Genomic DNA, 57671 nt, shown 5'->3' on the forward strand with positions numbered 1-57671 from the left:
CTGAAGAATTGGCAGCATTGGGAGCCTGGACTTTATTTGCAACCCACTATTTTGAACTAACTCACTTAGCTGATAACTTAGCAGGGGTGGCAAATATTCATCTTTCTGCCAGCGAGCATGGCGATGAACTGGTGTTTATGCACAAGGTTAAAGCTGGGCCAGCTAATAAAAGTTATGGTTTACAAGTAGCGCGTTTAGCGGGTGTACCTAATAAAGTGATTAAACGGGCGCAGCAAAAACTTAATGAGTTAGAAGCATTAGAAAGCAGTAAGCTAAACAGCACCTTATTAAATAGCGATCAGATTAATGAGCCACGTAACGGTCAAGCTAATTTACCTTCTCACCTACCGCCCTTACAGGTGGATATGTTTGCTCTACAATCACACCCCTTAGTGGATGAATTTAAGACTATAATACCTGATGACTTAACGCCTAAGCAGGCGCTAGCATTACTTTACAGTCTTAAAGAGTTAGCTGAACATTAGCCGCTATTCACAACTAAAAACCATTAAAAATGAGGAGGCTTCGGTGGCCTTTGTAGTAACTGAAAACTGTATTCGCTGTAAATACACAGATTGCGTGGAAGTTTGTCCAGTTGACTGCTTTTACGAAGGGCCTAACTTTTTAGTTATTAACCCTGATGAATGCATTGATTGCGCTTTGTGCGAACCTGAATGCCCAGCAGAGGCTATTTTCTCTGAAGATGAGCTACCTGCTAATATGAAAAACTACCTTGAATTAAACGCTGAGCTGGCTGAAATTTGGCCCAATATTGCTGAACAGATTGATCCTTTACCTGAAGCAGCAGAATGGGATGGTAAAACAGACAAACTAAAATACCTTGAGCGATAAATACTAGATTAAGGTATCGCTATAAAATAGAGGTTATCCAATGCAAGATTGTATTTTTTGTAAAATTGCTAAGCATGAACTACCAGCAACGATTCTTTACGAAGACGATCAAGTGATTGCTTTTAATGATATTGACCCAAAAGCACCGCATCATCTACTAGTGATCCCTAAACGCCACATCACAACGTTAAATGATTTAGAAGAAGGCGATGAGGCTTTAGTAGGACGTTTGCAGGTAACTGCTGCAAAACTGGCTAAACAGCTAGGCTTTGCAGAAGCTGGCTACCGTGTTGTGATGAACTGTAATGAAGATGGTGGTCAAACAGTATGGCATATTCATATGCACGTATTGGCTGGCCGTAGCTTAAACTGGCCACCGGGTTGATTAACTCAAATCTGATTTAATTCAAACCAAAAGCCATTGCTGGATTTTTTAATACTTAAAGGAAAACTAGAACTATGAATGATGCAATCAAGAAGGTGTTAGCACCCCATGCCCCAAAAGATGAGGATGTAAAACACTTTCGTCTGGAATCTATTTTACAGCAAGCCAAGGATGCGCCGCCGGTTCCAACCGCTGTGGTTCACCCAACCGATGTAAATAGTCTGCAAGGTGCTATAGAAGCTGCTGAAGCCACGATTATTACTCCAATTCTAGTCGGTCCCGAGAAAAAAATTCGTGCCATTGCTAAAGAAGCGGGTTTAGATTTAAAAGATTACCGCATTGTTGATACCGAGCACAGCCACGAATCGGCTAATGTTGCTGCAAAAATGGCACAATGTGGTGAAGTTCACGCCTTAATGAAAGGCTCTTTAGGTACGTCTGAGCTACTTGGTGCGGTGGTTGCTAAAGAAAATGGCTTACGTACCGAGCGTCGTCTGTCACACATTTTTGTAATGGACGTGCCTAGTTATCACAAAACGCTATTTATTACTGATGCCGCGATTAATATTTCGCCCAATTTAATGGATAAGCGCGATATTCTACAAAATGCCATTGATTGCGCTCATGCCTTGGGTATTGATCTACCTAAAGCTGCCATTCTTTCAGCGGTTGAAAAAATCAAACCGAATATTCAGTCAACGCTTGATGCAGCAGCGCTTTGCAAAATGCTTGATCGTGGTCAAATTACCGGCGCGATTGTTGATGGCCCGTTAGCTTTTGATAATGCTATTTCTTTAGAAGCCGCTTTAGATAAAGGCATCAAATCGGAAGTTCCAGGTGATGTCGATATTCTAATGGCACCTGATTTAGAGTCTGGCAATATGTTTGCTAAACAACTTCAGTACCTAGCCAGCGCTAAAGCTGCCGGTATTGTTATGGGTGCGCGTGTGCCCATTATTTTGACTAGCCGTGCGGCTAAATCACTAGAGCGCTTGTCTTCTTGTGCAGTTGCAGTGATGGTTGCGCGTAAATTGGGTCGTCTGGAGTAAGCTATGTCTTCTGAAAAAACCGTGTCTGAAAAAACCAATATGGTGTTAATTATTAATGCCGGTTCTTCAAGTTTAAAGTGCTCTTTATTTGATGTACAAGGTAGCGAAATAACCCAGCATTTTCGCGTTAAAGTTGCTAATTTGTCTGGTCCTGCGCGTTTAGAAATTTATGACCATAGCGTTAACCCTGACGGTGTATTAGTTGACAAAGAAACGTTAAGTGCAGAGCAACTAGGCGTTGCTGATAAACAAGCCCATGCCAGCGCATTAAAAGTTGTGTTGCAGTGGATTGAGAAAAACACCCCCCATTTTAAAGTGGCTTGGATTGGTCATCGCGTTGTACACGGTGGTGATCGTTATGCTGAGCCGGTGGTGATTGATACAGACGTTTTAGCATTTTTAGAAACATTAATTCCGTTAGCACCATTGCACCAGCCTTACAACTTAAAGCTGATTCACCTGTGCCGTGAGTTTTTACCCAACAGCCCTCAAGTTGCGTGTTTTGATACGTCTTTCCATAGCACGACACCCGTTGTTGCGCGTGAATTTGCGATTCCTCAAAAACTGACCGAAGAAGGCATTCGTCGTTACGGTTTTCATGGTTTGTCTTATGAATACATTTACGACAAGCTAGAGCGTTTAGATGCTGACCTAGCGCAACAAAAACTATTGGTTGCCCATTTGGGCGCTGGCAGCTCTATGTGCGCGATTAATAAAGGCACCAGCCTAGCCTCAACGATGGGTTTTACGGCGGTTGAAGGCTTGCCTATGGGGACGCGCTCAGGTCAATTAGACCCAGGTGTCATGCTGTATTTAATGCAAGAAAAAGGCTGGAATGCAAAACAGCTAGAAAATTTCTTGTATAAAGAATGCGGTTGGTTTGGTGTATCCGGTGGCATTTCTTCCGATATGTTGACCCTGAAAAAATCAGACGATCCTTTAGCCAAAAAAGCCATTGATATTTTAGTTTATCGAATCATGCGTGAAACGGGTTCTTTAACAGCAGCTTTAGGTGGTTTAGATGTATTCGTATTCACCGGCGGTGTAGGCGAAAACGATGCCGATTTACGTGCTGCGGTGGTTAAACAAAATGCTTGGCTTGGCATGAAGTTAGACCCAGCACGTAATCAAGCAAACGAGTACCTGATTTCAGCTGATGATAGCCGAGTGAAGGTGTTTGCTATTCCAACTAATGAAGAAAAAATGATTGCTCGCCATACGTTAAAGCAGCTAGGTGTTGCTTAAATTTTGTAAGGCTTAAATCAGGAGGGTGGTATGTCTCTTCCCAGACAAGAAACCAAGGTTGATAAAGTAATCAGCCAGTTTGATGTACTTTTGCGTACTCTAGTGCCTAAAGCCGCTCAGCCTTATCGTCCTAATCCTGCGCTGGCGCATGAACAAGCCGATATGGATGAAGCAGAGCGACGTCATGCGGCTGGCTTAATGCGTATTAACCACACTGGCGAAGTGTGTGCTCAAGCACTTTATCAAGGTCAAGCTATGACGGCAAAACTGGAAGAAGTACGCGAGCAAATGACGCAGGCAGCACAGGAAGAGATCGACCACCTTGCTTGGTGTGACCAGCGCTTGCAAGAGCTAGACAGTCGCACCAGCCTGTTAAATCCGCTGTTTTACGGCTTATCTTTTGGGGTAGGTGCAGCAGCAGGTTTAGCCGGTGATAAATACAGCCTAGGTTTTGTTGCAGCAACTGAAGAACAAGTTTGTAAACACCTAGAAGAACATTTTGAGTCTTTACCCATTCAAGATGACCGTTCTCGCGCTATTTTACGCCAAATGCATGAAGATGAGGCGCAACACGCTGACTGGGCATTAGGTGCTGGCGGTGTAGCATTTCCTATGCCTGTAAAAAAAGTCATGGCTTTACTGTCCAAAGTGATGACTAAAAGTGTATATCGTATATAATCGCGCGTTTTGCTAACACTAAACTTAACCCCAGCTCTAAACAGCTGGGGTTAAGTATGAGGCTTGCGATGCTTAAAACGCCCTATTACTTAATCGATAAAAGCCTGCTGCTAAAGAACATGGAGAAAATTGCCTATGTTCGTAAGCAATCAGGTGCTAAAGCGCTGCTGGCGCTGAAATGTTTTGCCACTTGGTCAGTGTTTGACCTAATGCAAGCGTACATGGATGGCACAACCTCCTCTTCGCTTTATGAAGTAAAACTTGGCCGTGAAAAATTTGCCGGTGAAACCCACGCCTATAGCGTTGCTTATGCCGACGATGAAATAACAGAAGTGCTGCATAATAGCGACAAAATAATCTTTAACTCCATTAGCCAGTTACAGCGATTTGAAGCCGTTTCGCGTGAGCATACGCGTGGTTTACGTGTTAACCCAGGTGTTAGCACCTCAGAATTTGCCTTAGCTGATCCAGCCCGCCCTTTTAGTCGTTTAGGCGAACATGACCCTGCCAAAATTGCAGCGGTTATAGATAAAGTGTCTGGTTTTATGTTTCACAACAACTGTGAAAATAAAAGCTTTGCACGCTTTGATGAAATGCTTACCGGCATAGAAACCCGTTTTGGGGAATTATTAAACCAAGTAGAATGGGTAAGTTTAGGTGGTGGCATTCACTTTACGGGTGACGATTATCCGTTAGATGCTTTTTGCCAACGCTTAAAAAACTTTGCTCAAACTTGGGGTATACAGGTTTATTTAGAACCCGGTGAAGCAGCAATTACCAATACCACCACGCTAGAAGTTACTGTTTTAGACACGCTGTTTAATGGCAAGCACCTTGCCCTAGTCGACAGCTCTATTGAAGCGCATTTATTAGATTTACTTATTTACCGTGAAACAGCCAAACTACTGCCTAACCAAGGTGAGTATGAATACATGGTCTGTGGTAAATCATGTTTAGCGGGTGATATTTTTGGTGAATTTAAGTTTGCAAAACCTTTGCAAATAGGTGATCGCTTGTCTTTTCAAGACACAGCCGGTTATACCATGGTTAAGAAAAACTGGTTTAACGGTGTAAAAATGCCTGCCATTGCAATTAAACAACTGGATGGCAGTATTGAACTCGTTAAGGAGTTTAATTACGGCGACTTTGTGCAAGGGCTCTCCTGAGCCCTGCTTGAGTTGCATTAAAAGTGGAGTAAAGCCTAGAAATGAAAAAAAACGTTCTGATTATTGGTGCTGGAGGTGTCGCGCAGGTTGTCGCTCATAAATGTGCACAAAACAACGATATTCTTGGGCAATTAGCCTTGGCTTCACGCACGCTAGAAAAGTGTAAAGACATCGCTAAAAGTGTTGAAGAAAAAGGCAGTATGAAACTTGCTGGTGCTATTCAGTGTTATGCATTGGATGCTTTGGATGTGGCTGCTACCGTTGCTTTAATTCACGAAACCCAATCTCAGATTGTGATTAACCTAGGCTCAGCCTTTGTTAATATGGCCGTCCTTAGCGCTTGCCTAGAAACGGGTGCGGCTTACCTTGACACCGCTATCCATGAAGATCCCAGTAAAATTTGTGAAACACCACCTTGGTACGGCAATTATGAATGGAAGCGCAAAGCAGCCTGCGCTGAGAAGAAACTAACCGCCATTTTAGGTGTTGGCTTTGATCCAGGCGTAGTCAATGCTTATGCTGCTTTAGCAAAGCAAGATTACTTTGATGCCATTGACTCCATTGATATCATTGATATTAATGCAGGCAGCCACGGTCATTACTTTGCAACTAATTTTGATCCAGAAATTAACTTTCGTGAATTCACTGGGCAGGTTTGGTCTTGGCAAAATCACCAATGGACCAGCAACAAAATGTTTGAAGTAAAGCGTACCGATAATCTACCTTCAGTCGGTGAACAAACTAGCTACATGACAGGGCATGATGAAATTCATTCCTTATCTAAAAACCTAGATGTACCCAATATTCGCTTTTGGATGGGCTTTGGTGAACACTACATCAATGTGTTTACGGTGCTTAACAACCTAGGTTTATTATCCGAACAGCCTGTAACAACGGCTGAAGGTTTAGACGTTGTGCCGCTTAAAGTAGTTAAAGCAGTGCTGCCTAACCCAACTTCTTTAGCACCTAACTACACTGGCAAGACCTGCATTGGAAATCTAGTTAAGGGTATAAAAGACGGTAAAGAACGCGAAGTGTTTATTTATAACATCGCTGACCATAAAGACGCTTATAACGAGGTGGGTTCACAGGGTATTTCGTATACCGCTGGTGTTCCGGCTGTTGCAGCAGCAATTTTGGTTGCCCAAGGCACTTGGGACGTAGAAAAGATGGTTAACGTGGAAGAACTCCCACCTTCGCCTTTTTTAAGCCTGCTAAATCAAATGGGTTTGCCTACCAGCATTCGTGATGAAGAAGGCGATCGCCCGCTAAGTTTTTCTTAATTAAAATAAAATGAAGTGATCCCCAGCATCGGGAGTCACTTCATTTTAACTAGCTAGGACTGAATTAAGCTTTGTAAGCTGCTTCAGATTTCAAAATAGCCGCGTGCGCGTCTGCTTTTGTTCCCCAGTTTTCTACTTTTACCCATTTACCTTCTTCAAGGTCTTTGTAATTTTCAAAGAAGTGAGCGATTTGACGACGTAACAATTCAGGCACATCATTAATGTCTTGAACATCGTTATAAATAGTCGTAAGTGATTGGTGAGGTACGGCAATCAGTTTTGCATCAGAACCTGATTCATCAACCATATTCAATACACCCACAGCACGGCAACGAATCACACTACCTGGTTCAACAGGATGGGGCGTGATTACTAGCACATCAAGTGCATCACCATCTTCACCCAGCGTTCTAGGGATATAACCATAGTTTGCTGGATAAAACATGGGTGTTGCCATAAAACGGTCGACGACTAATGCGTCCATATCCTTGTCAATTTCATATTTGACAGGCGAGTGATTAGCAGGAATTTCAATCACTACATTAATGTCTTCTGGAAGAGATTTACCAGCAGGAATCTTGTTATAGCTCATCAGCTTTAGACCCTAGTAAGAATTAGAATTAGAATTAAGAAAATGTTTAAGCGGTGTGATTATACGTTCCTTGTGGCGATAACTCCAACTTGTTGCAGTCCTTTCATACCAAGGGATAACAGTAATAAGCTTGAGAAGTAGGTTGCACAAGGAAGATACTGTTGATCTTAGAATAGTATTCACGTTGTTTAGGGTGTTTTCAGATGCAGTTGAGTGAATTAAAAGTAAGTTATGGGCAATCCTATCTAGCTCAAAATCAACAAAGCGCCCGCGCATCGATAGCAGTTGCCAGCCCAAAAGACTCTCAGCTAGCAGTAAAAGGTGTCGCAGCAGTGATCGCTGACTCTACTTGGCGTAATGTGATGGCTAAGCAAGCAAGTGAAATCAGTGTTCGGGGATTTATTGCCGATTACTACTCGACACCGGATAATTGGAACGTTAAAACTTCGGCAAAAAAAGTATTATCCGCTTTAAATAGCTGGCTTTTTGCACAAAATAGCAAACTGGCTAATGGCAGCTATATTAGCTCAATGAGCGCCTTGCTATTGCGTGGTCAACAAGCACACTTGTTTCATATGGGTGATACCCTAGTGTATCGCTTACGCGGTGCAGACTGCCAATTGCTTAATATTGAACATACCACTTTTTTAGGTGGTTATCGTTATCCTTCGCGTGCTATGGGTATGAATCCAAGTTTAGACATTGACTATTTGAATTTTTCAATCCGCCAAGGTGATTTATTTTTATTTACCACCCAAGCGGTAAAAGGCACATTGGTACCTTCAGATTTTGTACAACTAATTGGGCGGTTTTCAGAAGATTTGAATCTAACTTGTGATGAAATATTGAAGCGTGCTATAGAAAAAGCCAGTCGACGTGGCTATTCCAGCTATAATTTTTGCTTTCAATTATTAAGAGTGGATCAATTACCACAAATAGCTGAAGAAGCTTTAGGCGAAGTTTATTCTAATCTGCCTGTTCCACCAGAATTACAATCAGGTGATGAGCTCGATGGCTATCAAGTAATAAAAGTTTTATCACGCAGCGCCACTAGCCGTATTTATAAAGTATTTGATGCTGCAACAGATCGCCATTTAGTGCTAAAAGCACCTTCACCACAATTGGCTCGTAAAAAAGAATTTATTACCCACTTTATTATGCAGCAATGGGTAGTTGAACGGGTTTCATCACCTTATGTCGCAAGAGTAGTCGATTTATCACGGCCCCGTAAGCAACTGTATTATCTAATGGAATACGTTGAAGGTCGTACTTTGGAACAATGGTTAATAGATAACCCCGATGCAGATATTAAAGTACGTGTGGATTTAATTGAGCAAATAACCAAAGCCATTAGAGCGTTGCATCGACGCGAAATTTTACACCAAAACTTAACCCCACAAAACATTATGGTCGATCGACTTGGCGTTATTAAATTGGTTGATTTTGCGGCGTGTGGCGTAGTAAAAATGGCCGACTTACCCCCTTTGTTAACCCTAGCAAGAAGGGTTGGCTTAACGGCTTATTCCGCACCCGAATACCGTTTAGGGCAAGAACCTAATGAGCGTGCCGATCAATTTTCCATAGCTGCTCTGGCTTTTGAAATGCTCACTAAAAAACTACCTTATGCAGAACAATTAGAAGGACTTAGTTCTAAAGTTGATTTTTCAAACCTAGATTACGTACCTTCTTTTCAGATTAATCCTAACTTGCCGGTGTGGATAGATTTACCACTGCGTAAAGCTTTACAGCTTAATCCTGAATTGCGTTATCGCCGTTTATCTGAGTTTATTTATGATTTAAAAAAGCCGCGTGAAAGCCTGCTAGATGAATCCACAAATGAAATTAAACCCCTTAACTTTTGGAAAGGTTTTGCAGGCTTTTTATTGCTGTTGTTGCTACTTAGCTTATTTTATTAATACTACTTAAAGGCACGAATTGTGGATTGTAAGGCTTGGCTTTGACTGTTTAATTCTTGCAAAGCAGCATCAGCAAGCCTTGCACCGGCTAAGCTTGTACTGGCTTGTTGATTAATGGACAAGATACGTTGATCGATTTCTTCAGCAACATTGCGTTGTTGGCTAACCGCTGCAGCGACTTGCATTTCACGGTTTGCAATTTCATTAAAAGCATCTTTAATATCGGTGAACCGAGTCATTGCATCTAAAATCTGATTACGACTGTTGTCGACACTGGATTCATTATGATCCATGCGTTCCACCACTCGCTTAATCGTTATGCGAATGTGTTCTAGGGTTGTGTGAATATCTTCTGTAGAAGTGCGCGTACTGGCAGCTAATACTCTGACTTCATCGGCAACAACTGCAAAGCCACGCCCAGCCTCACCCGCGCGGGCTGCTTCAATTGCCGCGTTAAGTGCCAACAAGTTAGTTTGCTCAGAAATACCGGCAATTTGATCCATTACACGGTCAACTTCTGCACTAGCAAGGCTTAATTTATTCACTTCTTGTGACGTTTCATTCAGTTCAACGCAGATTTTCTCAATCGATTTTGCAGTCTTCTCAATGTCGCCATAAGCCGTTGTACACACAGCACATGAGCTATCTAAGTGGTCACTATTGGCAGCAATGTTATGATCTATTTCACGAATACTGGCCGACATTTCGTGAATGGCAGTAGCGATAAGTTCTAGGTCTTGTTCTTGCTGGTTCAGTGCTTGAGTATTACTAGAAACTTGATAATTCAGCTTATCCATAACACCATTAATCACATTTAAGGTGTCACTCATGCGTCCTAAAATAGTGCGTATTTGGGCACGGTAAGCATAGAAAGCTAATTCAGGCGCGGCGGTTTCGTTACGACGCTGCGTAAATATTTTTTGGGCCGTAGGGTTATTGATAATTTTTAAACTTAATTGATTAAGCTTACGTAGCGGTGACAAGCTAAACCAAGTAAAAGCTATCGCCAATAAAGGAATAAGGCTTAACCAAAGTAGGCTAAATTGTGGCATTAAATAATTAGCTACACCGCTTAATAAAGGTGCTAGTAAAGCTAGGGCAAGTAATTGACTATGAATAATGGGGCGAGAGCTTAGCGTCGATTTGCTTCCAGCTTGAATTTTTTTGTACGTTTTTTCAGCATACTGCTTTCTTGTTTCTGAGGGTCGAGTACGTACAGACTGATAACCACTTATTTTATCATCTAAGTAAATGGGTGTGGCATAGGCATCGACCCAATAGAAATCACCATTTTTGCAGCGGTTTTTAACTACGCCATACCAAGGTTCGCCTTTTTCTATCACACGCCACATTTCTTCAAACGCTAAAGGTGGCATGTCTGGGTGACGAACCACGTTATGGCTTTTGCCAACTAACTCTTCTAAATCAAAGCCACTAACGTTACAAAAATCTGGGTTAGCATAGGTAATAATGCCTTTTAAATTGGTCGTGGAAACAAGCTGTAGATCGGCGTCAAACTTACGTTCTTGTTGGGTAATGGGTAGGTTAGTTTTCAACTTAGGCAGTCCTTTTAGAAAGGTGTTCTAATCAGTACTTGTTAACTATATAAAAGAGTACTAATTTAAGCGCTGTATTATCGTTCACAACTGAACAATGTCAATTACTTAAGTGTTCTTTATGTAAAGTTAAGTTTTTTAAGAACGTTGGTGGCTGTGCCAGTATTTTGTTTTTTTAGTGCCTTTTTTTGCCAATGTTTTTTCTACCAACATTTTTTTGTAAATACCTTTGCCACTCAATTAAAAGCAAGCAGAATACCCAAAGCGGCAGGCTGCCAGTTAGCATAAAGGGTGTGTTGCCTTCACGGGGTTGAAGTTGGCCTTTTAAGTTGCCTGAAATAAATTGCGGCAGCTGATTAATCACTTGGCCTTGGTAATCAATCAGTGCAGTAATACCATTATTAGTGGCGCGTGCCATAGGGCGACCCGTTTCTAAGGCACGAAAACGTGCCATTTCAAAATGCTGCAGCGGGCCTATTGAAGCGCCAAACCAAGCATCATTAGACACAGTAACTAGCCAGTGGCTGTTAAAGGCTTGTTTAGCCACAAAATCAGGGTAAGCCACTTCATAGCAAATTAACGGCGCAACACGCGTATTAGCAACGATCAGGTTGGCAGGGTGTTCTGTGCCCGATAAAAAACTGGACATCGGCAAATCAAAAAAGTCGATTAAACCGCGCAGCTGTTGCTCAAAAGGCAGGTATTCACCAAAAGGCACCAGTTTTACCTTGTGGTAGTACCCTGAAGCATTGCCAGCAGTGTATAGGCTATTGTGATAATTTTTTTGGTTGGCTGCCAAGCTTATTGATCCAGCCATGAGTCCTGCTGTTGGACCTGCTTTTTCTAATGCGCCATCAAAAAAAGGTTGGGCACGGTTTGGCAATAAAGGCAAGGCTGTTTCTGGCCAGATAATCACATCAACTTCACCCAATGCATGGCTTAAACTTAAATACCTATTAATAATTTCGCTTTGTTTAGATGTATTCCATTTATCAGCTTGTTGGATATTACCTTGCACTAATCCTAGCGTAATCGGCTGACCATAAGTTTTTGTCCATTTTTTATTATTAAGGTAAGTACCAGCTAACGGTAAAGCGATTAATAAACTCATCACTAGGCCACGCTGCCAATGCACGGTATTAAGCCGTAGGCTGTAATAAAGAAGTAAACCACTTAAAACACTGATTGCTGATAAACCATAAACCCCTAGCACAGGAACCCAGCCACTGTAAGGCGTGGCTAAATGGCTAGTACCTAATAATAACCAAGGAAAACCTGTTAACAGCCAGCTGCGTAGGGCTTCCATTAATACCCACAGGGCAGGCCAACTAATCAGCGCTCTAGTCTGGCTTAACCAGCGTTGCCAAATAAATGCTTGCAATGCAAATAATAAAGCAAGGCTTGCGACAAAAGCCCAAGTCATACTGATGGCTATAAGCGTTGGTGTGCCGCTGTGTTCTTGAATGCTGACATAAACCCACGAAGCCCCCGAACCAAAAACCCCTACACCAAATAGCCAACCCCTTAAAATGGCTTGCTTATGGGTTAAGTCTTTAAGCAATAACCAAAAAGCTAAAGGGGCTAAAAAGCCCGCTAGCCAAAAGTTAAAGGGCGCAAAAGAAAGCGTAATTAGACCACCTGCTAGCAAGGCAAGTAGATGGCCAACAAGGGGTATTTTAACGCGCTTAAACAACAAATTAATCCTGATCTGGAAGTTCAGCGATTTCGTCGCTGTTTAATCGACGCACTTGTAACAGTCGAATACGGCGATTATCGGCATTAATAACGGTAAATTCAAAACTAGCGATAACAACGGCTTCACCGCGTCTGGGCAAGTGCCCAAATTTTTGCATTAAAATCCCACTGAGCGTATCGAACTCTTCATCACTAAAGTCACAATTAAAATAATCGTTAAAGTCTTCAATGGGCGTTAAAGCTTTAACTAAATAATTACCGGAATCAACAGGGCGAATATCCGCTTCTTCTTCTACGTCATGCTCATCTTCAATATCGCCTACAATTTCTTCAAGCACATCTTCAATAGTCACTAATCCAGCGGTACCACCGTACTCATCAACAACGATGGCCATGTGATTATGGGTTTCACGAAATTCACGCAGCATAGAATACAAACCTTTGTATTCGGGTACAAAAGCGACTTGGCGCAAGACCTGACGAATATCAAAACCTTCCATAGCCTCATGGTCAACAATCAATGGCAGTAAATCTTTGGCTAATAAAATACCCAATACTTCATCTGACGTTTCGCCTATCACAGGAAAGCGTGAATGCGCGGATTCTATTAGCCTAGACAAGAACTCACGGGGGTGTTGGTCAATTTTCACTACCGTCATGTGTGAGCGAGGTATCATCACATCACCCACTTGCATATCGCTAAGCTGTAGCGCACCTTCTATAATTGTTAAAGCTTCACTAGCAATTAACTGCCTTTCTGAGGCATCTTTAAGAAACTCTAACAACTCTAAACGGTTACGGGGTTCGGCAGAAAAAGCACCCAAAAGTTTATCAAACCAATTTTTGGAAGGTTGTAGTTGACTCGATCGGTCTTCGTTCATGGTATTTGTTAATCAACCTAGATTATTGCGATGTAAGGATTGTTGATGCCTAACTTAGCCAGTAATGCAATTTCTAAGTTTTCCATCAATTCGGCTTCTGGTTCTGTTTCATGGTCATAGCCTTGTAGGTGCAGCATACCGTGGATAACAAGGTGCGCCCAATGACTTAACACTGGCTTTTGTTGTTCTGCTGCTTCTTTTATTACCTTAGGCAAACAGATCACCAAGTCACCCAATAAACTTAACTCAGCTTCAGCGGGTAAATCAATGGGGCTTTCAAAGGGAAAGGATAAGACATTAGTCGGTTGGTTCTTGCCACGGTAGTCATTATTTAGCTGCTGACTTTCAGGGTTATCAACAATCCGAATGGTTACTTCAGGAGCTTTTGGTGATGACAGTTGCAAAGCTAAACAACACCAAGTGAATAACTGCTCTTCAGGAGGACAAAGTTCTGGCTGTTCTGTTGCTAGCTGTACATCTAACCATAAAGCAGGTTCATCAGTGTTCATGTTAAGACGATCGCCTTTTTTGTTGTTCAATTTCTGCCGCAGCTTCAGCAATATCGTAAGCTTCTACAATGCGCTGCACTAAAGGGTGACGGACGACATCACGGTTTTCAAAGCGCGTCATGCCAATGCCTGGTACATCTTTAAGTACCGTCATAACGTGCGTTAAGCCCGATGGCATACCTTTGGGTAAATCAATTTGGGTAATGTCGCCGGTAATGACTGCCGTTGTACCAAAGCCAATTCGCGTTAAAAACATTTTCATTTGTTCACGCGTGGTGTTTTGACTTTCATCTAAAATAACGTAAGCGTTGTTTAAAGTACGACCACGCATAAAAGCTAACGGCGCTACTTCAATCAAATTCTTTTCAATCATTTTAGCAACTTGTTCAAACCCTAGCATTTCATACAAGGCATCGTAAAGTGGACGCAAATAAGGGTCTATTTTTTGCGCTAAATCACCGGGCAAAAAACCTAACTTCTCACCCGCTTCCACCGCTGGACGCACCAGTAAAATACGTCTAATTTCATCTTTCATCAAAGCTTCAACAGCACAAGCAACGGCCAAATACGTTTTACCCGTTCCGGCAGGGCCAATACCAAAGTTAATATCGTGTCGGCGAATCGAGTCCACATAGCCCTGTTGGTTTGCGCCGCGTGCACGCACCTTTAATTTAGGAGTACGAATCGACGTAGGGGTAAATGTTTCGGTTACGCCCTCTTCTTCTAGCGCTGCCATGCCTGCTTCTTGTAAATGCAGGTGAACCGTTTCTAATTGTAAATCTTCGCTGGCGGTTTCTTTATACAGCTGCTCTAAAATAGCCGCTGCAACGTTAGTGCGTCTGGCCTCACCGCTGATTTCAAAATCATGCCCACGATTACGAAGGCTTACGCCCAAACGCTGTTCAATTAGCTTTAAATGGTCGTTATGTAAACCGCAAAGGCTTGCTAAACGGCTGCTGTTTAAAGGTTGTAACGAAAGCTGAATAATACGCTGTCCCGATAGAGCATCTTGCATCGAGTATATCCTTGATAACTATAATTTAATCCGCCAAACAACCGCGTAAAGAATTGGTGTAAACACCTTTAATAAGGACATCAACAAATTGCCCAATATAATCAGTGGGGTTGTCGCAGCTAACGTTAACAATGCGGTTATTTTCAGTACGGCCGGTAAACTGCCCAGGATCTTTGGTGGCTAAACCCGTCACTAAAATACGCTGCGTGCTGCCTAACATACGGCGGCTAATTTGCTGCGCTTGCTGAGTAATACGCGCTTGCAGCCTTGCTAAGCGTTCTTTCTTAACCGCTTCCGGTAGGTCATCAACCATATCTGCAGCAGGCGTTCCAGGGCGAGCGCTAAAAATAAAGGAATAAGAAATATCAAAACCAATTTCTTCGATTAAATCCATCGTTTGTTCAAAATCCGCTTCGGTTTCACCAGGAAAGCCAATGATAAAGTCAGAAGAAAAACAAATATCAGGGCGATTAGCACGAATACGCTGCATTTTATCCACGTACTCAGCGCGATTATGACCGCGTTTCATGGCGGTTAATATCGCATCTGAACCTGATTGTACGGGCAAGTGTAAATGGCTAACCAGCTTAGGCTCGTGTTTAAACACTTCAATAAGGCTGTCAGAAAACTCGACAGGATGTGAAGTGGTAAAACGAATTCGGTCAATGCCTTCAACGGCCGCAACGCAAGTAATTAACTCCGCTAAATCAATTTCATCGTCATCTTCATTTAAGCCATTGTAAGCATTAACATTTTGACCTAATAAATTAATTTCTCGAACACCTTGGTCGGCTAGCTGTTGCACTTCAAGCATGACATCAGCAAAAGGCCGTGAAACTTCTTCACCGCGTGTGTAAGGCACAACACAAAAAGTACAGTATTTAGAACAGCCTTCCATCACCGATAAATACGCCGTAACGCCTTCCACTTTGGGCGCAGGCAGATTATCAAATTTTTCGATTTCAGGAAAAGTAACATCAACCATTGGAATTTTAGTACTGCGTGTTGCATCTATCATTTCGGGGACACGGTGCAGCGTTTGTGGCCCAAACACCAAGTCAACAATCGGCGCACGCTTACGAATATTATCGCCTTCTTGACTAGCAACACAGCCACCCACGCCAATTAATAAGTCAGGGTTTTTAGCTTTTAATTTCTTCCATCGGCCTAATTGATGAAAAACCCTTTCTTGGGCTTTTTCACGAATCGAACAAGTATTGAGTAGAATAACGTCGGCTTCGTTTTCATCATCTGTTAATTCTAGCTGGTGGGAAACGCCCAATAAGTCTGCCATACGGGATGAATCGTATTCATTCATTTGGCAACCGTGCGTTTTTATAAACAATTTTTTGGTGATGGTGCTAGTTTCGGACATAAGAGGGAACAAGACCTTTAAAGTTTGATGATGGGAATTATACAGAGGGATGCCGCCTAAGTGCTAGTCAACAAGAAAGCATCGGTTTGCTATATTGGTAGTTGAGTTAGCAATGGATATGACTATTTTTTTATTTATTTTTTAAACTAGGAAAAAAACATGGATAAAGTCTATTGGGAAGACGTGTGGCGTAACGATAAACTGGGTTTTCATCAACCACAAGTCAATCGGCATTTACAGCGTTTTTGGCAAAGGTTAGAACTTACACCAGATAGCCGTGTTTTTGTGCCTTTATGCGGTAAAAGTTTAGATATGGATTGGTTATTGTCGGAAGGGCATGAAGTGATTGGTGCTGACTTATCAGAAAAAGCCCAACAAGAATACCTTATTACCCACGATGAGCCAGTACGTTACAACCAAGAACACCAGTTAAAATTTGCGTGGCAAGGGCGCTTATTATTTGTAGCAGGCGATATTTTGCACATGAAACCTGAAATGCTGCGTTCAGTGGACGCTGTATATGATCGCGCTGCGCTAGTGGCATTAACACCAGCAGCAAGGCAAAACTATGCTTTATTTTTAGCGCACAGTTTAAAACCGAGCGCAAAAATGCTGTTGATTACCCGCCAAGCACCTAAAGAACAACAGATGCCACCTTTTAACATTACGGCAGCAGAAGTTGATGCGTTGTATGCCAGCAATTTTAAAATCGAGCACTTATTAACCGAGCAGCGAGCCGATGGCATTATTGAAGAAGCTTTTTTATTAAAACGTAAAGTACCAGCCGGATTGATTCGCCTGCCCATAGAAGCAGGCGAGTCTCAAAAAGCTAGCACTTAAAAGCTAGCGTTGGCTGGTTTGTAGGTGTGAAAAATCAAGTAGAATACGCCCTGCTTCTTCAAGAATAGCCGTATCAATTGGCGTGATTTTCTTTTCAGCATGGTCTTCATCAAGCTCATCTTCTAACTTACTAAGTGGCGTTAAACCTAAACCTTGACGGCGACGGTTTTCTATTACTAGCTGTTCCGTCTGCTCTTTTTCTTTTTCTAACTTACGCTGAGTGCGATTCAAGCTAATCCCTGGTGAATCTTCATGGCGGCTTAGCCAATCTGACTGATCGGTTAAAAACTGAAAGTTAGGGTCGTTAGCAATACGTTCTTTATGGTTTGCTTTAAGCCGTGTTAACGCTTGTTCAACGATAGACTGGCGTGGTGGCAACACGGCTTTTACCTGATCCCAAGGTAGCGCATTAGGTGAGGCACTTTCACCCACTTGTTTAGTATCAAATAAAGGCGGGAAAAGAATATCAGGAACTATGCCACGGTGTTGGGTGCTGTCACCAGAAATGCGATAAAACTTAGCACGGGTAATTTTTAGCTGCCCATAACTTAAATCCATAATGGTTTGCACAGTACCTTTACCAAAGGATTGTTCGCCAATCACTAGCCCACGGCCATAATCTTGAATCGCACCAGCAAAAATTTCAGACGCTGAAGCTGACAAACGATTAATCACCACCGCTAATGGGCCGCTGTAGTGAATTTTGCCGCTGCTGTCGCCAAGAATATTCACCTTACCGTTAGCATCACGAATTTGCACCGTTGGCCCACGCGAGATAAACAAACCGACTAAATCATTGGCCTCTTGTAACGCACCGCCACCATTATTGCGTAGATCAATGACTAAGCCGTTAATATTTTCTTCTTGCAGCTCATCAATTAACCGTGCGACATCGCGGGTAGTGCTGCGATAATCTTTGCTATTGCTGCGTTGGCCTTCAAAATCCAGGTAAAAAGTAGGTATTTCAATAACCCCAATACGGCGCAATTCACCGTCTATCGTGGTTTTAATAACCTTTTTACTGGCGGCTTGGTCTTCTAATTGGACAGCATTGCGTTCAATTTGTACGATACGGTGATTAGTGCTGTCGGCGGCTTGCACTTCTAAACGTACAATCGAACCTTTAGGGCCGCGAATCAAGTCGACCACCTCGTCTAAACGCCAACCCACCACGTTTTCAATGGGTTCTTTTTTACCTTGACCCACACCTAAAATTTGATCACTCGGCTTTAATTGACCCTGTTTATCCGCTGGGCCACCGGCAACAAGGCTAACCACTTTAGTAAACTCATTATCGGTTTGCAGCATCGCACCAATACCGTCTAAAGAAAGCTTCATTTGAATACTAAAACTTTCACTGCGACGCGGCGAAAAGTAGTTGGTGTGTGGGTCAACGCTGGTAGTAAAAGCATTCATAAAGCCTTGAAAAATATCGTCACTATTGGTTTGCCGAATTCGATTTAGCTGATTTTCATAACGACGCACTAATAAATCGCGGGCTTCTTCAACACTTTTATCCGCATCCATTAAGCTTAATAGCTCATGTGTCATGCGCTGCTGCCAATAAGTATCCAGCTCAGCCGTTGTTGCTGGCCAATCAACTTTGCGGCGATCACCATAAAAACGCTGATTTTTTTCAAAACTAAAATGCGCTAATTGGTCTTTTAACTGCGTTAAATTATTTTCTAAGCGTTTAATGTGCAGTTGAGTCACTTGCAAAAAAAGCTCAAATGAATAATCTAAATCGCCTTTAACTAAAGCATTTTCTATTTTTAAAGTGTTGCTAAGAATGGTCTCTGCTTGTTTAGCCGTTAATAACGCTTTATTTGGATCAAGTTGCTTTAAGTAACTTTCTAGTGTTTGTTTTTCAAGTTCTTTATTTAAAGTGACGGTTGCAAAATGCTGACGGGTCATCGAGCGAGTAATCTCGCGGGCTACTTGACGGTGAGCCTCTGAAGGCTGTAATTCTTCAAGCGGTGTATACTGGCGCGTGGAAGTTTCTGCTGCACTAGCCAAAGGCATAAAGCCAAGGGTTAAAAAGCAGATCATCAAGCCACGCAGTAATTGCTTGTGCATCCGGTATTACTCCTAAAACAGTTTTTAAGCGATCAGCTTATAGTAAGGTATCAGCTATAGATTACAGGGTTTAGAATAAGTTTAATTTTCGGGTTAAAGCATACCGCATCGGGCTGGTGATAGCACAAAAAGTGACCAGCGATGATAAAAAAGCACCTAACAAAGTAACAACTATGACAGGTAATAAATCAGTGACTCAACAGCAAGCAGTATTTAATCAAGGTCTAATTAGCTTCTTACAATCTTCACCCAGTCCCGCTCACGCTGCCGCAACCATGGCGCATCAATTAGAAGCAGCAGGCTACCAAGCTTTAAATGAAGGTGATGAGTGGCAATTACAACCCGGTCAAGGCTATTGGTTAACACGTGGTGATCGTTCCTTGATTGCGTTTCGTTTAGGCGAACACGCCGTTGCTGAAAGTGGTGTGCGTATGATTGGCGCACATACTGACAGTCCTTGCTTAAAAGTAAAACCTAAAGCTGAACTGTTGCGTCATGGTTGTTTACAATTAGGGGTTGAAGTGTATGGCGGCGTGTTGTTGCACACTTGGTTTGACCGTGACCTTTCCTTAGCGGGGCAGGTTCATTTTCGTGACGAAGCCGGTCAATTAAAAGTAGCTTTGTTGAATATAGAAACACCCATTGCCATTATTCCTTCTTTGGCAATTCACCTAAACCGTGATGCCAATAAAAATTCAGAAGTCAATGCACAACTGCATTTGCCACCCATATTAGGCTTGAAAACAGGCGACAACCCAACGTTAGTTTTACGTAACTTAATTGCTGGTTGGTTACGCCGTGAAGGTCATGCAGTTAAAGAGGTCGTTGATTATGACTTGTGTTTTTATGACACTCAGCCACCGGCATTAATCGGTTTAGAGCAAGAATTTATTAGCGCGGCGCGTTTGGATAACTTGCTGTCTTGCTACACGGGTTTGCAAGCAATGTTAGCCGTCGATACACCACAACCCGCCACGTCTTTATTAGTGTGCAACGATCATGAGGAAGTGGGTAGCGCTTCAGCGATTGGTGCTGAAGGCCCATTTTTAGAAAGCGTGTTGCGGCGTTTAGCGGGTGAAGAACAGAAATATCAACGCATGATGGCGCGTTCGATGCTAATTTCTTGCGACAATGCTCACGCGTTGCACCCTAATTACGCAGATAAACACGATGAAAATCACGGTCCCAAATTAAACTTAGGCCCAGTGATTAAAATGAATGCCAATCAGCGTTATGCCACCAGCAGCGAAACCAGCGCATTATTTATTAGTTTTTGTGAAATGGCAAAAGTGCCTTATCAACGCTTTGTGGTTAGGTCGGATATGGGTTGCGGCAGCACTATTGGCCCAATTGCAGCCACTAAGTTAGGCGTAAGGGTTGTTGATGTTGGTGCGCCCCAATGGTCAATGCATTCCATTCGTGAAACAGCAGGCAGCAAAGACGCTTGGTATTTAGGCCAAGCGCTGCAAGCTTTTATTAGTAACTGGGATGGGCAAATTTAGTAGTAATTTACGAAAAAAGTACACCACCGCTATTGCTATGCCTAGAAAAAAAACACTGCGATAGCGCTGGTGCTTGTCGTGTAAAACACACCCTTTAGTTTGATTAACCTTCTAGGCCTTGGCCTGCACCTTTGCTGGCAATTAACTCTATTTTGTAACCATCGGGGTCTTCAACAAAAGCGATTTCAGTAGAGCCGCCTAATACAGGGCCAGGTTCACGAGTGATTTTAGCGCCAGCAGCACGTAATTTATCGCAACTGCTGTAAACGTCGTCGACCTCAATCGCAATGTGACCATAAGCTGTACCAAGATCGTATTGGTCGACATCCCAATTATGCGTTAACTCAATCACCGTATTATCGGCTTCTTCACCATAACCAACAAAGGCTAACGTATAACGGTACTCTGTATTTTTACTAGTGCGTAATAGTGTCATGCCCATGATTTGGGTATAAAAATGCAGCGATTTATCCAAATCTCTGACACGAAACATAGTATGTAAAAGTCGCATGGTTAATCCTTATTTTATTAATGTAACTTTCTACTTTATTTATACCACTGTTTTTGCCTTCTTAGATTCAACTTGTTAGCCTGAATTTAATGCTCAAATGCAACTCATTAAGTTAGGGTTGAATCTAGGATATGCAATACAGCGCGAGCACGGCTCATACCCACATAGCGTAATAATTGCTGTTGCTGTACAGGCGCACCAGATTCATCTAAACAGATAATCACTGCAGTATTTTCCAAACCTTTAAATGCACCAATAGTAGTTAAACTAACAGCATTAGGAGGAAAGTTTTGCATCGCGTAGTCATCCAATACCATCACTTTACAGGGCAAAAGTCGGCCAAACTGCTGCATAAAATATACAGGGCATCTATCAGTTAAAATCGTCAACTCTGCGGCGGGTAAGCCACCGTACTCTAAAATCTCAGCAACAGATTGCTTTAACAGAGTTAAGCGATGTGCAGCATTCGTCACCTGAACAACCTTCACAGAAGGCCCAGCACCCACAGCTTCAATAGCCATATCTGCATTGGTATATTCACGGATAGCATCAAGAATATTAGCTGTATTACGACAATTGCGCCTTAGAGGAACCTGCACTGGCGCTAAGCGTTCTAGCTGGGCAAAAACCTGTGGATCAATTGCCCCAAATAAACCGGCCTGATTATTAATATCATGAAAAAATACCCAGCGACCTCGGGTAAAACCATCAGTTAAATAGGATTCAATCTGCGAAATAAACTGTATATCCAACACGTCCTGACCTTCATCAACCAACAAGGCATCATAGCAGTGTATGTGCGACCGCCGTGCTGCTATAGGCAGGCCTTCTAGTGTGCTAATGGTTAGATTAGGTAAACGAAACGCTGCAATTAAAAAGTTTTTTAGCCACGTAGAATGGCAAACAAGCAAAACTTGTTTGCCGGCAGATGTCCAACGCCTCGCCAACTCCATTGCCATCAAAGTTTTACCTGTACCGGCACTACCTGAACACATAACTCGAGGATTAGCGTCTACAACATCAAGCAACAATAGTTGTTGCTCAGTAAATTGTGTAATACGCTCATTTACCCATTCCACTTGAGTATGCAAAGGTGTAATCGCAACCTGCTTGGGCCTTAACACATCCATTAACACTTTTATATCATCAGCGCTCAGCTGCTGAGGTGCTGATTCTTTGGCACACCAATATTGAATCAATTGTTTTAGCCAGCGCTCTAAAGCGCGATGCTGGCCATCTTGACAGAGCAAGGCTTTATCCCATTCAACTGACTCAGCACTTAAACGACAGTCAGGAAAAACCACTCCATAACCAAAAGTTATTTTTTTAAATAAAGTGTTGGTTAATTGCTGACTTAACCGCCCGCGCAAACTGTACATGGCACTTTCAGCCTGACGAAAAGGGCCTTCATAGGAAATAGTCTCGTATCCTTCTCGATTCATATAACCCCAGCGCTGACCATCAAAGCTCACCCGACCACCTTTGATTTCTAAAGCAAACACACCCTGCGAACAACAAATTAAAAAATCCATCTCAGCACTACGCTTATAAGTATGCTGAGGCAACTTAAAAGAATGCAATGCAATAAATGTTGTATGGTACGGATGAAATGCTTCTCTTAGTGCATCAAAAATGCGCTTTTCTGCTTTACTAGATGTCGGATAAGGATTATCTGGCACCATCAGCATTTAAGGCTTAGTCCCTAACAGTTTGCGTAACTCAGCATCCAGTTTAGGATCAAGAATAGGCAGCTGGGCTAAAGCGGCATCAAACACCACCCTATCAACCTCAGTACGTACGGCTTTCACTTCACCATCCAACACAAGGTCGACACCACTTGCGCCAACACTCAGTTGGTAATCACCTCGGCCTAAAGAAATACGCGTTGTCACACACGCCCACTTCTGTTTTTTTGCTAAATAAACAGCAGCATCCTGTCGACTTTTTGACCAATTTTCTGTCGAGAAATACTCAGAGAGTAGAAAAGGCGCATCAATTTTAGGCAACACCATATCTGTACCTGCAAAACGATGTGCAAGCATTGCCATCAAGCTTGGCACAAAAGTATTGCAACGTTGCTGTTGCTTAAAAAGACGATCTAAGTTCATCCACCCTTCACGCAAACCCGCTAACAAAGCAACATCAGCAACTCGTTCAGGCTGAATAGGGAGCGGGTACAACCATAAGTCCTCTAAACGCTCACGAAAGACAAAGCTTAAAAGTACTTGCTGCAAAGGTTTGTCATGCTCTTTGAGTAAGTTTTCTAAGGTATCTTGTGGTGTACGAGCATTTTCGCTGATAAGTTGCATTAATTCTTTAGCATTAGACAATGCACTTTGATGACCAGGAAAAACGATTTCACTAATTTCAGTAAAGTGCGCCAAGATGATATCCAAGGCACTGCCATAATCAGATGACCCTATATTTTCGTATAAGCGTTGCACTAATAAGGCAAAAGTATCTTTTGAAGTATTGTCTGTCTCAATACTATAAGCCCAATCAGTCATAATATTTAATAACTTAAACTGGCTCTCTTCAGCTTTTTGGGTATTGCTACGCCCTGAAATCGCTTGATACGCAACTTTAGCAAAACCATTGCTTTGACTGAAAATAGCCAAAGCAGCCACTGCGCCACCAATAGCATTCACGGCAGGTAAATCAATCTGCAACGGCTGCAGGCTTATTGTTTCAGGTATAGCCAATGGCCAAGGCAAGGTTTTCTTTTTATTAAATTCCGGCTTTTTTGTACTGGCTTTTAACGGAGTTAACTCAGCATTACCATAATCATTAAATGAATGGGTAAATGCTTTTGCATGTTCAGCTTCAGCAAACACAATATTATGTTTAATCAAACTAATCGGCAAAGGCGCGGGTAAAAGCAACAGTTCCTCTGTACCATCCAACGCCTCTGGAAACTTAATCTGCTGCCACTGCTCGCTTGCATAGCGCCATGCGCTACAAGAAACACCGCTTAAATCAAGTTCAACATAGCAAGCATTCAACTGTTTGGGCTGTTCTGCAACAACGTATGCTAGCGCTTCAACTGACACAGCTTTAGGGAATAATGGAATCCAGTTAGGCATCAATTGCAAGGTATCTTGGTAGTATTTCTGCCCAAAACCGCTAGGTGGCATGATTAAACCGCTGCCAAGCATATATGCCATATTCATTTGGTTAGTAACAAAACGCCAGGTATGCTGGATCTTTTTCGCCCCAACACTCTGCTTCTTGTCTACTTCGACAACGGCAACAGCATTAGAAAACAACTCACTGGACTGACTCATTACTTAATCTCCAAAATATCGGCGTCTGTCGGAATAATCGGGTAGGCAGGGTAATCTTGACTGCTGGCACTCAGTAGTAATAAACGATCAATAGCTCTTGAACTCATGACATAAAACAACTTTTTTAACTGATCTAAGTCATTACTTGGTGCATGGTATTTATCAATATCAGCAATAAACACCACATCAAACTCCAGCCCTTTACAGGCTTGTGCATTGATTACCATAACTCCACCGCGATTAAAGGGAATGTTTTCTGTAGCGCCATGTTGATAGGTAGAAATCAAGAGTGAAGTCTGTTCCAGCAATTGAGCTTGCTGCCTGAGCTGCTCAACAAATATTTCTCGTGACCTATTATTAGGTGTTAATACAGCCACTAATTTAGTTGGATAAGCATTTGCCATTAAAACGATACGTTTACATATCGTTTTAAAATGCTGTTCTTGGTAATTAAACAAGAGTGGTTTTAACACATTATGCTTGGGTGCTGGTGGCAATTCAGGGGGCGGACTGGCTGGGTCGCCCGTATAAAAAGCTCGTGCTAAACGCGCGGTTGCATAGTGGTTACGATGGTTATTTTTTAGCTCGACCACCTCACCCACTTCAATACCTAACGCATTTTCTATGTCTTGACGCGAGCTGTTTTCGCCAGTAACAAGCTGCTGATTTTGATCCGCTACAACAAAGAAATTTTCGTAACCAAGCTCGGCTAACATTTGATAGAACTGTCTGGGCATATCCTGCCCTTCATCAACAACCAAATAAGGCAAGGCATCAGCATTTTCTAGCGGCCCATGTGCTTGAGCGTTTGACACAATCGTGTCCCAATCAAAATCAGCATATTTTTGCTGTTCTTTTTTAGGTAAACGCGGCACATTTTTGACTTGTAACGCATTCTTATATAACTGAACAAACCAACCCTGCCATTGTTCAGCGACCAGCTTTTGCTCTGCCAGTAAAAAACATGAATGCTTTAACAAGTGATTGAACACTAAAAAAACATACTCTTTTTTCTGATCGACAAGCTGCTTAACCCGCAATAAAGCAACCACTGATTTACCAGTGCCCGGCCCACCGATAATCAAATATTGACCATCTAAAGGTAAACTGCGAGCCATTTCTTGATCCTTGGTTAATTGATGCACACCGGGTAGTTTGATTACACGCTGCGTCATGCTGAACTCCTAGTAAAACTAGTTATTGGGAAGATACCATCCTCCACACTTCCTTTAATGAACACTCGGTCTAGCAATAAATTACCAAAGCTGCAGCTGGTTTCTGGAATCAATAGGCAACCATGGCAAGCCGCTTTATTGAGCAAACCTGGGCCTTGACCGTCATGCTCAGAACATACAGGGTCTAACGAGCACCATTGTGCTTGCTCTAAAGCAGTTAACATAATGGGTAATAAGCGTTTTGGCTCAGCCAACTCAGCTAAACCACCTAATGACCCAACAACATCCGGCACGGCTACATAAATCAAAATTCCGGCCATCGCGTCATAATGTGAACAGTAGATACGCTCTTTTAACGACGCTGCTGGATAACCTGCATAGCTTTCAAACTGTCGTATTAAGCCATGTGACAAGGCATGCAGCAGCATAAAGCGTGGACTAAGATTAACTTCAGCTTCAAAGTTAACGGGTGCCTTCGTTAAACGCCCTTCTAATTGCTGTACACGGCGGATCAATTCAGGCTGTGCTTCCCATTGTGCCAAAATAGCTTGATCTAGTGTAATAAATATACCTTCTCCGTATAACTCCAAAGCAGGTAACCATGACGACTCCCCCACTAAATCAGGCGGCAGAATTGTTTGCTTCTCAGCATCCATTTCTAATCGGCCAAACCCAGTCATCACCATAATTTCTTTAAGCCGCTCAACACCAATCACCGCATCAACTAAAGCGACCACTTGGCTAGTGAAACTGTTCGTTGCTAATTGCTGACTTAACGCTGTCCATGCCGAACCGTATTGGCGCGTCACAAAGTCTTCATCTTCAGATAAATCGGGGATCAGTTCCAGCAATGCTTGGTATTCACTTTTTAGTAAATGACCCTTACTAATATTCTGGCCGTATAATGGATAGCCATTATTTATCGCTGCTAATGCCTCGACAACAGACTCAATACTACAACCCATATCTGCAGCGACCGTTTTAATAGCTGATTTTTGCGCTAGCAGTGATTTTGAACGTGTTAAAGCCGCTCTTTTATCAGCGCTTGAATACAATCGGTCAACAACTGAGCCGCGCTGAATACGTGACTCAGGTGGAATAACTAAAGCATTTTTGCGCTCAGTAAAATGCACGCGTGGATCACTTACAGCTAAGATAGTCCACATAGGTGATTCATTTAATACTTCAGCGCAAGGTTGCTCTTGACGCCAAGGCTGTTGTCTTCCTTTCCAAAAAACCTCATGACCATTTAGAGAAAGCTTATTGGTTGCACCGCAATGTTCACAGTACAACTGATATTTTTTGCCATCAGGCTTAGCTTGTAAGTAAACATTAGTCCAATCAGGTTTGCAGTTAATACTGGAATCTTTATGTGTCAAGCTATGATATGGCACATCACTTAAAAAGCCTTTGGCGTGTACTAATACCCAAGGCATCTGCTCAAGTTTACCGTGACACCCTGCACGAGCGCATTTAAATGGAAAACGCTCGCCAGTTGAACGCCAAGGTTTACAAGAGATGAAATGACAGCGCGTACACTTCATCCAAGAAGGAAAAATCTGTGCTGGAATATAAACCCCATCAACCCAGCCGTCTTGCTCTTTGGCAATAGGCGGTGAACGTAACGCTTTATCAATGCCTAACGCCGACTTCACCTGCTCGACATAATAAATAAGCTGACCACCGGGCGTACCATCTTTGCTAATCCAGTACGAGGTATCTTTCACTGCCATCAAGTAATGCGGCCCACGCACCACCGCACCAACACTGGAGAACCCTAATAAATGTGATAAACGTACAGGGGTGAAATCTTGATTTTTTTTCATAAGCCTTTTAATAATCCTGTACTTTCAACATTACGCATCGACTGTAATGTTGGCCATAATCCAATCACATTATCACCATGAACATACAACAAACGGTCTGCACCTTGCTCCTTGCTACGCACTTGATAGTGCAAGGCACGTTTACGGTCCCTACAACGCTCTGCCTTTTCCTGCCATTGCGCTAACAAATCATTGATATGCTGTCGAATTGCATCTTTACGGCTGGGATCAGCGGCGGCACAACGTTGGATAAAAAGATTAACCACTCGTTGTGTTGAGGGGTCATCTGTATTCAAGCGGCCAGCGGCATCGTTGGCTAGTAACGCTGGCACGGCGTAACGTAACGCCAAGACTAAAGCTGCATGCAAGGCTCTACGCCGAGCCTGATAGGTATAAGGCGTTACACTGGAGGGTTCCACATAACGGTAAAAAGACTCGTGATACGGGCGAAAGTTTTCATAGTGCGACAAGCTGCGGGTTTGGTCGCGGTAATAATTAACACAGACCACACCCGGCACATCGCTACGACCAACACGGCTGCTGGCTTGAATATATTCTGCTGTGGTTAACGGTTGACCATTAATAATCATCACTGCTAAACGCGAGGTATCCAGTCCAACAGAAACCATATTGGTAGCCAACGCGGTATCAATACAGCCTATTTCACCACGGTGCTTTTCTAATGCAGAAAACGTTTGCGCATTTTCTTCTGGGCTGGACTGACTGGTGAGCAAGGCAGGCGACTGTGCAAATCGCTCTGAAATACGTTGTTCATGCAACCATGCCTGTTTACGGTTTTGTAGCACGGCACCTTGTGTGCCTTTACCCAGATCAGGATTTACAAAATCCTCAGATATTGCAAGCTGAAACGCTTCTTCAAGCAACCGTTCATAATAGTTACGTACATCCAAACTTAGCGCATTTTGTGTATTACCCACACCACGCAAACTGCCGTGATAAATCAGTTGTGTCCACCACGCTTCACGCAAAGCTTCGCTGTTATTACGCGCCGTATCAAAAACCAATTCAGGTGCAGCCAATACACTCGCCACTAAGGGCCCCAAACTACGCTGACGGTTAAGGCGAGCAGCAAAATAACCAACATACAGTCGCCCTGGGCGCTCAGTGATTGGTACTGTTTTGGCAAAAAAAGAATCGTCCGCACTTAAACCTGGGGGTGGAAAAACAGCAACGTCTTTTGCATACAGTGCTTGCACCTGCTCTTTAGCCATACGAATAGTGGCTGTTGAAGCGATATATTTTGGGTAAATGCCTTGTGCCTGTAATACCGTTTCAATACCAGCTTCATACACGCCTGAGACCGAACCTAAAGCACTAGCAATCAGATGCAACTCATCTTGAATAATCAATTCTGGTGGCCGTTGACCATTCACACCAAAGAAACGCCGAGCGCGTTCTTCCCATAATAACTGTGCAAATTTATCCACTGTTGCTAACAGCAGAGTCGGCGGTGCAGCGTATAACGCATCATCCACAACATTGCAGGGCAAAATCTGCTGACCATCAGCAAATTCACAGTTCTTGCCTGTACATATAAACTCAAAGCTATGGTGTGTTGCACGGTAATTATGAGCGGCTGCAAACGGCGTGTTACACCAGGGGCAACACTGTAAAACAAAAGCAGGTAACGATGCTTTGTTATTACCTGTATGTTTCTCTAAAATTTTACAGGCAGCGTTGTAGTTATTTGGACTGGTGGCCGAGCCAACCCATAGACCGATAGTAATTGACTCATTTCCTAATGCATCAACTTGCTGCTGACGCAATAACTCAAGCGCACAAATCATGCGGCAGGCACGTAGATATTGCTGGGTGGTTAATAATCGCAAGGTGTAACGCATAAAAGCGGTAGTGCCACCACCCGACTGCGGAAAACGCATACGCCGCCAAATAATCACGAAAGCAATTAACCCTAAATAAGCTTCCGTTTTACCACCGCCTGTTGGGAACCAAATTAAATCAACGGTATCACGCTCATGATCGTTTTCATCAATAGATGATTTTAACACTGTTAAAAAGAAGGCTAATTGAAATGGTCGCCAACAATACTCATCTAACAGCCGTAACTTACCACTGCACTGCACTGCTTGCTGCATTTGCTCCAACATAACTTGGTTAGCATAAGCAAAGGCTTGACGTGCAAGAGGATCATGACGCAATAACTCAATACCTTCTAACATCCGTTGTTTGGCTTTACGCATACGTTCTAAGATGCGGTCAGCAGCAGGCTGTTGTTCAGTGGTTAATTGTATCAATGCCTGCTTACCCATCCAGTTGCCGTAGCCATCGACAAAATACTCTAACGCTTTTAGTACCATTTCCGGCTGTAGCTCACTCTGCTTTAGAAACGCCATACTCAAAACTGGACTAGCAGTATTAAGCACATCTGCTGTCATTTGTGGCACTTCTACTTGCGGCAGAAAATCAGTCAATATTTTTTGTACATTGCCTTGTGCATTTAGCTGCCAATCAACTGCAGCACCATGTCCTACAGCATAAATTTTTTTGTGCTGGTACTGCAGCTCTAACTCTTGCATCTCATCATCAAGTAAGCTGTATTCAACATTGGGGTAATTACCCACCTCCCCACTTTCTATTAAACAATACAATTCAGTTTCAAACAGTGTGCGTTCTATTTCTTGCTGACGAAATTCTTTAGCTTCAATCTGCGAATCAACATGTTGAGTATTAAGTAAAGAAACAGTGATTAAACTACCATTTTTGTGTGAACGACTACGCACATCAATTGCTGCGCGGTAGTTATCGCCACCCGCTGTTTCAGGCATCACATCAAAGCGCCCAGGCTGTGTAATGGTCACGGCTTCTTCGTCACGACCTAACGCTATGCGTTGATAGGATAAGTTTTTAAAGTGCCCACTAGGCTCATCCCGATTATTTGTTTTTTTATAGCTTGCTGCAGAAAACCCTATCGCTAAGCACCAGTTAGCAGTTGGTATAAAAAAAGAAAAGCCAACCGATGAAGGCGGAACATAACGACTAAGCTGTGCTGATTGAGCGGTCTTATTATCAGCGTCATCCACACCACTATTTGCAACAGATTCAACACCAGATTCGTCATCAGAGAACTCAGTCTCAGCAGCATCCAAGCCTTCACCGGCAATCACCGGATAAAGTACCGCAACGGGATAACGCTCTAGTGGTGATATGCCTTCTAACGTAAGGCATTCTTCTTGGAGTGCTTGCCGCTCAGGTGGGCCTTGTAGCTGCTTTTTTATCCAGTTAAGCCATTCCTTTCGATAAGCAGAAAAATCCAGTTCCATATAACAAGCCTTAGATTAGGTGATTAAAAATAGTGCTTTAAACGGATGCTTTTAAACAGCAATATTGACAGCTACCAATTATTGCTATTGTAGCCTGCTATATTCCATAAGAATTTTTACAAGCTGGAATAGCTGTTTTTTTTAGCTGAATAGTTTTTGCTGGGTAGCGTAGAATAGGCTTCTTTTTATTATCGGAACACCTATGAGCCTCTTTGCTAAACCCCGTAAAAAACCTGCTGTTGCGCCCATCACCCCCATTTTAAGCGCTAGACCTTCACTTCTTCAAACAACCAAAATACAAAATTTAGAAGACAAAAACTTAGAAGGCATGGTAATTCTGCGCCTTAGCCCTGAAGGTCGTGGTGTGGGTCGTACTGCAGAAGGTAAAACGGTATTTGTTGAAGGCGCTTTGCCGGGTGAACGTGTTACTTACAAGGTGCGTTTTACACGCAGCCGTTATGATGAAGCCGTCTTAGATAAAGTACTGCAACCCTCACCACAACGCCAAGAACCTAAATGCGAACACTATGCGGTCTGCGGTGGTTGTAACTTGCAGCACTTAGAAGCTCAAGCGCAGGTGACTTTTAAGCAAGCATTAGTGGCTGAGGTAATGCAGCAGCCAGAAAATACTTTACAGGCCGTCATTCAATCACAGCCGTTTGCTTATCGCCGTAAAGCGCGTTTAGGGGTTAAGTGGCGTAAAGATGGCCGTTTATTATTAGGCTTTCGTGAAAAATCGTCTTCTTTTATTACCAACATTATTAACTGCCCTATTCTTACCGTTAAATTACAACCTTTATTACCCGCTTTACATGAGTTTTTGCCCCGCTTAGAAGGTAAAAAACATTTAGGTCATATCGAACTCATCGAAGGCGAAAGTCAAATAGGTGTATTAGTACGTTTGTTGCGACCTTTAGCGCGTTTAACCAATAACGACCAACGCTTTTGGAAAACTTGGGCTAAAGAGCAAGCAGTGGTATTGCTGCTGCAAGATGAGCACGGTTTTCACTCTTTAGACACGGAAACTGAAGCTGATCTTGATAACCAGAATACGCCAAGTTTATTTAGCTACACACTTAAAGACCAAACCTTGTTTTTTGCCGGCAATGATTTTGTGCAGATCAATGCTTTGGTTAATCAGCAAATGGTGCAGCAGGCGTTAAATTGGTTAGATTTAAAAGGCAATGAAAAAGTCTTAGATCTTTTTTGTGGTTTTGGTAATTTTACTTTACCGCTGGCTAAGCAAGCAGGCGAAGTTTTAGGCGTTGAAGGTTCGGCTTATCAAGTTGAACGTGCTGCTGCTAATGCCCTACACAACAATATAAATAACGCCCACTTTGTTACCGCTGATCTTAACTTACCGTTAAAGCAACAGGCTTGGTTAACCAAAGAAAATACCGCTTGGGATGTGGTTTTATTAGATCCACCCAGAGCCGGTGCTGAAGCTATTTGTCAGCAGCTAGCCAGTTTAGGAGCACATAAAGTGCTGTACGTTTCTTGTAATCCAGCAACCTTAGCGCGTGATACTGCCATTTTATTGCAGCAGGGTTTTAAGCTACAGCAACTAGGTGTTATGGATATGTTTCCACAAACAGCCCATGTAGAAAGCATGGCTTTGTTTATCAGACCTTCATGTTAAAAACTATCGGCTTAGTGTTAGAATGCTGGGTTTAAATGGCACGTATTTTATAGGATAAACTCACCATGCTGTTGATGATTGATAACTTTGATAGCTTCACTTTTAACATTGTGCAATACCTAGCCGAGCTGGGTGCTGAGGTGCGAGTGGAGCGTAATAACACACTAACGCTGGCACAAATTGAAGCGATGAGTCCGACTCATTTGGTGATTTCTCCTGGCCCTTGTACGCCCAATGAAGCTGGTATTTCAGTAGCAGCCATTCAACACTTTGCAGGCAAAATTCCTATTTTAGGGGTTTGCTTAGGGCATCAAGCCATTGCACAGGCTTTTGGTGGCAAAGTGATTAGAGCACCGCAAGTGATGCACGGTAAAACCTCTTTAGTTGCACATCAAAATAGTGGTTTGTTTTGTGGTTTAGACAATCCTTTACTGGTGACACGCTACCATTCTTTAGTGGTGGAAGAAGCCAGCCTTCCTGATTGTTTAGAAATCACTGCACGCGTCATAACCGATGACCCAACCCCCAATTTAATTATGGGCATTAAACATAGAACATTAGCTGTTGAAGGTGTGCAATTTCATCCTGAATCCATTATGTCGCACCAAGGTCATCAACTATTAAAAAACTTCTTGGAGAAAAAAAATGGACATGAAACAAGCGATTGATGCCATTTCACGCTACAGAGATTTAAGCCGTGAAGAGATGCATAATGTCATGCATTTAATTATGACTGGACAAGCCACTCCCACCCAAATGGCAGGTTTTTTAGTAGGTTTACGCATGAAAGGCGAAACCGTTGAAGAGATTACTGCAGCGGCTGAAGTGATGCGTAAGCTTGCCACCCCCGTGTTTATTGATTGTGAACACTTGGTCGACCTTGTGGGTACCGGTGGCGATAGCGCTAATATCTTTAACATTTCTACTTGTGCTTCAATTGTGGTTGCTGCTGCGGGTGGTCAAGTAGCTAAGCACGGTAATCGCTCGGTTTCTTCTTCAAGTGGCAGTGCTGATTTATTAGACGCGGCGGGTGTTAATATCAACCTTACCTCTGAACAAGTGGCACGTTGTGTTAATACATTGGGTGTTGGCTTTATGTTTGCGCCACAATTTCACAGTGCTATGCGCCACGCAATTCAAGTACGTAGCGAAATGGGTATCCGCACTATTTTCAATATACTTGGCCCGTTAACCAATCCGGCAGGTGCTAAGCATCAGTTGTTAGGAGTTTATACACCTAAGTTGGTTAAACCCTTAGCCCAAGTTTTAGGCAATCTAAATTTAACCCATGCTTTAGTTGTATGCAGTGATGATGGTTTAGACGAAATTTCGATTGCTGCCGCTACGCAAGTAGCAGAATACCGTCATGGGCGTGTTATTGAGTATGTCATTAAGCCTGAAGATTTTGGTTTACAGCGTCGTCCACTCGATGCTTTACGTGTTAATTCAGCGCAAGAATCATTAGTGCTAGTCAAGCAAGTGTTAAACAATGAATCCGGTGCAGCGCTAGATATGGTGCTACTAAACGCGGGTGCTGCTTTGTTTGCTGCCGATGTAGCCGCTTCGATTGGTGAAGGTGTTGCACTGGCACAAGATGCTATTGCCTCTGGTCAAGCCGCTGAAAAACTTAAAGTGCTGGCTAACTTTACCCAAAGCTTTAATTAAAATAAATTTATAAGAACAGGTTTAACTGAATGTCGAATGATACACCGACCATTTTAAAAAATATCGTTGCGCGAAAACACCAAGAAGTCGCTGAACGTAGCCAAATTATTTCTTTAGAGGCGCTGTATAAACAAGCAGAAAAAGCACGAACGCCACGCAATTTCACCCAAGCTTTATTAGATAAAGTTGCTTCAGGCAAACCTGCTGTTATTGCTGAAATTAAAAAAGCTTCACCCAGCAAAGGTGTTTTACGAGAAAACTTTATCCCAGCAGAAATAGCGCTGCGTTATGAGCAATGTGGTGCAACTTGCTTGTCGGTATTAACCGATAAAGATTTTTTTCAAGGCGACGAAAACTACTTAATAGAAGCACGTGCTGCTTGTAGCCTGCCAGTGATTCGTAAAGATTTTATTGTTGACCCCTATCAAATCATTGAAGCGCGCGCTATTAACGCCGATTGCATTTTATTGATTGCAGCTTGTTTAACCGATCAACAAATGAGTGAATTTAGCTTGTTAGCGCACGAGCTTGGCATGGATGTACTGGTAGAAGTGCATAACCGTGTTGAATTAGACCGAGCGCTGCAAGTGCCTAATCGTTTAATTGGCATTAATAACCGCGACCTACACAGCTTTGAAGTCAAGCTAGAAAACACGTGGGATTTATTGCCTTTTGTACCAGAAGACCGCTTAGTGATTACTGAAAGCGGTATTTTAAGCGGCAATGATGTTAGCGCAATGCAAAAGCATCAAGTAAACGCTTTTTTAGTGGGCGAAGCTTTTATGCGGGCACAAGATCCGGGGAAAGCGTTGCAAACATTATTTTTGACTTAGCTCAAGATTAATAGCATTAAGTTTGTCAGCCTTGGGGTTTGTAAACTAAAGGTATGGTTATGCCTTGTTTTAAAGTGCCGCAAAACCCTAAGGAGCAACACCCATGCCAAGCCATTCTGTTAACCTTGATCGCCGTAGTTTATTAAAAAACATGACAGGAATGGCTTTAATTGCTGCTGTACCTTCTTTATCTAAGCCTTATAGCACGCAACTAAATCATACCCCATTAAATAGCACCTCATTGAACCGTACAAACAAATCCACATTAAGCAGCTGTAGTGTTAATTGCGGCAGCGTGTGCCCATTACAGCCAACACCAGCATTAAAAAACGGGTCTTAGTGATAAATCACGAATTACCACATTCATCCCTTCAGATTCAATTAAGCCTTTTTCTTCTAAATCTTTTAAAACACGACCCGCCATTTCTCGTGAACAACCGACAAGCTGAGCAATTTCTTGGCGAGCAATGCGTACTTGCATTCCTTCAGGGTGAGTCATAGCATCGGGTTGTTTTGCTAATTCTAACAAAGTGCGTGCAATCCTACCGGTAACATCTAAAAAAGCTAAATCACCAACTTTTTCAGTAGTTGCACGCAGTCGCATGGCCAATTGATTACCCAATAAAAACCATAAACATTGATGCTCTTTTGCCAACACAGTGAAACGCTCGTAACTCATTTCTGCTAGCTCACAATCATTTTTTGCTCTTACCCAAGCACTACGATGACTAATCGCATCAAATAAACCCAGCTCACCAAAAAACTGACCTTTATTTAGGTAAGAGATAATCATTTCTCGACCCTGCTCATCTTCAATATAAACGGCCACACTCCCTTTAACGATGTAATAAATAGCGCTGGCATTTTCTCCTGCATGAATAACTAACGATTTTTTAGTGTGATGGTGTTTAGACGCTTGATCTAAAAATACTTCTAATGCTGCCTGCTTAACATCAGCATAAGGCGAATTCATGTCGTAAATTCCTATTTATGTTAGATTTATCAAAGCTTTAGGTATTAATAATGCGATAAATTTCATAGATGATAAAATCATCTTAATACTAACGGAGGATATCTTATGCAAGCAAAGGTTAAATGGACAGACGGCGTACAGTTTGTCGCAGAATCAGGTTCAGGTCATGCGCTAGTGGTTGATGGCTCACAAGAAGCCGGTGGTCGCAACACCGGGCCAAGGCCGATGGAATTGCTGTTGATGGGATTAGGGGCGTGTAGCAGCTATGACGTGGTGACGATTCTTAAAAAATCCAGACAAAACATTATAGACTGTCAGGTTTCTGTTGAAGCAGAAAGGGTTGATGCTATTCCTGCCATTTTTAGCAGCATTCATTTGCATTTTATAGTGACAGGTAAAGATTTAAAAACAGCTCAAGTTGAACGTGCCGTCACTTTATCCGCAGAAAAGTATTGCTCAGCGTCTATTATGCTAGGTAATGGTGGCGTTAAAATCACGCATAGCCATGAAGTCGTGGAAATTTAGTTAATTTTAGCACCGAACATCAAACCGCTTAAAAATTAGTTTTAAGCGGTTTGATTAATGTTTAAATGCCAATCAGTGTGCTGCTGTACCTTGCCGCCAATTTAAATAATCATCAAGTAGCTGCAAATAACGCTCAGGCAATTTCTTTTCTTTTAAACTCACACGGTAAATAGGCCAAGTAATATCCGTCGGCAAACGCCATTCACGAATTTGCTGCTGCCAAGTTGAGGCTTCCCAAACGCTCCTTGGCACCACACTAAAGCCCAACCCTCTAGCTACAGCATCTAAAGCTAAATGCACACGATTAACGTAGCTACGTTGCACTAGCTGCCGTGAACTACGGTACTCTTCAGGAAAATTAGCTTTTAAAAGCTCACCTGCCTGCTGCTGACCTTGTTGATGGTTAATAAAACCTAAACTTAATAACTCTTGTAAATTACTGCCTTGAAATTCAGCAGGCACAACGACAATGAGCGGCTCATCTAGGTACTTAACATAAGCTAAATCTGAGTGGCGCTGCATTTCACTGACAAGGGCTAAGTCAACTTTACGACTCAGCACATCTTGGATGGCCTCTTCATTGTCAGCAAAACGTAAATGCAGGCGTAAGCGTGGATGATTTTTCATAAAACCTAAAGCGAAGGGGTAAAACAACACACCCAACACTTCAATGCTAGCAATACGGCATTCACCGCCTTCCAGCAAATCTTGCTCTAAACTGTGACGAAACTGTTCATGGTCAGAAAATAAACGCAACGCATAGTCATACACCTGACGACCCGCTTCGGTTAACTCAAAGCGTTTACCAATTCGGGTTAAAAGCGATAAAGCAAAATACTCTTCCAACTTACGAACGTGCTGGCTAACACCGGGCTGAGTCATATCTAATTTACGCGCAGTTTGAGTAAAACTGCCCGTCTCGACTAAAGAAATAAACGTTCGAAAATAAAGCGCATTAAACATAGCAGGCAGAACCCTTGTACCTGAGAAAAAGTGCTTAAAAAAACACCTAGAAAAAGAAAAAGCCCTTAACTAAACAGTCAAGGGCTTTGTAGTTTAAGTGAATCTAGCAAATAAAACAGTCTAGTTAACTTTTTGGCGAATCATCTTCTTCTACCGCCATATTATCTACCACTTGTATTCGTTCTTCTTCATTTTCAGCCGCCGCTTTACCAAAGCCTTGGAATTCAATAATGATATAAAGAACCGTACCTACACCCAAGCCCCAAGCAGCGCCATGAGTTGCAAGCACAACACCCATAATACCGGCGATACCCATAGAGGTTGCATTATTAATATTCTCTACAGCTACCGCGATACAAAGGTAACCAGTAATTAGCAGAGTAATAGATAAAGCGATAGGTAATACAGGTTTAAATAGCGTGACTAGTGGAAGCATAAAGAGTGCAATAAAGCCCACTATCCAAAATACAGAAGCACCTGAATAGATAGTATCCATCGCACTACGCCCATAACGGTAACGCTCGGCAATGGTCGCCATAGCACCCGTAAATAGCGGGCCTGCTAAACCTGGGTAGGGCGCAAATAAAGAGTGAATCAGGTTACGAATACCCGTTACTAGGTGAACTCGGTCGATATCCACTTCAATTTTTTCATCTGGACGCAAATGGTCGACACGTTTAATTAGGCTTTGACCAACAATAATGTCACCAAAAGCAATAATGTAAGCAATGATGGCAGTAGGAATGGCCGCAAGCATTAATTTATAACCAGGAAAACCAATTGAAAAGGGTAGGTAGTCCCAAATCTTACCAAAAGCAGGTACGTTAATGCCCCACTCAATGTTAGGTAAAGGGTATTCCTTCACGCTCCAACCTATAGCCATGGTAACTAACATACCCGGCACCATGCCATAACTAGCAATCATCTTTGCCCAGCGAAACTTTTCTGTCCAATCACGGAAAGACAAAGAAAACAGCACATAAATAGTTACTAAACCACCAATTCCTAAAGAAATAGGTGTATTAAATAAACGGCCACCGGGAGAAATCTCACCAGAAATAGCTGCTATACCCGCACCTAATAAAATACCAGCTGTCAGGGATTTAGGTATATTTTCAATAAGCTTACTACCCAAGCGGGTAATACCCATAAAGAAGAAGATGAAGGTAACCATTAACTGCAAGGCAACTAAAGCTTTTATCGCTTCTGGGCCAGGCTCAAAGTCACCAACAAAGAGCAACACCACAGGAATAGCCGGTGTAATCCAACCCGGTACAAAAGGCACACCCAAAAGGCTGGGTAGCAAAAAGCCAATACCGCCAACAACTACATAGGCTAGGGCAACATCGTAGGGAAGACCTAAGTACTTCTCTAATAATGGAATCATACCCATGGCAATAACAAACATTACCAAGGCTTGAATGGTTTCAGCCAATTCCCAGCGGTAATGAATAAAGGGTAGGCGAATCTTAAAGGGGCCGGCTGGCCAATAGGGTTGTTCTTCCCCGTATTTACGTTTTAAAAGCACGGTCTAGTTCCTTAACTAATTTATCTTTATAACTAAAGCCAAGTAAGGCATTTAGTAATTTTGGGAACCGACGTCACTTTACTGTTTTTGTAGGTGTGATCGTTCAGCAGGTGCTTTTTACCTTGACTGGCACTATAAGCCAATTCGACCTTATAACTAGCAAGTGCTAGGTTGACTTACTAAAACTAACAAAATTTTCATTTAAAAAAAGTTAACTAGCCACAAAAATAAGGTGAATGTTTTATGATGTCAGCTATAAAAGTTATCGCTAGGAGTAGCAAACGCAATGCAAGTTATCCATAAAGCAACCATTAATGCTTTAGTTTCACCTGAAGGTAGCTTAGAAGTTCTTTCTCAACATGAAGTTAACCGACTCAGAAAGACTTCAAGTGACGGTCATCACGAAATGTTGCGTCATTGCGCTTTAGCGGTGCTGTCTTGTGGCAATCCGATTGATGACACAGCCGCCATGCTAAAGGAATACCCTGACTTTGACATTGAAGTATTGCAACGCGACAGAGGTATCCTGTTAAAGCTAACCCAAGCACCAGCTGATGCCTTTGTAGATGGCATTATGATTCGTGGGATGCGCGAGCACCTTTTTGCTGTTTTACGTGATTTAGTTTATGTCAGCAATGAAATTAAACGTAGTTTTAATCATGACCTAAGCACGAGCGAAGGTATTACTGGCGCAGTATTTCATATTTTACGCAACGCACAGGTGCTACAAACAAATCTACCGCCTAATTTAATTGTGTGCTGGGGTGGGCATTCAATCTCACGCGAAGAATACGAATACAGTAAAGCCGTTGGGTATCACCTTGGCTTACGTGGATTAGACATCTGTACAGGCTGCGGCCCTGGCGCCATGAAAGGGCCAATGAAAGGGGCTAACGTCGCTCATGCTAAACAACGAACTGTTTTACGGCGCTACATCGGCATTTCTGAACCCGGTATTATTGCTGTTGAAGCACCTAACCCCATTGTTAACCAGTTAGTTATTATGCCCGACATAGAAAAACGCCTTGAAGCCTTTGTACGCCTAGGCCACGGCATTATTGTTTTTCCCGGTGGAGTAGGTACAGCAGAAGAAATCCTTTATTTATTAGGCGTACTCAGCCACCCCGAAAATCAGCAACAACCTTTTCCAGTGATTTTTTCTGGGCCAGAAAGTGCGCGTGATTATTTTGAACAGATAGATACGTTTATAGTGACTGCATTAGGCGAAAAAATGCGTGATTACTACCAAATCATCATTAATAGCCCGCTTGAAGTCGCACGTAGCATGAAACACGCCATGCAAGCTGTTAAACTGCACCGTATAGAACATAAAGATGCATTTTATTTTAATTGGCGCTTAAAAATCAGTTCGTTATTTCAGCAACCTTTTATTCCAACACACCAAGCAATGGCAACGCTTCAGTTACATCGCAACCAGCCGACACATCTGCTGGCAGCTAATCTAAGGCGTGCTTTTTCAGGTATAGTAGCGGGTAATGTTAAAGAGTCAGGTATACGCGCGATAAAGGAACATGGACCGTTTAAACTAGAAGGAGACAAGGTGTTGCTACAACTACTTGATAAGTTACTCACTGCATTTGCACAGCAAGGTCGTATGAAGTTAGCAGGTAAAACTTATAATCCTTGCTATCAGTTTACAAGCTAGTTATCCCATACTTTTTATATACCTTTATATAAAAGAAATATTTCTTACGCTAACGTTAAGTCCGCTGCGACAAGAATTTTTTTAGTCCGTTTTATTTTGGAGATTGTTGACATGGTTGATATGGCAAAGCTGAAGGAGGACGCCTTACAGCGCAAACGCCAGCATGAAGAAAAAGAGTTAAAAAAGCAGGTTTCAGGCAGTAAAAAACCTGCTCGACGCACTTCAGCTTCTGGATCGCGTGGTAGCAAAACGAGAGGTTCTGCACGTAACTCTGCACAAGGCAATATGGTCGCGCAACCTAAAGGCAAAAAAAATAAGCGCTCAGTTAGTCGCTGGGTGTTAGATATTTTGCTTGTTTTAGGTGCTTTAATTGTGGTTATGCTTATGTTTAACCCTTTTTAAATGCTGTTAATGCTGTTAGCCAACCATCTAGCCAGCCTGAAATACTTTCAGCTGGCTGGAAAGTTAGTACATTACATTAATAGCTTAGTAAGAAATAATTACTCAAGGTAAAAGCATGAATTATATGCAGTTAGAAGCCATTGCTATGCCAGTTTTAATCAGTGGTTTAGTGTTATTCATGGGCTATATTGTTTGGGATTTGGCTAAAAAGTCTAATGCAGGCGGTTTTGGAACCAGCATATTATTTTTAGCCTTGGGCTTAGGAGTGATTGGTTTCGTTATAAAAACCGTCATAGTAGTTATCATAGAATAACCACTATTAATGTCTAAAAATAAGCGGCTGCCATTCATTGGGGAAATGAGGCCATTTACCTTCAGTGGTTGCTGCTAGCCAACGCGTTACTTGCTCCACCTTTGCTGGCCTTGCTAACCAATAACCTTGGCAAACAGAACAACCTAAGCCATACAACAAGGTAGCCTGAGCGCTGGTTTCTACACCTTCAGCGACAACATCCATACCCAAAGCTGAAGCCATACCAATAATGGCTTTGACTAGCTGTACGTCTTCATTATTTCTTGGTAATTCTGCAACAAAGCTAGCATCAATTTTAATCGTTGATAAAGGCAATTTACGCAAATAAGACAGCGAAGAATAACCCGTACCAAAGTCATCAATTGATAACTTAATACCGCCCGCTTCAAACTGTTTAAGCAGTTGATATTGATCGTTTTCATCACCGATAATTAAACAGCTTTCGGTGAGTTCTAACTCAATTAAATTAGCCGGAATCTGATGAATCGCCAATAATTTAAACACGCGCTTAGCAAAAGAAGTATCTAATAACTGCCTAGCCGAAACATTGACTGAAATAGTAGGTGGCTGCAAACCTGCCGCTAACCAAGCTTGTAGCTGCTTACAAGTCTGCTCAACAACCTTATCGCCTAACTCTTCAATTAAGCCTAGCTTTTCTGCCAATGGAATAAATTCAGCAGGCGAAACACTGCCCAAAACAGCATCATCCCAGCGCAACAAAGCCTCCATACCAACCCATTGATGATTACCAACGTCTATTTTAGGCTGATAAACTAAATAAAGGCTGTGATCATTTAAAGCAATACGCAAACGGTGTTCTAAAGCTAAATCAGCATAGCTACGCTCACCCATTTGCGAATTATAAAAACAATAACTGTTACGTCCTGTTTCTTTAGCTCGATACATCGCTGTATCAGCATGCTTTAGTAAAACTTCAGGTGTTTCACCATCATCAGGAAAAACACTAATACCAATACTGGTTGAAATGACTAAATGGTTTTGCTGAATAACCAGTGGCTTGGTTAATACACTAATTAAACGTGCGGCTAAAGCTTCAAGCAACGGCAACGATTCTACTTCTGGTACTAATACCAAAAACTCATCACCGCCCAAACGCGCGACAGAATCGCCTTCTCTAACACTGGACTCAAGGCGGCGTGCAATTTTTTGCAGCACTTCATCACCGGCCTGATGACCCAAGCTATCGTTAATGCGTTTAAATAAGTCTAAATCTAAAAATAACACACCCATTTTATGCTTATGATAATGCGCATTAGCCAGCGCTTGTTTAAGGCGATCAAGAAGTAAACGACGGTTGGCTAAACCAGTTAATTCATCATAATAAGCCATGCTATGAATCTGTTCTTCTTTCAATTTTCGGTCAGTAATGTCACTAAAAATCGCTGCAAATTGACGAATAACACCCTGACTATTACGTATTCCGGTAATGGTTAGCCACTCGGCATAAACTTCACCATTTTTACGACGATTCCAAACTTCACCTTGCCAATACCCTTGCACCAGCATACTTTTCCACATGGACTGGTAAAATTCTTTATCGTGACGACCCGAACTCAGCATGGCTGGCGTTTGACCGATTACTTCGTCAGCACTGTAACCTGTTAAGGTTGTAAAACTGGGGTTAACGGTCTGAATAATACCTTTGTTATTGGTAATAATAATGCCATCAAGGGAAGCTTCAATAACCTTTTGAGCCAAAATCAAGTGTTCAGTTGATGTTTTTAAGGCTAGATCACGCGCTTCAAGTGCGCCTCGCAATTGATTAACGTACTCATATTCAATACTAGAAAGAATGTCAGTAAATGATAACAAACCACACAATTCTTCGGTTGGATTACCATCAGCATCGCACTCCACTACGCCTAAGTGACGAAAACCTTTTTCTCGCAACAAATCGACAGCGTGCATCAAACTCATATCTTTGGGCACACAAAACAAAGTATGCGTAGCAAGCTCTTGTAAAGTAAGCGCATTCACTTCTTCAGCGAGTAAAGAAATTAAATCCCGCTCAGTAATAATACTGATAGGTTTATTATGACCATGCTCCACAATGGCTGCTTCCACACCCGCTTCACGTAAACGCATTACCGCTTCAGTAATGGTTAAACTGGCGTATAATCGCAAAGGCAAACGACTAATACTTGAACCCACATTGCGCATTAATAGGTAATTTTCTACACCCTGATACCTAACCAAATCTGATTGGGTCAGCATGCCTAAAGGCTCACCTTGTGGGTTAAGTACCAATAACCGACGCAGGCGACGCTCTTTCATAAAAATGGCCGTTTCACTAAGTCTTGCATCGTAGTTAACACTTACAACAGGCGAACTCATTAAATTGTGAATTGGCGTTGCTAAAAGATTTTCTTTTGAAAAATCTAATTTACGCGTATCGCCTTCAGTCCAAATCCCGAGTAGCTGATCGTCCTTCACCACTAAAATACAGCTAACCTTGGCTCGGTTCATACGCTTAGCAACGTCTTTAAGCGATAAATCAGGTGAGCAAGTCAACAAACCACCGCTCACCAAAATACCTACCTTGGGATCATCACCTAGCTGCAGCGGTGCTATTTCAGGATCTAAACTTGTCAGTTGTTTCAAAAGTTTCTTCCTAGTTATCAAGGTAAAAAATAATCAAGTCAATCGTCTACGGATTCAATCATCCAGTAGTGAAGCCAATAACTGGCGCACTTGACCCACCTCAAAAGGCTTATCACAAATGGCTGAGACACCCGCCTGACGTACACCTGCTAAGCGTGATTCATCTTCAGAAGTCACCATCATAATAGGAATATGAGAATAATCTGCCGATTGACGAATATGGTTAATCATCGCTTCACCATCCATAACAGGCATATTGTAATCGGTTACCACTAGGTCATAAGCAGCGGCTTCTAAACATTGAATGCCTTCTTGACCATCTTCTGCAAAATCAATGTTTTCAATACCAATTTGCTGCAACACACGTCCAAGGTGATTTCTTGCCATGCGTGAATCATCAACCACCAATACCCTTAAAGTCGTTGCATCATAAAGATCTAATTCTATTTCTTCGTGAGAAAGGTATTCAATGGTTAACCCTAATGCACGCTCTAAATCTTTACGATCAAAAGGTTTTGGTAGTAAAGCCAGTACTCCAGCTTGACGAACAGCTTCAAGGTTTTCTCGTTTTTGTTCACTAGAAACAACCATTTTTGCTACGCCTTGAAAACTTGGATTTTTTTGCATAATAGCAAAAAGCTCGTGAGCATCAGCATCAGGCAAATAAAGGCTGGTAATAATTAAATCGGGTACAAAACTACGCATTCTATTTAAAGCTTCACGCGCATTAGCAACAGCCTCAACAGTATGAATGCCTTGTTGTTTTAATAATTCACAAATAACCTTGCGCTGCATAGCCGAAGGTTCAACCAGTAAAATACCTAACTGATCGACTGATAGAACAGTAGCTTCCATTGTTTTGAACTCCAATCAAAATTAGCTTAAAAAAATTAATCTAAAAACATTAACCTAAAAACCGTGATTTAAAGCTAGTGTTTTTGTTTTTTATTAGGTAAACCTGGACGGTAAATATCATCACGATAAATCAAGCGACGTGCTTCAGTTTCAGCTTGTTGTGGCGCCAAACTAAAGACGGCTTCACGCAGTTTAAATAAGCGTGCTCCTTGACTACGAGCCAGTTGCATCTCTGCCGCTTTAGGTAACGGTGGTAAACGCAAGGCCTTACGGTCTTCAATCCAAAAAGTTGCTTTATCCAAAATCAAGCTTAACAAGTTGCGCTGATTCGTTTTCAACTCAGCCAACAAAGTTAAAGCGATCAGTTGTTTAGCGCGACGATTCTTTGCCGAATTAATACTAGCCATTGTCAGTGGTACTCCGTTAAGTTCTTTATCACTCGGGTAAACCTTCAAAAATCACAGTCAGCAACAGGGTATCATTCTTACAGTTGCAACAAAGTTTCACAAAAACTTTTTTATCCAGCATAGGAGAAGCACCTTAAGCAGGTTAGTATATCTTTAAGTCATAACAGCAAAAACTGAAATCATAAAAAACTAAAACACTAGCACAGTGGGCAATGAACAGGAAAAATCATGGATTCCTTATTAAATGAAGAGTTGATGCTATCGACACCAACACCAGAAGAGCTTGGACTGACCTTTAGGGAAGAACCAAATGGTGATTTTTGGGTTACTTATAAACCTTCTGGCCTAACCTTACCTTTAGAAGCAGACCAATTCCCTCATGTTATGCTATTTGCTGGTTATTCTATTAACGAATACCCCGTAGACTCAGTTAACTTATCTATTCTGCTTGACTCCATTCGTCGAGGGAAAAGCATAGATATGCGCTTAGGTGGCCCTATTGATGCGCGTACTGAAGTTTATATCAGCACCAATCAAATGCTCGCTGGTGTTATTGTTTACCCTGCTCAAGGTAAAGGTAAAAACTTAAACCGTGAAATGCTTAATACCGCACTGAAACAATCAAAAGTTGTGCGTGGACTGCTTGATGAAAGCTTAGATGAACTCACTAACCCATCCACTCAAAAAACACTGCGCGAAACCACTCAACCCATTTGCATGGTGATTGCTTACGGTGAATCGGCTTATAACGGTAAAGATGCTTGGCTAGAAACTTTACTTGACGAGATTGCTGACCGTCGCCCAGTTATGGACGATGCGGGGCATATCGACTTTTTAGAGCTGGGTAATTTTCCTCATGTTAATGCTGACCAAGCTTTGGTTCGTCGTCACCCACCTACTGAAGGTAAATCGGGCTGGACGGTAACAGGTAAAACCGTTAAAAGCCGTAATGGTAAAGATTTTTCACTTAAAGCCAGTAACGCCTCGGTTAAATTAGCACCTAGCGATAACGACCTACTGCTTTCGGCAGTATCCGGTATGCCCGTGGTACTTGAAAAAGGCGCTCATGTAGAGCAAACCCTTAAAGTTGAAGAGGTAGGCTTAAAAACTGGACATATTCGTTTTGATGGCAGTGTACACATTAAAGGCAACGTTAACCCTGGTATGAAAATTGAAGTGTCTGGCGATGTCAAAGTTGGCGGCATTGTTGAAGCTGCTTATATTAAAGCCGGTGGCATGATTGAAGTCGGTGGCGGTATTATTGGTCGAAAACACAATGAACAAGACCGTAAAAATGAAACACTTGAAGGAAAAGTTAAAGTTGATGATGCCTATATAGAAGCTGGCAGCATTGTTAAAGCCCGTTTTATTCAAGAAGCTAAAGTGATTGCTGGGCAAGAAGTTATTGTACAAAAACAAATTCTTCATTCACACGTAAAAGCAGGCATCAAAGTTCACTTACCTGGTAAAGGCGCTATTGTTGGCGGTATTACTGAAGCCAAACAGCTGATTGATGTTGCAATTAGCGGTGCACCAGCCAATGTAATCACACGATTACAAGTGGGCAACACCTCAGAAGTTAGATCAAAAATCACCACAATTAATAATCAGCTCAAACAATTAGAAATACAAAAGCAGCAATTAATGGAGCTTATTAATAAAATAAAACAACAACGCAAACCTGTTACAGAAGAGAAAAAACAGCAAATTCTTACCGCCCGTGACACGCTTAAAGTTAAAGAAGAACAAGCTTATGACGAGCTAAAACAACTTGAAGAGCAACTTAAAGAACTGCAAACAGCTAGAGTACAAGTGCGTAAAACTTGTCACCCTGGCAGCCAAATAGAAATTGAAGAAGGCAGTTTTTCACCCCGTAACGACCTAGGAAAAGCAACCTTCTTCTTACGTGATGGTGAAGTTCATATGCGTTAAATTAGCTTGATTTTGCAGATAACTGCCAATTTATTGCACCCTTGCCGTGCAGTTGTAACCACGCATTAGCTTTTGAAAAATGCTGACAATCAAAGAAGCCACGGTAGGCAGATAAAGGCGAAGGATGCGGTGCAGTTAAAACAAGGTGCTTATTAGCATCTACATAAATGGCTTTTTTCTGAGCATAACTACCCCAAAGCATAAACACGACACCGCTAGTTTGGTCATTAATTAAGTGTATAACTTGATCCGTAAACTTTTCCCAGCCTTTACCTTGATGCGAATTTGCCTTAGCCGCTTCCACTGTTAATACCGCATTTAAAAGCAATACACCCTGCTCTGCCCAAGACAATAAGCAACCGTGATTAGGCTGGGTAATCCCTAAATCTTGCGCTTGCGCTTTATAAATATTTTGTAAAGAAGGTGGCACTTTTACGTCGGGCAAAACTGAAAAGCTTAGACCGTGCGCTTGGTTAGCACCGTGATAAGGGTCTTGCCCCAACACAACGACTTTCACTTGGCTCAAAGGTGTTAGCGCAAAAGCATTAAACCAATGACTAGAATGCGGATAAATCAACTTACCAGCAGCTTTTTCTTGCTGCAAAAACACCTTTAGTTGTTGCATATAAGGCTGCTCAAACTCAGCACCTAAGTGAAGCATCCAGTCAGCAGGTAAAGGAGTTGAGTTGTTAGACGCGTGCATTCATCATCCTTTCAACCGTATCCACAATCACTTGCGTCTGTGGATCAATTTCTAAATTAACCTGAGTCCCTTCTGACATAGCGCCAAAAGTCGTAGCGCGGCGCGTTTCAGGAATTAAATACACACTAAAGCGATTTTCCTCCACTTCGCCAATGGTTAGGCTACAACCATTTAACCCAATGTAACCCTTAGCAAAAATGTACTTCATCCATTGTTCAGGCGCTGTAAATGCTAAACGTAAATTATCTGCATCTAGTTCTTGGCGAGCAGTCAGTTGCACTTGGTCAATAATATGCCCCGACATTAAATGCCCACCAATTTCATCTTGAAAACGTGCCGCCCGTTCAAAGTTAACCGTGTCACCCTGCTGCAAAGCACCTAAATTAGTGAGGCGTAGCGTTTCAATCATTGCATCAAAATAAACGGCTTGGTCGTCCCAACGTACAACGGTTAAACACACGCCATTCATTGCTACACTCGCACCCACCTGCAACCCTTCACGTGCAGCAGCAGGCAAGTTAATACCAAACGTACTAAGGTTGGTTTTACGCTCAAGGTTAACGAGCTTAGCCATACCCTGTACAATTCCAGTGAACATAGTTTAATTACCTGTTAGCAGCGAGTAGATCGGCAGTTAATAGTGGCAAGCGGTCTGAACCAAAGTACATCTGGTCTTTCCAAAATAAAATAGGCGCACCAAAACCACCCCGTTCAATTAGCTCATCAGTAAAGCCTTTTAAAATCGCCTTAGCTTCGTCTGTGGCACCTAAGTCGGCTATTGCTTTGCCTAGCACTTCTTCAGCCACTACTACTGGTGAAACATCACGGCCTTCACACCAATAGGCTTGGTATAAAGCACGGGTTAAATCGCCTCGTTGTTCAGCCGGTGAAGCCGCCAAAGCCGCTTGCACTAAACGTGTATCGGTAGGGAAGACATCCGGTTTTTGGTAGTCAACGTTAAAATACCTAGCCAAGCGAGGTAGGTCTTGCGAAAACATATGGTTAATTTTGGGCATATTCGACAAGGGGGCAGCATTGCCTAGTTGCTTAAACAAGCGACCCAAAGAAATGGGTTTCCAAGTCACTTTAGCACCCGTTTCTGCTTCAAGCTTAGCCACTTGTGTCGCCACTAAAAAACTGTAAGGGCTAACGACATCGTAATAAAAATCAACTTGTTTGCTCATTGTTTACTCCACTAAAATAAATAAAATACCGGCTTATTCGTCGGGCTGATCGCCAGTTAATAATACGTGCGTTTCTAACAAAGCGCGTACTTGGTCTTCAGCACGGTCTGCATCTAAGCCATGCAGTTGCAAATTATCGCGGTAGGTTTCTTGCCATTCTTCAAAACTGGCACACAGACCACTGGCTTCACTGAGTTCAAAGCCAATTTCTTGCTCGGCCGAAGTAAATAACTTTAATAACCAGCCTTCTTGTGGGTGTATTGCTGTCACGTAATAAGCATCATCTAACTGATCGTAAAGTAATTCTCTAATCACCTCGGCAGCCGAATAAGCTTCTAGGGTTAAATCTAAATCTCTAACGCCCGACAAGCTGGTATCGTCTTGCAACCACAATTCATCTGGCTGTATTAATACCTGTTTAATCGTACCATCGGGCAAAGACCAAGCAATGTTAACCGGAAAACTATTATCTTCGTCAACAGCGCCTTCAACCGCAATAAAGCTGGGTAAACTCATGGTAATTTTCTCTCTAGCAGCGCAACAGGTAAATTAAATAAACGCTGGGCATTGGTACTGGTTAACGTAGCAATTTCTTGCACCGGCAACGCATAAAGTTGTGCAATTTGTTGCAGTACCCAAGGCAAATAAGCCGGTTCATTACGGTACTTTTTAGGCCTAGGTTTTAAGTTGCGGGGAATCAACCAAGGTGAATCTGATTCAATTAATAAACGATTAAGCGGAATCGAAGGCAACAAAGGCCATAAATGCGTGCCACGGCGTTCATCACACACCCAGCCAGTAATGCCTATGTATAAATCTAAATCTAAATAACCAAATAGCGTTTTTTTCTCGCCGGTAAAACAATGCACTACAGCGCCGCTAATAGAGTCTCGCCAAGTGTGCAGCATTTCTAACATTTTAACGCCCGCATCACGCTCGTGCAAAAACAAGGGCTTACCTGTTTCAGCAGCTAAAGTAAGCTGTTCTTCAAAAGCCAACTGCTGCTGTTTAGGTGTCGAAAAGTTACGATTAAAGTCCAAACCTGTTTCACCCACTGCCACACACGCAGGTTCAGCCAACAAGTCTTGCAAGGTTGCTGCCGTACTTTTAGTCCAATCCGCAGCAGAATGTGGATGTACACCTGCCGTTGAACACAATAAATTCGGGTGCTGATTAGCCAGTTTTAAAGCCTGTTCAGAATTATCTAAATCTGTGCCGGTTAACAACAAACCCGTTACACCGGCTAACTGAGCGTGCTCCAACACTTCATCTAAATCATCGGCAAAAGCCTTGTCAAAAAAATTAACGCCTATATCCACCAATGGAAAAATAGGCTGGGAAAATGGAAGTTTTATTTGCAACACAAGCACCTTTAAAAAAATAATAAACCCAGCTTGGCTGGTGCAATAGCTAGTCAATTAACAAATTTTTCTCTAGTATGTTATAAATTTTTAAGCAAAGTCAGTAATGATACTACATGAAATGAGGATATAACCCATGGGTGGGGTATTAGCCAGTGTTGATTCAAGGACTCGTTTAGTTGGAGCAAATCGTCTTGAGCTTTTAATGTTCAAGCTGCATTCTAACCAACTTTTTGCCATCAATGTGTTTAAAGTACAGGAGGTACTGCGTCTTCCCAAGCTTACTAACCTACCTGGACACCATCCTCATATTGTTGGTGTTGCCCATTTACGAGGGCAAACTGTCCCCGTTATTAATTTAGCGCAAGCCGTAGGGATGCCAGCATTAGCGCCCAAACCAGAAAGCAACTTAATCGTGACTGAGTACAACTCATCCATTCAAGCTTTCTTAGTGGGGGGTGTTGATCGTATTATCAACCTAAATTGGGAAGATATTATGCCACCGCCACGCACCACAGGTCGCCAACATTACCTAACGGCCATTACACGTCTTGAAGATAAAATCATTGAAATCATTGACGTAGAAAAAGTGCTCGCTGAAATTAATCCTTACACCGTAGCACTAAATCCTTCGCAACTGGGAGACGAAATTCTTAACGCTGCCAAAGACATGGAAATACTGATGGTTGATGATTCGCCTACAGCCATTTCACAAGTTAAACAAACCCTAATACCTATAGGTATCAAAGTTCACACAGCAACCAATGGTAAAGAAGGTTTAGCCATGCTTAAAGGCTGGGCTGATGCTGGTGAAGATGTACCCAAAAAATTGTTAATGCTCATTACCGATGCCGAAATGCCAGAAATGGATGGCTATAGCTTAACCAGTGCCATACGTGAAGACCCGTACTTAAAAAACCTGTTTGTTGTTTTGCACACATCCATGTCGGGTAACTTTAATAAAGCAATGGTTGAAAAAGTTGGTTGTGATGATTTTCTTTCTAAATTCCAGCCTAAGTTGCTGGCCCAGCTGGTTGAAAACCGCGTTCGCGTTAAAGCAGGTCTACCCGAAGCCACATGACACTTCTGCGTTTTGAAAATATGCACTTGGCCTATGGCCACACTCCCTTATTAAATGATGCCAGCCTGACCCTCGAAGAGGGTGAGCGGGTGGCTATTCTAGGTCGTAATGGCGCTGGAAAATCCTCCTTAATGAAATTGGTTTCGGGTGAAATTCAACCCGACGGTGGCAGCTTATGGCGCAAACCAACTATAAAAATTGGCGTTTTACCACAGGTATTACCGGCTGCTGATGACCGCGATGTGTTTGAAGTGGTTGCGCTAGGTTTAGCCAAAGCAGCGCGTTTATTGGCAGAGTTCGATAAAATCACCCAACTGCCACCCGATGAAATTGATTTAGACCGTATGGATGAGCTGCAACACCAATTAGATGCTTGCAACGGCTGGGCGCTGACCGAAAAAGTTGAGCAGCTAATGAAACGCTTGCACCTAAATGGCGCTAGCAAAATGTCTGAATTGTCTGGTGGTTGGCGTAAACGGGTTGCCTTGGCGCAAGCCTTGGTTAGCGAACCTGATTTACTGCTGCTAGACGAACCGACTAACCATTTAGATATAGAAACCATTCAGTGGCTAGAAGAACAAATTAAAAGCTTCCCCGGTGCAGTGCTTTTAATTACGCACGACCGTTCATTTATGCAGAATATTGCCACGCGTATGTTAGAGCTAGACCTAGGCGAAATTATTAGCTGGGAAGGTCGCTACGCAGAATTTTTAGAATTCAAAGACCATCAACTTGAAGTTGAAGCCCGTCATCAAGCTGCTTTTGACAAAAAACTCGCCCAAGAAGAAGTCTGGATACGCCAAGGCATTAAAGCCCGCCGTACCCGTAACGAAGGCCGTGTTCGCGCCTTACAAGATTTACGTAAACAACGTTCCGAACGTTTACAGCGCCAAGGTAAAGCTGATATTCAACTAGAAACGGCCGATCAATCTGGCAAGCTAGTGGCCGAATTAACTAACGCCAGCTTTAACTATGAAGGTAAACCAATCATCAATAATCTAACCACACGGATTCAACGTGGCGATAAAATTGGTTTATTAGGCCGTAACGGTGCGGGTAAAACCACGCTGCTTAAAATGCTATTGGGTGATCTTCAGCCACAATCGGGTGAAGTAAAAATTGGTACTAAAATTGAAGTTGCTTATTTTGACCAGTTGCGTGGCCAGTTAGACCCAGAAAAAACAGTGCTTGATAACCTAGCCGAAGGCCGCACTAGTATTACTATTAATGGCCGTGATAAGCACGTTATTGGTTACCTGCAAGACTTTTTATTCACCCCAGAACGTGCGCGCCAGCCGGTACGCGCCTTATCAGGTGGTGAACAAAACCGTTTACTGTTAGCCAAGCTATTTGCCAAACCCGCTAACCTGCTAGTGATGGATGAGCCAACCAACGACCTAGACTTAGAAACCTTAGAGCTACTTGAAGAATTGCTGCTAAACTTTGATGGTACACTGCTTTTAGTCAGCCACGACCGTGCTTTTTTAGACAGCGTAGTCACGGGCATTTTAGCGTTTGAAGGCGATGGCAAGGTTAAAGAATACGTGGGTGGCTATGAAGATTGGCTACGTCAAGGGGGTAAGTTCCCGCAACTCGTTGCCCCAAGCAGCCTAAAAACTGCGGGTAAAACAGCGTCAACGACCCCACCAGCTCAACAAGCTAAGCCTACTGAAACACCCAAAAAGCCCGCTAAAAAACTAAGCTACAAGCTACAGCGAGAATTAGAAATACTGCCAAGTGAAATTGAGCAACTAGAAAAAGACATCGCTAACCAAGAAAGCAAAATGGGTGAAGCTGATTTTTACCAACAAGCCGCTGACTTGATTGCAACCGATTTAAAAAAACTTGAAGATTTGCAGCGCCAGCTAGAAGTAAAAATTGAACGCTGGGCAGCATTGGAAGCAGAAACCGAAGCCTAGCAAGACACAATTAATACCTATTAAGGAGTCTGCTTATGAGCAGTTCATCAGAAATAACCAAAGCCCGTGCCCTTTCTGAACTACGCCAGTTTCTAAAAAAACTGCTGTTAGAACCTGGCACCTTAGAAAAAACCTTAGAAATTGCTCAATGTCACTACGGCGACCACCATATGATGGATAAAGTTGCCGAAGACATTACCAGCAAAACACTGATTAAAATCCCTGAAAATGCCGCCGAACGTAGTGAAGCTGACAAGCTATTTTTAGAGCTTCTAAAAGAAGTGGCTGAAGAAAGTAAAGCGCTTTACTAAGGATTCATAAAAGTTCGTAATAAATGGGCAGCAAGTTTTAGCTGCCCATTTTTTTATTATTTATTTAAGCTGTAAGCGTTTTGCCAGCTTATGCAGATTACTTGAATCAACTTTTAGCTGCTTGGCCGCCAAAGACCAACACCCTTCCGCCCTATCTAACGCCTGTTGTATTGCTTGCCTTTGACATAAATCCACCTGAATTTTTAAAGGCAGTAGGTGATCTTCTGCTTGTAAATGCCTGTTAGTAGCTGCCACTATACGCACATCAACTTGGCGAGTTACATCTGAACCTAGGCGTTGTATTTCGCCACTTTGTAGAACACGCAATAATTTAGCCTGCACACTTAACGGTAATTCACCCACTTCATCTAAAAATTATTTCAGTGCTTACTGGTACTGATTTTGTACTTTCCATTTCTAAAGAAAAACTGCGCCAGCCCATGCAATCATGCACAGGTAAAGGTTCACCGACTAAAGCATCTAGCAAACCATCGTAAGGGTCGGGCGCTTGGTTATCTGGAGCAAAAATAACCGGCTCACGGCGACTAAGAAGGGTTGCAAGGCGTAATTGCTCGGCTTCTTTTTTAAGTAATACCCCTGCATCACAATTAAAAATTTCTTTTAGTGCATAAACCAAGCGTTGAAAACGTACTGCGGGCGTTAAATCATTGGTTAAATCAGCTAATAACAGCGCATCAATCACGGTAAAAGCACCTCTAAGGGTATTTAAAACCCCAATCTTTAGGGTAATAAATATCCAAACAATATTCTAAACCCCAATCTACCAACTAATAAGCAAGTGGCAAGCTTTTTGCTATACCTATCATGGGATAAATATAACAACCTACCCATCGGTGTCAGGAGCAATACATGGCAGACTATAAAAAACTTTGGTGGTCACTTATCAGCACAAAATAAATACGGTCAAGCTTTTGCAACGCTGAATAAAGCACAACAAAACGGTTTACAGTTCGCACTTAAAGAAGAGTATCGCAATAACGGCTACAACCTAACTAGCAAACAACTAGTGGTTAGTGAAATACGCGCCAAAGCGATTGCGATAACCGCTGATTATTACCAACGCTTGTTTGGTGATGATCCTGAGTTTATAGAAACGCGTGGCAACTTTGCGATGAAGAATAATACGTTACCTTCACAGCTTAGACGTGAAGAAATGACGCAGTTCTTCTTTTGGACGGCTTGGGCAGCAGCTACTAACCGCCCTGATAGCGATGTAACCTATACCAATAACTGGCCACATGAGCCTTTAATTGATAACCGCCCTACCGCTGAAAACCTTATTTGGTCGCTAGTGAGTATTATTCTATTGGTCGCTGGTATTGGTGGTTTAGTTTGGGGGTGGGCTTTTTTACGCAACAAAGATGAAGATGAGCCTAAAGCGCCAGCACAAGACCCTTTATCTTTAGTTAACCTAACACCGTCACAAAAAGCTTTAGGTAAGTACCTTTTTGTAGTAGTTGCACTGTTTACCCTGCAAGTATTTTTGGGTGGTTTTACTGCTCACTATACGGTTGAAGGTCAGGGTTTCTATGGCATAGATACGTCTAAGTGGCTGCCCTACTCGGTGGTTAGAACTTGGCACTTACAAGCTGCCATGTTCTGGATAGCCACCGCCTTTTTAGCGGCTGGACTATTTTTTTCACCCATTATTAATGGTGGTAAAGACCCTCGCTTTCAAAAGCTGGGTGTCGATCTACTCTTTTGGGCGTTAGTCATAGTTACCGCTGGTACTTTTATTGGTAACTGGCTAGCAATCATGCACCTATTACCACAAAACCTTAGCTTTTGGTTTGGACATCAAGGTTATGAATACTTAGACCTAGGGCGCTTTTGGCAGCTTCTAAAATTTGTGGGTATTCTTTTCTGGCTGATCTTAATGCTGCGTGGTTTATCGCCAGCGCTAAAAGGTGAAGGCGACAAAAACCTCTTAGCACTCTTTACCGCTTCAGTTGTTGCAGTAGGTTTATTCTACGGTGCAGGCTTCTTTTAATGAAAAATTAATGAGCACGGCCTTTTGGTGGCTGAATATAGGTTTAGTGTTAATGCTTTTCACTAGCCTGCTACCCATAGGTTTAATTCAATTCTATGCCAGCGCAACCCAAGGGCTTTGGTATGCACGCAGTGAAGTATTTATGCAGCAAGATTTATTGCATTACCTACGCTGGATAAGAACTTTTGGTGATGTGGTCTTTATTGTTGGAGCGCTGGCAGTTAGCTGGCAAGTATTTCAGGGAGTGTTTCTCCACAAACCTAGTCAGCAAAAACAGTAATTGACTAGGCTGCTAAAACTAAGAAAAAGATTGAGCGGTCTTCTTTTAAAAGAAAAAAGACCGCTCTTTTTTATTCAGGATTTAAGGGCGGCAGGGGTGGTGTTTTAGGTTGATTTTTTACTAACCAAATACAAACAGCCAGTACCGCCAACACTAAAAACATCAGTAACAACCACCCTAGCCAATCGCTAAAATGCCACTGACTTCCAGCTTTAATCTGTTGTTCAATAGGTCTACTTATATTTTCTTCTAGCTGAATACCACTCGCTACAACCACTAAACTACCCAACTCAACTTGGGTTTTAACCGCTTTATGCGTTTGGGTATCCCACCAATGCAAGGTTAAATCAGGTAGTTTTAAACTGCCCAACTGCTTAGGATAAAACAGCAGCCGCTGCTGTAAACTGCCCACCAAAAAACCATCGACCATTCGATCACTTAGCACTTCTGTTAAAGGCTCAATACGCCAATGTTCTGAAGGAATACTTTTGAACTGGGGTAAATTACGCGCCTGCTGCCCAATGACATCTAAGTGAATGATTAGCTCCAAAGCTTCGCCTTGCTTAACTTGCTTGGGACGGTTTAAAAAAGAGGCATCTAAATTTACACCCAAAGCAGGCAACCAAAGCCATTCTTTAGGCCAAGTATCAGGAATAGGACGAACATTTATTTTTAGCGCTGGCGTTTCTGTTTCATAAAGCGAATCACTCGCTTGTCCACTTAAACTTAAACGGCTGGAAAAAAACCTTGGTGCAATCAGCGCTTCAGACGTGTGTAATTGAATTAATTCTTGCCAACGGGCTTCTTGCCAACTAATGCCGCGTTGATTAAAACCTTGTTCACGACCATCACCAAACGGCCTTGCTGTTGCGCCTTTAACGTCTAGCGGACTTAGGCGTGGTTCAACTGGAAAACCTTGGTAACGAATTAATAATTCATACACCAAAGTTTGTCCAATATAAGCATGGGTAAAATCCACTTGCTGCTGCATGGTTAATGGCTGACTCAACCGCTGCGGTATAACCCGTGTTTTTTTTCTAGCTGCTTCAACGATCACTTGTAACGGTTGAGAATTTTCGCCATTAACTTGCAACGGCGGCAATTGCAGCTCACGGCTAATACTATCCGCTTGCTGATGCTGCAAGACTAAAAACCAACGGTGCATATAATGACCGTTGCGCTGCGCTTCAACCTGGTGTACTTGTTCTAGCAATTCAAAATGCGCTTGCCAACTTATGGGGATTGCTAAATGCGGTGCAGCGGCTTGGTTGCTAGCTGCCTCCACTAAAACTTCTAACTGCCCACCGGCAATTAGCTTGGGTTGATTGGGCGTTAACAACACAGCTTGCACCTTTCCAGCCCACAGTAATAAAATTAAGCCTACTAGTCGAAGTATCATGGCTGCTGCGCCCGTAGCTCACTTTTAAACCGCATTCTTAACAAGCGCCAAGGGTCTTCTTGCAACTGTTGCAACTGTTTTTCTTGCGTAGCACTCAGCGGTTCACAGGCCACGCAACTGGGCTTTTCTTGCGGTTGCCAATCGTCTTTTTGTTGCCTTGTTTTATCTTGTAAGTCATCACTGGATTCAAAACTTTTAGCAGCCGTAGCCATAGCCGTTTCACAGGTTTTTAATAATGTTTCTTTAGTTATTTTTTGTGGTGTTAATTGAATTTCTGCTAACTGCCATGTTGCTAATAATTGATTGCAAGCTAAACCTGTCAATGCTTGCTGTAGCGCTGCAGCGCGTTCAAAACTAGCTAATGCTAACGTATATTCTTCAGCTAA

Annotated in this window: 53 protein-coding genes and 1 pseudogene (2 of these 54 running past the window's edge); 25 read left to right on the plus strand and 29 right to left on the minus strand. The window is 42.4% G+C overall.

Features of this window, described 5'->3' with window-relative positions; all coding sequences use genetic code 11:
- From mutS to VJY63_RS06460, 8 genes are all read left to right on the plus strand, one after another.
- Nucleotides 1-485 carry the 3' portion of a DNA mismatch repair protein MutS gene (gene mutS / locus VJY63_RS06425; protein ID WP_324049316.1) on the plus strand. It extends 2140 nt beyond the left edge of the window, so 485 of the gene's 2625 nt are visible here — the last part of the coding sequence; its start codon lies off the left edge, out of view; it ends in the stop codon at nucleotides 483-485.
- A gap of 43 nt (nucleotides 486-528) precedes the next feature.
- Nucleotides 529-852, plus strand: a complete 324-nt coding sequence (gene fdxA, locus VJY63_RS06430; RefSeq protein WP_324049162.1) for a ferredoxin FdxA — start codon at nucleotides 529-531, stop codon at nucleotides 850-852.
- Nucleotides 853-892: 40 nt separating this feature from the next.
- Complete coding sequence (locus VJY63_RS06435) at nucleotides 893-1237, plus strand: histidine triad nucleotide-binding protein (protein WP_324049164.1); 345 nt, start codon at nucleotides 893-895, stop codon at nucleotides 1235-1237.
- 74 nt (nucleotides 1238-1311) lie between these two features.
- Nucleotides 1312-2286: a bifunctional enoyl-CoA hydratase/phosphate acetyltransferase gene (locus tag VJY63_RS06440; RefSeq protein WP_324049165.1), complete on the plus strand. Its 975-nt coding sequence runs from the start codon at nucleotides 1312-1314 to the stop codon at nucleotides 2284-2286.
- 3 nt (nucleotides 2287-2289) lie between these two features.
- Entirely contained in the window at nucleotides 2290-3531 is a 1242-nt protein-coding gene (locus VJY63_RS06445; protein ID WP_324049166.1) for an acetate/propionate family kinase, read from the plus strand.
- Nucleotides 3532-3561: 30 nt separating this feature from the next.
- Complete coding sequence (coq7, locus tag VJY63_RS06450) at nucleotides 3562-4209, plus strand: 2-polyprenyl-3-methyl-6-methoxy-1,4-benzoquinone monooxygenase (RefSeq protein ID WP_324049168.1); 648 nt, start codon at nucleotides 3562-3564, stop codon at nucleotides 4207-4209.
- A 68-nt stretch (nucleotides 4210-4277) separates the two neighbouring features.
- Nucleotides 4278-5375: a carboxynorspermidine decarboxylase gene (gene nspC, locus VJY63_RS06455; protein WP_324049171.1), complete on the plus strand. Its 1098-nt coding sequence runs from the start codon at nucleotides 4278-4280 to the stop codon at nucleotides 5373-5375.
- A 41-nt stretch (nucleotides 5376-5416) separates the two neighbouring features.
- Complete coding sequence (locus tag VJY63_RS06460; protein WP_324049173.1) at nucleotides 5417-6658, plus strand: saccharopine dehydrogenase family protein; 1242 nt, start codon at nucleotides 5417-5419, stop codon at nucleotides 6656-6658.
- Between the two features lie 64 nt (nucleotides 6659-6722).
- Here the strand turns inward: VJY63_RS06460 and ppa are convergent, their stop codons facing one another.
- Complete coding sequence (gene ppa, locus VJY63_RS06465) at nucleotides 6723-7250, minus strand: inorganic diphosphatase (protein ID WP_324049175.1); 528 nt, start codon at nucleotides 7248-7250, stop codon at nucleotides 6723-6725.
- A gap of 203 nt (nucleotides 7251-7453) precedes the next feature.
- Between ppa and VJY63_RS06470 the strand changes: the two genes are divergently transcribed.
- Complete coding sequence (locus VJY63_RS06470) at nucleotides 7454-9166, plus strand: serine/threonine-protein kinase (protein WP_324049177.1); 1713 nt, start codon at nucleotides 7454-7456, stop codon at nucleotides 9164-9166.
- A 2-nt stretch (nucleotides 9167-9168) separates the two neighbouring features.
- Here the strand turns inward: VJY63_RS06470 and VJY63_RS06475 are convergent, their stop codons facing one another.
- The 6 genes from VJY63_RS06475 to miaB form a co-directional block, all read right to left on the minus strand.
- Nucleotides 9169-10722 carry a PAS domain-containing methyl-accepting chemotaxis protein gene (locus VJY63_RS06475; RefSeq protein WP_324049179.1) on the minus strand — a complete coding sequence of 518 codons (1554 nt, stop codon included), beginning with the start codon at nucleotides 10720-10722 and terminating at the stop codon, nucleotides 9169-9171.
- Between the two features lie 175 nt (nucleotides 10723-10897).
- Complete coding sequence (gene lnt, locus VJY63_RS06480) at nucleotides 10898-12415, minus strand: apolipoprotein N-acyltransferase (RefSeq protein WP_324049181.1); 1518 nt, start codon at nucleotides 12413-12415, stop codon at nucleotides 10898-10900.
- A 4-nt stretch (nucleotides 12416-12419) separates the two neighbouring features.
- Nucleotides 12420-13298, minus strand: coding sequence for an HlyC/CorC family transporter (locus VJY63_RS06485; RefSeq protein WP_324049182.1), 879 nt, complete (start codon nucleotides 13296-13298; stop codon nucleotides 12420-12422).
- Between the two features lie 17 nt (nucleotides 13299-13315).
- The gene (gene ybeY, locus VJY63_RS06490) at nucleotides 13316-13807 is read right to left on the minus strand and encodes an rRNA maturation RNase YbeY (RefSeq protein ID WP_324049184.1); all 492 of its coding nucleotides are present in this window, start codon (nucleotides 13805-13807) and stop codon (nucleotides 13316-13318) included.
- Between the two features lies 1 nt (nucleotide 13808).
- Nucleotides 13809-14822, minus strand: a complete 1014-nt coding sequence (locus VJY63_RS06495) for a PhoH family protein (protein ID WP_324049186.1) — start codon at nucleotides 14820-14822, stop codon at nucleotides 13809-13811.
- A 25-nt stretch (nucleotides 14823-14847) separates the two neighbouring features.
- Complete coding sequence (gene miaB, locus VJY63_RS06500) at nucleotides 14848-16179, minus strand: tRNA (N6-isopentenyl adenosine(37)-C2)-methylthiotransferase MiaB (protein WP_324049319.1); 1332 nt, start codon at nucleotides 16177-16179, stop codon at nucleotides 14848-14850.
- 177 nt (nucleotides 16180-16356) lie between these two features.
- Here miaB and VJY63_RS06505 point away from each other — a divergent pair, with 177 nt between their 5' ends.
- Nucleotides 16357-17037 (plus strand): hypothetical protein, encoded by a 681-nt coding sequence (locus tag VJY63_RS06505; RefSeq protein ID WP_324049188.1) that lies wholly within the window; start codon nucleotides 16357-16359, stop codon nucleotides 17035-17037.
- A 3-nt stretch (nucleotides 17038-17040) separates the two neighbouring features.
- Here VJY63_RS06505 and VJY63_RS06510 read toward each other — a convergent pair whose 3' ends face one another.
- Nucleotides 17041-19113 carry a carboxy terminal-processing peptidase gene (locus tag VJY63_RS06510; protein ID WP_324049190.1) on the minus strand — a complete coding sequence of 691 codons (2073 nt, stop codon included), beginning with the start codon at nucleotides 19111-19113 and terminating at the stop codon, nucleotides 17041-17043.
- A 173-nt stretch (nucleotides 19114-19286) separates the two neighbouring features.
- Here VJY63_RS06510 and VJY63_RS06515 point away from each other — a divergent pair, with 173 nt between their 5' ends.
- On the plus strand, nucleotides 19287-20615 hold the full coding sequence (locus tag VJY63_RS06515) for a M18 family aminopeptidase (protein ID WP_422655639.1): 1329 nt from the start codon (nucleotides 19287-19289) through the stop codon (nucleotides 20613-20615).
- Between the two features lie 103 nt (nucleotides 20616-20718).
- Here the strand turns inward: VJY63_RS06515 and gloA are convergent, their stop codons facing one another.
- The 6 genes from gloA to VJY63_RS06545 form a co-directional block, all read right to left on the minus strand.
- Nucleotides 20719-21126 (minus strand): lactoylglutathione lyase, encoded by a 408-nt coding sequence (gloA, locus tag VJY63_RS06520; protein ID WP_324049194.1) that lies wholly within the window; start codon nucleotides 21124-21126, stop codon nucleotides 20719-20721.
- A gap of 107 nt (nucleotides 21127-21233) precedes the next feature.
- Nucleotides 21234-22814 (minus strand): NERD domain-containing protein, encoded by a 1581-nt coding sequence (locus tag VJY63_RS06525; RefSeq protein ID WP_324049196.1) that lies wholly within the window; start codon nucleotides 22812-22814, stop codon nucleotides 21234-21236.
- Nucleotides 22815-24410, minus strand: coding sequence for a hypothetical protein (locus tag VJY63_RS06530; RefSeq protein ID WP_324049198.1), 1596 nt, complete (start codon nucleotides 24408-24410; stop codon nucleotides 22815-22817).
- The gene (locus VJY63_RS06535) at nucleotides 24410-25585 is read right to left on the minus strand and encodes an AAA family ATPase (protein ID WP_324049199.1); all 1176 of its coding nucleotides are present in this window, start codon (nucleotides 25583-25585) and stop codon (nucleotides 24410-24412) included. Before VJY63_RS06535 ends, VJY63_RS06530 begins: the two co-directional genes overlap by 1 nt.
- Complete coding sequence (locus tag VJY63_RS06540; RefSeq protein WP_324049201.1) at nucleotides 25582-27411, minus strand: DUF1998 domain-containing protein; 1830 nt, start codon at nucleotides 27409-27411, stop codon at nucleotides 25582-25584. Before VJY63_RS06540 ends, VJY63_RS06535 begins: the two co-directional genes overlap by 4 nt.
- Nucleotides 27408-30713: a helicase-related protein gene (locus VJY63_RS06545; protein ID WP_324049203.1), complete on the minus strand. Its 3306-nt coding sequence runs from the start codon at nucleotides 30711-30713 to the stop codon at nucleotides 27408-27410. Before VJY63_RS06545 ends, VJY63_RS06540 begins: the two co-directional genes overlap by 4 nt.
- A gap of 202 nt (nucleotides 30714-30915) precedes the next feature.
- Between VJY63_RS06545 and rlmD the strand changes: the two genes are divergently transcribed.
- The 4 genes from rlmD to trpC all read left to right on the plus strand — a co-directional run bounded on the left by rlmD (nucleotide 30916) and on the right by trpC (nucleotide 34850).
- Nucleotides 30916-32352, plus strand: a complete 1437-nt coding sequence (rlmD, locus tag VJY63_RS06550) for a 23S rRNA (uracil(1939)-C(5))-methyltransferase RlmD (protein ID WP_324049205.1) — start codon at nucleotides 30916-30918, stop codon at nucleotides 32350-32352.
- Nucleotides 32353-32417: 65 nt separating this feature from the next.
- Nucleotides 32418-33020, plus strand: coding sequence for an aminodeoxychorismate/anthranilate synthase component II (locus VJY63_RS06555; RefSeq protein WP_324049207.1), 603 nt, complete (start codon nucleotides 32418-32420; stop codon nucleotides 33018-33020).
- Entirely contained in the window at nucleotides 32998-34017 is a 1020-nt protein-coding gene (gene trpD / locus VJY63_RS06560) for an anthranilate phosphoribosyltransferase (RefSeq protein WP_324049209.1), read from the plus strand. The genes VJY63_RS06555 and trpD overlap by 23 nt, the downstream gene beginning before the upstream one ends.
- 29 nt (nucleotides 34018-34046) lie before the next feature.
- Nucleotides 34047-34850 carry an indole-3-glycerol phosphate synthase TrpC gene (gene trpC, locus VJY63_RS06565; RefSeq protein ID WP_324049211.1) on the plus strand — a complete coding sequence of 268 codons (804 nt, stop codon included), beginning with the start codon at nucleotides 34047-34049 and terminating at the stop codon, nucleotides 34848-34850.
- A gap of 322 nt (nucleotides 34851-35172) precedes the next feature.
- On the opposite strand, the gene crp is transcribed toward trpC, so the two are convergent.
- The gene (gene crp / locus VJY63_RS06570) at nucleotides 35173-35823 is read right to left on the minus strand and encodes a cAMP-activated global transcriptional regulator CRP (protein ID WP_324049213.1); all 651 of its coding nucleotides are present in this window, start codon (nucleotides 35821-35823) and stop codon (nucleotides 35173-35175) included.
- Nucleotides 35824-35928: 105 nt separating this feature from the next.
- Between crp and VJY63_RS06575 the strand changes: the two genes are divergently transcribed.
- Nucleotides 35929-36348: an OsmC family protein gene (locus VJY63_RS06575; protein WP_324049215.1), complete on the plus strand. Its 420-nt coding sequence runs from the start codon at nucleotides 35929-35931 to the stop codon at nucleotides 36346-36348.
- Between the two features lie 72 nt (nucleotides 36349-36420).
- Here VJY63_RS06575 and VJY63_RS06580 read toward each other — a convergent pair whose 3' ends face one another.
- Entirely contained in the window at nucleotides 36421-37311 is an 891-nt protein-coding gene (locus VJY63_RS06580; RefSeq protein WP_324049217.1) for a LysR family transcriptional regulator, read from the minus strand.
- A gap of 124 nt (nucleotides 37312-37435) precedes the next feature.
- The gene (locus VJY63_RS06585) at nucleotides 37436-38839 is read right to left on the minus strand and encodes a solute carrier family 23 protein (RefSeq protein ID WP_324049219.1); all 1404 of its coding nucleotides are present in this window, start codon (nucleotides 38837-38839) and stop codon (nucleotides 37436-37438) included.
- Between the two features lie 286 nt (nucleotides 38840-39125).
- Here VJY63_RS06585 and ppnN point away from each other — a divergent pair, with 286 nt between their 5' ends.
- The 3 genes from ppnN (at nucleotide 39126) to VJY63_RS06600 (ending at nucleotide 41220) form a co-directional block, all read left to right on the plus strand.
- A complete protein-coding gene (gene ppnN, locus VJY63_RS06590; RefSeq protein WP_324049221.1) occupies nucleotides 39126-40505 on the plus strand; it encodes a nucleotide 5'-monophosphate nucleosidase PpnN in 1380 nt (459 codons plus the stop codon).
- A gap of 111 nt (nucleotides 40506-40616) precedes the next feature.
- Nucleotides 40617-40907 (plus strand): hypothetical protein, encoded by a 291-nt coding sequence (locus tag VJY63_RS06595; protein ID WP_324049223.1) that lies wholly within the window; start codon nucleotides 40617-40619, stop codon nucleotides 40905-40907.
- 115 nt (nucleotides 40908-41022) lie between these two features.
- Entirely contained in the window at nucleotides 41023-41220 is a 198-nt protein-coding gene (locus tag VJY63_RS06600; protein WP_324049225.1) for a DUF2788 domain-containing protein, read from the plus strand.
- A 6-nt stretch (nucleotides 41221-41226) separates the two neighbouring features.
- Here the strand turns inward: VJY63_RS06600 and VJY63_RS06605 are convergent, their stop codons facing one another.
- The 3 genes from VJY63_RS06605 to VJY63_RS06615 form a co-directional block, all read right to left on the minus strand.
- Entirely contained in the window at nucleotides 41227-43842 is a 2616-nt protein-coding gene (locus VJY63_RS06605; protein WP_324049226.1) for an EAL domain-containing protein, read from the minus strand.
- Nucleotides 43843-43896: 54 nt separating this feature from the next.
- A complete protein-coding gene (locus VJY63_RS06610) occupies nucleotides 43897-44697 on the minus strand; it encodes a response regulator (protein ID WP_324049228.1) in 801 nt (266 codons plus the stop codon).
- 74 nt (nucleotides 44698-44771) lie between these two features.
- Nucleotides 44772-45104, minus strand: a complete 333-nt coding sequence (locus VJY63_RS06615; RefSeq protein WP_324049230.1) for a hypothetical protein — start codon at nucleotides 45102-45104, stop codon at nucleotides 44772-44774.
- 228 nt (nucleotides 45105-45332) lie between these two features.
- On the opposite strand from VJY63_RS06615, the gene VJY63_RS06620 reads away from it, so the two are divergent.
- Nucleotides 45333-47036: a FapA family protein gene (locus VJY63_RS06620; protein ID WP_324049232.1), complete on the plus strand. Its 1704-nt coding sequence runs from the start codon at nucleotides 45333-45335 to the stop codon at nucleotides 47034-47036.
- A 1-nt stretch (nucleotide 47037) separates the two neighbouring features.
- Here the strand turns inward: VJY63_RS06620 and ung are convergent, their stop codons facing one another.
- The 5 genes from ung to VJY63_RS06645 are packed head-to-tail and all read right to left on the minus strand — an operon-like array spanning nucleotide 47038 to nucleotide 50287.
- Nucleotides 47038-47739: a uracil-DNA glycosylase gene (ung, locus tag VJY63_RS06625; protein ID WP_324049234.1), complete on the minus strand. Its 702-nt coding sequence runs from the start codon at nucleotides 47737-47739 to the stop codon at nucleotides 47038-47040.
- Nucleotides 47726-48337, minus strand: coding sequence for a riboflavin synthase subunit alpha (locus VJY63_RS06630; RefSeq protein ID WP_324049236.1), 612 nt, complete (start codon nucleotides 48335-48337; stop codon nucleotides 47726-47728). The genes ung and VJY63_RS06630 overlap by 14 nt, the downstream gene beginning before the upstream one ends.
- 7 nt (nucleotides 48338-48344) lie before the next feature.
- A complete protein-coding gene (locus VJY63_RS06635; protein WP_324049238.1) occupies nucleotides 48345-48923 on the minus strand; it encodes a 2-hydroxychromene-2-carboxylate isomerase in 579 nt (192 codons plus the stop codon).
- A 33-nt stretch (nucleotides 48924-48956) separates the two neighbouring features.
- On the minus strand, nucleotides 48957-49439 hold the full coding sequence (locus VJY63_RS06640; RefSeq protein ID WP_324049240.1) for a hypothetical protein: 483 nt from the start codon (nucleotides 49437-49439) through the stop codon (nucleotides 48957-48959).
- Nucleotides 49436-50287 carry a TatD family hydrolase gene (locus VJY63_RS06645; protein ID WP_414674819.1) on the minus strand — a complete coding sequence of 284 codons (852 nt, stop codon included), beginning with the start codon at nucleotides 50285-50287 and terminating at the stop codon, nucleotides 49436-49438. The genes VJY63_RS06640 and VJY63_RS06645 overlap by 4 nt, the downstream gene beginning before the upstream one ends.
- A gap of 133 nt (nucleotides 50288-50420) precedes the next feature.
- On the opposite strand from VJY63_RS06645, the gene VJY63_RS06650 reads away from it, so the two are divergent.
- The 3 genes from VJY63_RS06650 to VJY63_RS06660 are packed head-to-tail and all read left to right on the plus strand — an operon-like array spanning nucleotide 50421 to nucleotide 53595.
- Nucleotides 50421-51365: a chemotaxis protein CheV gene (locus tag VJY63_RS06650; protein WP_324049243.1), complete on the plus strand. Its 945-nt coding sequence runs from the start codon at nucleotides 50421-50423 to the stop codon at nucleotides 51363-51365.
- The gene (locus VJY63_RS06655) at nucleotides 51362-53284 is read left to right on the plus strand and encodes an ATP-binding cassette domain-containing protein (protein WP_324049244.1); all 1923 of its coding nucleotides are present in this window, start codon (nucleotides 51362-51364) and stop codon (nucleotides 53282-53284) included. The genes VJY63_RS06650 and VJY63_RS06655 overlap by 4 nt, the downstream gene beginning before the upstream one ends.
- A 35-nt stretch (nucleotides 53285-53319) precedes the next feature.
- Complete coding sequence (locus tag VJY63_RS06660; RefSeq protein ID WP_324049246.1) at nucleotides 53320-53595, plus strand: hypothetical protein; 276 nt, start codon at nucleotides 53320-53322, stop codon at nucleotides 53593-53595.
- 225 nt (nucleotides 53596-53820) lie between these two features.
- Here VJY63_RS06660 and VJY63_RS11865 read toward each other — a convergent pair.
- A pseudogene (locus VJY63_RS11865) lies at nucleotides 53821-53970 on the minus strand (sigma 54-interacting transcriptional regulator); the annotation flags it as partial.
- Nucleotides 53960-54298 carry a hypothetical protein gene (locus VJY63_RS06670; protein ID WP_324049250.1) on the minus strand — a complete coding sequence of 113 codons (339 nt, stop codon included), beginning with the start codon at nucleotides 54296-54298 and terminating at the stop codon, nucleotides 53960-53962. The gene VJY63_RS06670 and the pseudogene VJY63_RS11865, both read right to left, overlap by 11 nt.
- A gap of 108 nt (nucleotides 54299-54406) precedes the next feature.
- On the opposite strand from VJY63_RS06670, the gene VJY63_RS06675 reads away from it, so the two are divergent.
- Both VJY63_RS06675 and VJY63_RS06680 read left to right on the plus strand, forming a co-directional pair.
- Nucleotides 54407-55606, plus strand: a complete 1200-nt coding sequence (locus VJY63_RS06675) for a cbb3-type cytochrome c oxidase subunit I (protein ID WP_324049252.1) — start codon at nucleotides 54407-54409, stop codon at nucleotides 55604-55606.
- Nucleotides 55607-55616: 10 nt separating this feature from the next.
- Nucleotides 55617-55886, plus strand: a complete 270-nt coding sequence (locus VJY63_RS06680) for a hypothetical protein (protein WP_324049254.1) — start codon at nucleotides 55617-55619, stop codon at nucleotides 55884-55886.
- Nucleotides 55887-55956: 70 nt separating this feature from the next.
- On the opposite strand, the gene VJY63_RS06685 is transcribed toward VJY63_RS06680, so the two are convergent.
- Nucleotides 55957-57285: a hypothetical protein gene (locus tag VJY63_RS06685; protein ID WP_324049256.1), complete on the minus strand. Its 1329-nt coding sequence runs from the start codon at nucleotides 57283-57285 to the stop codon at nucleotides 55957-55959.
- Nucleotides 57282-57671: the 3' end of a hypothetical protein gene (locus tag VJY63_RS06690; RefSeq protein ID WP_324049258.1), read on the minus strand. It continues 1164 nt past the right edge of the window; the window shows 390 of its 1554 coding nt (coding positions 1165-1554); its start codon lies beyond the right edge, outside the window; it ends in the stop codon at nucleotides 57282-57284. Before VJY63_RS06690 ends, VJY63_RS06685 begins: the two co-directional genes overlap by 4 nt.

This window comes from Marinospirillum sp. (genome assembly GCF_035271045.1).
Taxonomy (GTDB): domain Bacteria; phylum Pseudomonadota; class Gammaproteobacteria; order Pseudomonadales; family Halomonadaceae; genus Marinospirillum.

Bases quoted from the DNA above. Each gene is read 5' to 3' on its own strand.
- VJY63_RS06555 (WP_324049207.1), top strand. From the start codon at position 32,418: ATGCTGTTGATGATTGATAACTTTGATAGCTTCACTTTTAACATTGTG.
- ybeY (WP_324049184.1), bottom strand. From the start codon at position 13,807: ATGAACACTGATGAACCTGCTTTATGGTTAGATGTACAGCTAGCAACA.
- VJY63_RS06595 (WP_324049223.1), top strand. From the start codon at position 40,617: ATGGTTGATATGGCAAAGCTGAAGGAGGACGCCTTACAGCGCAAACGC.
- ppnN (WP_324049221.1), top strand. From the start codon at position 39,126: ATGCAAGTTATCCATAAAGCAACCATTAATGCTTTAGTTTCACCTGAA.
- VJY63_RS06460 (WP_324049173.1), top strand. From the start codon at position 5,417: ATGAAAAAAAACGTTCTGATTATTGGTGCTGGAGGTGTCGCGCAGGTT.
- VJY63_RS06510 (WP_324049190.1), bottom strand. From the start codon at position 19,113: ATGCACAAGCAATTACTGCGTGGCTTGATGATCTGCTTTTTAACCCTT.
- coq7 (WP_324049168.1), top strand. From the start codon at position 3,562: ATGTCTCTTCCCAGACAAGAAACCAAGGTTGATAAAGTAATCAGCCAG.
- VJY63_RS06640 (WP_324049240.1), bottom strand. From the start codon at position 49,439: ATGAGTTTACCCAGCTTTATTGCGGTTGAAGGCGCTGTTGACGAAGAT.
- nspC (WP_324049171.1), top strand. From the start codon at position 4,278: ATGCTTAAAACGCCCTATTACTTAATCGATAAAAGCCTGCTGCTAAAG.
- VJY63_RS06485 (WP_324049182.1), bottom strand. From the start codon at position 13,298: ATGAACGAAGACCGATCGAGTCAACTACAACCTTCCAAAAATTGGTTT.
- VJY63_RS06660 (WP_324049246.1), top strand. From the start codon at position 53,320: ATGAGCAGTTCATCAGAAATAACCAAAGCCCGTGCCCTTTCTGAACTA.
- VJY63_RS06635 (WP_324049238.1), bottom strand. From the start codon at position 48,923: ATGAGCAAACAAGTTGATTTTTATTACGATGTCGTTAGCCCTTACAGT.
- VJY63_RS06470 (WP_324049177.1), top strand. From the start codon at position 7,454: ATGCAGTTGAGTGAATTAAAAGTAAGTTATGGGCAATCCTATCTAGCT.
- VJY63_RS06610 (WP_324049228.1), bottom strand. From the start codon at position 44,697: ATGGAAGCTACTGTTCTATCAGTCGATCAGTTAGGTATTTTACTGGTT.
- VJY63_RS06545 (WP_324049203.1), bottom strand. From the start codon at position 30,713: ATGGAACTGGATTTTTCTGCTTATCGAAAGGAATGGCTTAACTGGATA.
- VJY63_RS06435 (WP_324049164.1), top strand. From the start codon at position 893: ATGCAAGATTGTATTTTTTGTAAAATTGCTAAGCATGAACTACCAGCA.
- trpD (WP_324049209.1), top strand. From the start codon at position 32,998: ATGGACATGAAACAAGCGATTGATGCCATTTCACGCTACAGAGATTTA.
- VJY63_RS06655 (WP_324049244.1), top strand. From the start codon at position 51,362: ATGACACTTCTGCGTTTTGAAAATATGCACTTGGCCTATGGCCACACT.
- VJY63_RS06440 (WP_324049165.1), top strand. From the start codon at position 1,312: ATGAATGATGCAATCAAGAAGGTGTTAGCACCCCATGCCCCAAAAGAT.
- VJY63_RS06680 (WP_324049254.1), top strand. From the start codon at position 55,617: ATGAGCACGGCCTTTTGGTGGCTGAATATAGGTTTAGTGTTAATGCTT.
- VJY63_RS06600 (WP_324049225.1), top strand. From the start codon at position 41,023: ATGAATTATATGCAGTTAGAAGCCATTGCTATGCCAGTTTTAATCAGT.
- rlmD (WP_324049205.1), top strand. From the start codon at position 30,916: ATGAGCCTCTTTGCTAAACCCCGTAAAAAACCTGCTGTTGCGCCCATC.
- VJY63_RS06505 (WP_324049188.1), top strand. From the start codon at position 16,357: ATGGATAAAGTCTATTGGGAAGACGTGTGGCGTAACGATAAACTGGGT.
- VJY63_RS06615 (WP_324049230.1), bottom strand. From the start codon at position 45,104: ATGGCTAGTATTAATTCGGCAAAGAATCGTCGCGCTAAACAACTGATC.
- VJY63_RS06535 (WP_324049199.1), bottom strand. From the start codon at position 25,585: ATGACGCAGCGTGTAATCAAACTACCCGGTGTGCATCAATTAACCAAG.
- VJY63_RS06685 (WP_324049256.1), bottom strand. From the start codon at position 57,285: ATGATACTTCGACTAGTAGGCTTAATTTTATTACTGTGGGCTGGAAAG.
- crp (WP_324049213.1), bottom strand. From the start codon at position 35,823: ATGAATTCGCCTTATGCTGATGTTAAGCAGGCAGCATTAGAAGTATTT.
- VJY63_RS06650 (WP_324049243.1), top strand. From the start codon at position 50,421: ATGGGTGGGGTATTAGCCAGTGTTGATTCAAGGACTCGTTTAGTTGGA.
- trpC (WP_324049211.1), top strand. From the start codon at position 34,047: ATGTCGAATGATACACCGACCATTTTAAAAAATATCGTTGCGCGAAAA.
- VJY63_RS06530 (WP_324049198.1), bottom strand. From the start codon at position 24,410: ATGAGTCAGTCCAGTGAGTTGTTTTCTAATGCTGTTGCCGTTGTCGAA.
- VJY63_RS06575 (WP_324049215.1), top strand. From the start codon at position 35,929: ATGCAAGCAAAGGTTAAATGGACAGACGGCGTACAGTTTGTCGCAGAA.
- ppa (WP_324049175.1), bottom strand. From the start codon at position 7,250: ATGAGCTATAACAAGATTCCTGCTGGTAAATCTCTTCCAGAAGACATT.
- VJY63_RS06630 (WP_324049236.1), bottom strand. From the start codon at position 48,337: ATGTTCACTGGAATTGTACAGGGTATGGCTAAGCTCGTTAACCTTGAG.
- VJY63_RS06580 (WP_324049217.1), bottom strand. From the start codon at position 37,311: ATGTTTAATGCGCTTTATTTTCGAACGTTTATTTCTTTAGTCGAGACG.
- VJY63_RS06515 (WP_422655639.1), top strand. From the start codon at position 19,287: ATGACAGGTAATAAATCAGTGACTCAACAGCAAGCAGTATTTAATCAA.
- ung (WP_324049234.1), bottom strand. From the start codon at position 47,739: ATGCACGCGTCTAACAACTCAACTCCTTTACCTGCTGACTGGATGCTT.
- VJY63_RS06495 (WP_324049186.1), bottom strand. From the start codon at position 14,822: ATGCAAGATGCTCTATCGGGACAGCGTATTATTCAGCTTTCGTTACAA.
- VJY63_RS06540 (WP_324049201.1), bottom strand. From the start codon at position 27,411: ATGAAAAAAAATCAAGATTTCACCCCTGTACGTTTATCACATTTATTA.
- VJY63_RS06620 (WP_324049232.1), top strand. From the start codon at position 45,333: ATGGATTCCTTATTAAATGAAGAGTTGATGCTATCGACACCAACACCA.
- VJY63_RS06525 (WP_324049196.1), bottom strand. From the start codon at position 22,814: ATGCTGATGGTGCCAGATAATCCTTATCCGACATCTAGTAAAGCAGAA.
- VJY63_RS06445 (WP_324049166.1), top strand. From the start codon at position 2,290: ATGTCTTCTGAAAAAACCGTGTCTGAAAAAACCAATATGGTGTTAATT.
- gloA (WP_324049194.1), bottom strand. From the start codon at position 21,126: ATGCGACTTTTACATACTATGTTTCGTGTCAGAGATTTGGATAAATCG.